The sequence below is a fragment of the Actinomadura sp. 7K507 genome (assembly GCF_004348425.1).
Classification (GTDB): Bacteria; Actinomycetota; Actinomycetes; order Streptosporangiales; family Streptosporangiaceae; genus Spirillospora.
Genome location: NZ_SMKK01000024.1, coordinates 1 through 52,458, shown reverse-complemented (window position 1 = coordinate 52,458; position 52,458 = coordinate 1). Strand labels below are relative to the sequence as shown.

At 70.8% G+C, this 52,458-nt stretch carries 44 protein-coding genes; 23 read left to right on the top strand and 21 right to left on the bottom strand.

All coding sequences use genetic code 11. The annotated features are described in order from the left end of the window. On the bottom strand, positions 1–163 hold a 163-nt coding region (locus E1285_RS08415), incomplete at its 3' end, for a cytochrome P450 (RefSeq protein WP_243722643.1). Beyond that, complete coding sequence (locus E1285_RS08410) at positions 160–357, bottom strand: hypothetical protein (protein WP_132149807.1); 198 nt, start codon at positions 355–357, stop codon at positions 160–162. The genes E1285_RS08415 and E1285_RS08410, both read right to left, overlap by 4 nt. A gap of 197 nt (positions 358–554) precedes the next feature. Here E1285_RS08410 and E1285_RS08405 point away from each other — a divergent pair, with 197 nt between their 5' ends. Continuing rightward, the gene (locus E1285_RS08405) at positions 555–962 is read left to right on the top strand and encodes a DNA alkylation repair protein (protein ID WP_165966513.1); all 408 of its coding nucleotides are present in this window, start codon (positions 555–557) and stop codon (positions 960–962) included. On the opposite strand, the gene E1285_RS08400 is transcribed toward E1285_RS08405, so the two are convergent. Next, positions 950–1,921, bottom strand: coding sequence for a zinc metalloprotease (locus E1285_RS08400; protein WP_207946475.1), 972 nt, complete (start codon positions 1,919–1,921; stop codon positions 950–952). The two genes, E1285_RS08405 and E1285_RS08400, sit on opposite strands and share 13 nt — an antisense overlap. Before the next feature lie 221 nt (positions 1,922–2,142). Between E1285_RS08400 and guaA the strand changes: the two genes are divergently transcribed. Next, positions 2,143–3,717 carry a glutamine-hydrolyzing GMP synthase gene (gene guaA, locus E1285_RS08395; protein WP_132149819.1) on the top strand — a complete coding sequence of 525 codons (1,575 nt, stop codon included), beginning with the start codon at positions 2,143–2,145 and terminating at the stop codon, positions 3,715–3,717. A 27-nt stretch (positions 3,718–3,744) separates the two neighbouring features. Here guaA and E1285_RS08390 read toward each other — a convergent pair whose 3' ends face one another. Beyond that, positions 3,745–4,173, bottom strand: coding sequence for an ATP-binding protein (locus tag E1285_RS08390; RefSeq protein ID WP_165966512.1), 429 nt, complete (start codon positions 4,171–4,173; stop codon positions 3,745–3,747). 53 nt (positions 4,174–4,226) lie between these two features. Further along, a complete protein-coding gene (locus E1285_RS08385) occupies positions 4,227–4,484 on the bottom strand; it encodes a hypothetical protein (RefSeq protein ID WP_132149801.1) in 258 nt (85 codons plus the stop codon). Positions 4,485–4,605: 121 nt separating this feature from the next. On the opposite strand from E1285_RS08385, the gene E1285_RS08380 reads away from it, so the two are divergent. From E1285_RS08380 to E1285_RS08345, 9 genes are all read left to right on the top strand, one after another. Then, positions 4,606–5,439 (top strand): helix-turn-helix transcriptional regulator, encoded by an 834-nt coding sequence (locus E1285_RS08380; RefSeq protein WP_132149799.1) that lies wholly within the window; start codon positions 4,606–4,608, stop codon positions 5,437–5,439. After that, positions 5,408–5,605 carry a DUF397 domain-containing protein gene (locus E1285_RS08375; protein ID WP_132149797.1) on the top strand — a complete coding sequence of 66 codons (198 nt, stop codon included), beginning with the start codon at positions 5,408–5,410 and terminating at the stop codon, positions 5,603–5,605. The genes E1285_RS08380 and E1285_RS08375 overlap by 32 nt, the downstream gene beginning before the upstream one ends. A gap of 186 nt (positions 5,606–5,791) precedes the next feature. Continuing rightward, positions 5,792–6,643 carry an endonuclease/exonuclease/phosphatase family protein gene (locus E1285_RS08370; RefSeq protein ID WP_243722642.1) on the top strand — a complete coding sequence of 284 codons (852 nt, stop codon included), beginning with the start codon at positions 5,792–5,794 and terminating at the stop codon, positions 6,641–6,643. Positions 6,644–6,780: 137 nt separating this feature from the next. Continuing rightward, the gene (locus E1285_RS45415) at positions 6,781–8,592 is read left to right on the top strand and encodes a DUF6745 domain-containing protein (protein ID WP_165966511.1); all 1,812 of its coding nucleotides are present in this window, start codon (positions 6,781–6,783) and stop codon (positions 8,590–8,592) included. Beyond that, positions 8,589–9,860 (top strand): PQQ-binding-like beta-propeller repeat protein, encoded by a 1,272-nt coding sequence (locus tag E1285_RS08365; RefSeq protein WP_165966510.1) that lies wholly within the window; start codon positions 8,589–8,591, stop codon positions 9,858–9,860. Before E1285_RS45415 ends, E1285_RS08365 begins: the two co-directional genes overlap by 4 nt. Beyond that, entirely contained in the window at positions 9,853–11,151 is a 1,299-nt protein-coding gene (locus E1285_RS08360) for a PQQ-binding-like beta-propeller repeat protein (RefSeq protein WP_132149791.1), read from the top strand. The genes E1285_RS08365 and E1285_RS08360 overlap by 8 nt, the downstream gene beginning before the upstream one ends. Positions 11,152–11,332: 181 nt before the next feature. Further along, positions 11,333–14,821, top strand: a complete 3,489-nt coding sequence (locus E1285_RS08355; RefSeq protein ID WP_132149789.1) for a bifunctional glycosyltransferase/CDP-glycerol:glycerophosphate glycerophosphotransferase — start codon at positions 11,333–11,335, stop codon at positions 14,819–14,821. 22 nt (positions 14,822–14,843) lie between these two features. Continuing rightward, positions 14,844–18,374, top strand: a complete 3,531-nt coding sequence (locus E1285_RS08350) for a bifunctional glycosyltransferase/CDP-glycerol:glycerophosphate glycerophosphotransferase (RefSeq protein ID WP_165966509.1) — start codon at positions 14,844–14,846, stop codon at positions 18,372–18,374. A gap of 49 nt (positions 18,375–18,423) precedes the next feature. Next, positions 18,424–19,638: a serpin family protein gene (locus E1285_RS08345; RefSeq protein ID WP_132149785.1), complete on the top strand. Its 1,215-nt coding sequence runs from the start codon at positions 18,424–18,426 to the stop codon at positions 19,636–19,638. Positions 19,639–19,650: 12 nt separating this feature from the next. Here E1285_RS08345 and E1285_RS08340 read toward each other — a convergent pair whose 3' ends face one another. The 9 genes from E1285_RS08340 to E1285_RS08305 all read right to left on the bottom strand — a co-directional run bounded on the left by E1285_RS08340 (position 19,651) and on the right by E1285_RS08305 (position 28,491). Continuing rightward, positions 19,651–20,352, bottom strand: a complete 702-nt coding sequence (locus E1285_RS08340) for a class I SAM-dependent methyltransferase (protein WP_132149783.1) — start codon at positions 20,350–20,352, stop codon at positions 19,651–19,653. A gap of 112 nt (positions 20,353–20,464) precedes the next feature. After that, a complete protein-coding gene (locus E1285_RS08335) occupies positions 20,465–21,268 on the bottom strand; it encodes an SRPBCC family protein (RefSeq protein ID WP_132149781.1) in 804 nt (267 codons plus the stop codon). A 186-nt stretch (positions 21,269–21,454) separates the two neighbouring features. Further along, a complete protein-coding gene (locus E1285_RS08330; RefSeq protein ID WP_132149779.1) occupies positions 21,455–22,312 on the bottom strand; it encodes a xanthine dehydrogenase family protein subunit M in 858 nt (285 codons plus the stop codon). Beyond that, the gene (locus E1285_RS08325; RefSeq protein ID WP_132149777.1) at positions 22,309–24,732 is read right to left on the bottom strand and encodes a xanthine dehydrogenase family protein molybdopterin-binding subunit; all 2,424 of its coding nucleotides are present in this window, start codon (positions 24,730–24,732) and stop codon (positions 22,309–22,311) included. The genes E1285_RS08330 and E1285_RS08325 overlap by 4 nt, the downstream gene beginning before the upstream one ends. After that, a complete protein-coding gene (locus E1285_RS08320) occupies positions 24,729–25,220 on the bottom strand; it encodes a (2Fe-2S)-binding protein (protein ID WP_132149775.1) in 492 nt (163 codons plus the stop codon). Before E1285_RS08320 ends, E1285_RS08325 begins: the two co-directional genes overlap by 4 nt. A gap of 187 nt (positions 25,221–25,407) precedes the next feature. Further along, positions 25,408–26,115, bottom strand: a complete 708-nt coding sequence (locus E1285_RS08315) for a peptidoglycan-binding domain-containing protein (protein ID WP_132149773.1) — start codon at positions 26,113–26,115, stop codon at positions 25,408–25,410. Next, positions 26,112–26,237 carry a hypothetical protein gene (locus E1285_RS48110; protein WP_279509897.1) on the bottom strand — a complete coding sequence of 42 codons (126 nt, stop codon included), beginning with the start codon at positions 26,235–26,237 and terminating at the stop codon, positions 26,112–26,114. The genes E1285_RS08315 and E1285_RS48110 overlap by 4 nt, the downstream gene beginning before the upstream one ends. A 323-nt stretch (positions 26,238–26,560) precedes the next feature. Beyond that, a complete protein-coding gene (locus E1285_RS08310; protein ID WP_132149771.1) occupies positions 26,561–26,887 on the bottom strand; it encodes a hypothetical protein in 327 nt (108 codons plus the stop codon). 38 nt (positions 26,888–26,925) lie between these two features. Then, entirely contained in the window at positions 26,926–28,491 is a 1,566-nt protein-coding gene (locus E1285_RS08305; RefSeq protein ID WP_207946474.1) for an alkaline phosphatase D family protein, read from the bottom strand. Between the two features lie 245 nt (positions 28,492–28,736). Here E1285_RS08305 and E1285_RS08300 point away from each other — a divergent pair, with 245 nt between their 5' ends. After that, entirely contained in the window at positions 28,737–29,171 is a 435-nt protein-coding gene (locus E1285_RS08300) for a cysteine dioxygenase (RefSeq protein WP_132149767.1), read from the top strand. Here E1285_RS08300 and E1285_RS08295 read toward each other — a convergent pair. From E1285_RS08295 to E1285_RS08285, 3 genes are all read right to left on the bottom strand, one after another. Next, positions 29,153–29,851: a TetR/AcrR family transcriptional regulator gene (locus E1285_RS08295; protein WP_132149765.1), complete on the bottom strand. Its 699-nt coding sequence runs from the start codon at positions 29,849–29,851 to the stop codon at positions 29,153–29,155. The genes E1285_RS08300 and E1285_RS08295 overlap by 19 nt on opposite strands. Positions 29,852–29,921: 70 nt before the next feature. Next, on the bottom strand, positions 29,922–30,158 hold the full coding sequence (locus tag E1285_RS08290) for a hypothetical protein (protein ID WP_132149763.1): 237 nt from the start codon (positions 30,156–30,158) through the stop codon (positions 29,922–29,924). Further along, a complete protein-coding gene (locus tag E1285_RS08285; RefSeq protein ID WP_132149761.1) occupies positions 30,151–31,542 on the bottom strand; it encodes a PspC domain-containing protein in 1,392 nt (463 codons plus the stop codon). The genes E1285_RS08290 and E1285_RS08285 overlap by 8 nt, the downstream gene beginning before the upstream one ends. A gap of 205 nt (positions 31,543–31,747) precedes the next feature. On the opposite strand from E1285_RS08285, the gene E1285_RS08280 reads away from it, so the two are divergent. Together E1285_RS08280 and E1285_RS08275 are read left to right on the top strand one after the other, a co-directional pair. Continuing rightward, the gene (locus tag E1285_RS08280) at positions 31,748–32,944 is read left to right on the top strand and encodes an ATP-binding protein (protein WP_132149817.1); all 1,197 of its coding nucleotides are present in this window, start codon (positions 31,748–31,750) and stop codon (positions 32,942–32,944) included. Continuing rightward, positions 32,941–33,582 (top strand): response regulator transcription factor, encoded by a 642-nt coding sequence (locus E1285_RS08275; protein ID WP_279509891.1) that lies wholly within the window; start codon positions 32,941–32,943, stop codon positions 33,580–33,582. The genes E1285_RS08280 and E1285_RS08275 overlap by 4 nt, the downstream gene beginning before the upstream one ends. A 110-nt stretch (positions 33,583–33,692) precedes the next feature. On the opposite strand, the gene E1285_RS08270 is transcribed toward E1285_RS08275, so the two are convergent. Together E1285_RS08270 and E1285_RS08265 are read right to left on the bottom strand one after the other, a co-directional pair. Then, entirely contained in the window at positions 33,693–34,148 is a 456-nt protein-coding gene (locus E1285_RS08270; protein WP_132149757.1) for an SRPBCC family protein, read from the bottom strand. A gap of 187 nt (positions 34,149–34,335) precedes the next feature. Next, positions 34,336–35,019, bottom strand: coding sequence for a PIG-L deacetylase family protein (locus E1285_RS08265; RefSeq protein ID WP_132149815.1), 684 nt, complete (start codon positions 35,017–35,019; stop codon positions 34,336–34,338). A gap of 166 nt (positions 35,020–35,185) precedes the next feature. Between E1285_RS08265 and E1285_RS08260 the strand changes: the two genes are divergently transcribed. Continuing rightward, positions 35,186–36,937 carry a PQQ-binding-like beta-propeller repeat protein gene (locus E1285_RS08260; protein WP_132149755.1) on the top strand — a complete coding sequence of 584 codons (1,752 nt, stop codon included), beginning with the start codon at positions 35,186–35,188 and terminating at the stop codon, positions 36,935–36,937. 12 nt (positions 36,938–36,949) lie between these two features. Here E1285_RS08260 and E1285_RS08255 read toward each other — a convergent pair whose 3' ends face one another. Further along, complete coding sequence (locus E1285_RS08255) at positions 36,950–37,915, bottom strand: nucleoside hydrolase (RefSeq protein WP_243722640.1); 966 nt, start codon at positions 37,913–37,915, stop codon at positions 36,950–36,952. 110 nt (positions 37,916–38,025) lie between these two features. Between E1285_RS08255 and dhaK the strand changes: the two genes are divergently transcribed. From dhaK to E1285_RS08230, 5 genes are all read left to right on the top strand, one after another. After that, positions 38,026–39,021, top strand: a complete 996-nt coding sequence (gene dhaK / locus E1285_RS08250) for a dihydroxyacetone kinase subunit DhaK (RefSeq protein ID WP_132149752.1) — start codon at positions 38,026–38,028, stop codon at positions 39,019–39,021. Next, positions 39,018–39,650 (top strand): dihydroxyacetone kinase subunit DhaL, encoded by a 633-nt coding sequence (gene dhaL, locus E1285_RS08245; protein ID WP_347814066.1) that lies wholly within the window; start codon positions 39,018–39,020, stop codon positions 39,648–39,650. Before dhaK ends, dhaL begins: the two co-directional genes overlap by 4 nt. 5 nt (positions 39,651–39,655) lie before the next feature. Further along, positions 39,656–40,039 (top strand): hypothetical protein, encoded by a 384-nt coding sequence (locus tag E1285_RS08240; RefSeq protein WP_132149750.1) that lies wholly within the window; start codon positions 39,656–39,658, stop codon positions 40,037–40,039. A 43-nt stretch (positions 40,040–40,082) separates the two neighbouring features. Beyond that, positions 40,083–42,338, top strand: a complete 2,256-nt coding sequence (pcrA, locus tag E1285_RS08235; RefSeq protein WP_165966508.1) for a DNA helicase PcrA — start codon at positions 40,083–40,085, stop codon at positions 42,336–42,338. Between the two features lie 91 nt (positions 42,339–42,429). Further along, entirely contained in the window at positions 42,430–44,496 is a 2,067-nt protein-coding gene (locus tag E1285_RS08230) for a serine/threonine-protein kinase (protein WP_132149748.1), read from the top strand. Between the two features lie 59 nt (positions 44,497–44,555). Here the strand turns inward: E1285_RS08230 and E1285_RS08225 are convergent, their stop codons facing one another. Then, entirely contained in the window at positions 44,556–46,208 is a 1,653-nt protein-coding gene (locus E1285_RS08225; RefSeq protein ID WP_243722638.1) for a glycoside hydrolase family 15 protein, read from the bottom strand. A gap of 292 nt (positions 46,209–46,500) precedes the next feature. On the opposite strand from E1285_RS08225, the gene sucC reads away from it, so the two are divergent. The 3 genes from sucC (at position 46,501) to E1285_RS08205 (ending at position 51,714) form a co-directional block, all read left to right on the top strand. Then, complete coding sequence (gene sucC, locus E1285_RS08215; protein WP_132149744.1) at positions 46,501–47,676, top strand: ADP-forming succinate--CoA ligase subunit beta; 1,176 nt, start codon at positions 46,501–46,503, stop codon at positions 47,674–47,676. A gap of 3 nt (positions 47,677–47,679) precedes the next feature. Next, positions 47,680–48,567 (top strand): succinate--CoA ligase subunit alpha, encoded by an 888-nt coding sequence (sucD, locus tag E1285_RS08210; RefSeq protein WP_132149742.1) that lies wholly within the window; start codon positions 47,680–47,682, stop codon positions 48,565–48,567. Between the two features lie 390 nt (positions 48,568–48,957). Then, entirely contained in the window at positions 48,958–51,714 is a 2,757-nt protein-coding gene (locus tag E1285_RS08205; RefSeq protein ID WP_132149809.1) for a LuxR family transcriptional regulator, read from the top strand. Positions 51,715–52,458: the final 744 nt, after the last annotated feature.

The following is a 52,458-nucleotide window of genomic DNA, read 5'->3' as shown; positions in this document are numbered from 1 at the left end:
GGGCGTCCAGACCGAGGACGAGGCTCGCGTGTTCCATCGGCTGGGCGCCGTCGGGGATCCGGTAGTGAGGGATGCGGCGGTGCCACTCCTGTAGGGCGATGCGCAGTTCCAGGCGGGCCAGGTGTGATCCGAGGCAGCGGTGCGGGCCCGCGCCGAAGGCTATGTGCCGGTTGTCGGGCGGGCAGCGTCCTGGTAGGTGGCGACGATGTCGGCGTGACGGGTCACGACCCAGAATCCGTGCGCGGCCTCGCTGTGGAAGGCCGGGTACTGCTCTCGGAGGTCGTCCAGCATCGAATGGGTGGTGCCCGCCGGGCGGGGCTCGCCGAAGGGGTCGAAGTCGATCCGGGGATGACTCATCGGTGCTCTCCTTTGCGTGCGCGGGCAGGTGCCCGCTCCGGTGTCGAGCCTCTCCCTTCGACGCCGACGATCAACGATGACGATCGTCGATCTCAAAAGCCCTTTCAAGGGCTGGCGGGGGATCTCCCGTTACGGGCCCCGCTATTGCGCGGCTGGACGGCGGTGCCCGTGGGAGTCGGCGGCGTAGCGTGTTCTGCGTGGATGTCGAGGATGCGGTGGGGCGGGTTCTGGCCGAGTTGCGTGCGCAGGGCGATCCGGTGCGGGCTGAGAACGACCTGGGGAGGGTGCTGGATGAGTGGGTGAACGACCCCTACATGTGGATACGGCGTACGGCCGTCTTGGCCTTGCTGGCAGGTGTGCGGGCGGGCAACCCCGATCTGAGGAGGGTCGACCGCTTCGGGGACGCCCTGATCGGTGAACGCGAGTTCTTCATCCGCAAGGCCCTCGGGTGGGTGTTGCGGGAGCTGTCCAAGAAGGACCCGGGGTGGGTGACCCGGTGGGTCGAGCCTCGTGTCGAGGTCATCTCGGGGGTGACGATCCGGGAAGCCGTCCGGTGGCTTCCTGAGGAAGACGCCGGACGGCTCCTCGCGGTTCAGCGGCGGTAGGCCTTCCACACCTTGTGCATGCGGTTGCCCTGGCCGGAGGTGAATGACGTCATGCAGGTGTCGTAGCTGTAGTCCATGTAGTTGTGCACGGGGTCGTCCCCAGGGGAGGGGCAGGTGTCCTTGCCGGACGGGCAGCCGTTCGTCGGGTCGCGCTGGGCCGGGGTGTCCGCCACCCGGTCGCCTTCGCCGATGCAGCCGTCCTGGAAGGTGTGGTAGAGGCCGAGCCAGTGGCCTACCTCGTGCGTGGCGCTGAATCCCTTGTTGAAGTTCTCGATGGAACCGCCCGGCATGCTGCCGTAGTGGATGGTCACGCCGTCCATCTTGGGCTCGGACTTGTACTTCCACGGGAACGTCGACCAGCCGAGCAGGTCTCCGCCTATGTAGGCGCTGTAGAGGTTCAGCGTGCTCTTGCCGCCCTTGCGCAGCCTCGCCTTGAACGTCCTCTCGTAGCGTTCCGGGTCGTTGAACCAGGCGGCGTTGTCCGTACGGGTCACGTCGCGGAGGTCGAACGAGATGCGTGTATTGGCACCCCCGTTCCGTCCGCCGTAGGAGGCGTTCAACGTGCTGATCTGGCGCTTGACCGCCGCGCTGGACACGTTGCCCTTCGAGCCGTCGTGCAGCACATGGAAGTACACCGGGACCTTGATCTGGGGCGCGGCACGGAGGTCGTCGCCGGTCGAGCGGCCGTCCCTTCCGCCGGCCGGACGCTGGCCCAAGTCGCGCAGTATCTCGTTGAGCTGCCGCTCGACCGTCTCAGCCTGTTCAGGCGTCAGTTCGTTCCGCTCCCGGCCGTGCGCCCCATGCACCCCATGCGCTCCATCCGCCCCTGGCCGCAGCCGTGCGTCGGCGTGTGCGTGCACGTGCGCGCAGTCGTCCTGGCGTGTGGTCCCCGGGGATGGCCCGGCGGGCATCGCGGGGACGAACGCGGCGATCAGGGCGGTGGCGGCGAGCAACTTCACGGCACTCCTAGGGAGGACGCTTGCGGACGGGAGCCAAGTGAACACAAGGCGTTATCAACAGGTACCAGAGCGGAGTCACCCGGGGAGTGTGATCAAGGTAAATGGATGCCGACCGTTATCGGTCAATCGCACCATGTAACGACCGTGGGTCCGGGTGCGCGCATCGGTGCAGGCAGCCGCCCCCGTAGACTGGGGTAACCCTTCCGGCCGTGCGAAAGGCGTTGTTGGTGGCCGCAGACCAGTCCTTTGACACCGTTCTCGTCGTCGACTTCGGCGCGCAGTATGCGCAGCTGATAGCGCGGCGTGTCCGCGAGTGTCATGTTTTCAGCGAGATCGTGCCGTCGACCATGCCGGCGGAGGAGATGCTCGCCAAGCGGCCGAAAGCCATCATCCTGTCGGGTGGCCCCGCGTCGGTGTACGCGGGGGACGCCCCGGTCGCGCCGGACGGGCTGTTCGACCTGGGCGTCCCCACATTCGGGATCTGCTACGGCCACCAGGTGATGGCCCAGGCCCTGGGCGGAACGGTCGAGAACTCCGATGTCGCCGAGTACGGGGGTGCGACGGTCACCGTCACGGCCCCCGGCATGCTGTTCGCCGGGCTGCCGCACGAGCAGGCGGTGTGGATGTCGCACCGCGACTACGTCAGCCGTGCCCCGTCCGGCTTCACCGTCACGGCCAGCACCGACGTGACGCCGGTAGCGGGCATGGAGGATCTGGAGCGCGGCCTCTTCGGCGTCCAGTTCCACCCTGAGGTCCTGCACACCGAGCACGGCATGGAGCTTCTGCGGCGGTTCCTGTACGAGGGCGCCGGGTGCCGTCCGAACTGGACGATGGTGAACATCGCGGACGAGTCGATCGCGGCCGTCCAGGAGCAGGTGGGCCATAAGCGGGCGATCTGCGCGCTGTCGGGCGGCGTGGATTCGGCCGTCGCCGCCGCCCTCGTCCAGCGTGCGATCGGTGACCAGCTGACCTGCGTGTTCGTTGACCACGGCCTGCTGCGCAAGGGTGAGCCCGAGCAGGTCGAGAAGGACTTCGTCGCCGTCACCGGCGTGAACCTGCACGTCGTGGAGGCCCAGGAACGTTTCCTCGCCGCCCTCGACGGCGTCACCGACCCCGAGGCGAAGCGCAAGATCATCGGCCGTGAGTTCATCCGGGTCTTCGAGGAGGCGGCGAGGGAAGTTGTCGGGGAGGACGCGGCCGAACCGGTCGAGTTCCTCGTCCAGGGCACCCTCTACCCGGATGTCGTCGAATCGGGCGGCGGCACCGGCGCGGCCAACATCAAATCGCACCACAACGTCGGCGGACTCCCCGAAGACCTCCAGTTCAACCTGATCGAGCCCCTGCGGAACCTCTTCAAGGACGAGGTCCGCGCGCTCGGCGAGCAGCTCGGCCTGCCGTCGGAGATCGTCTGGCGCCAGCCGTTCCCCGGCCCTGGCCTCGGCATCCGCATCATCGGCGCCGTGACCCGCGACCGCCTGGAGATCCTCCGCGACGCCGACGCGATCGCCCGCGAGGAGCTGACCAACGCCGGTCTCGACCGCGACATCTGGCAGTTCCCCGTGGTCCTGTTGGCGGACGTCCGGTCCGTGGGTGTCCAGGGTGACAGCCGTACCTACGGGCACCCCATCGTGCTGCGTCCGGTTACCAGCGAGGATGCAATGACGGCCGACTGGGCACGGCTCCCTTACGACGTCCTGCAGCGGATCTCCACCCGCATCACGAACGAGGTCAGCGAGGTCAACCGCGTCACGGTCGACATCACGTCCAAGCCCCCGGGCACCATCGAGTGGGAGTGATCGCGTCTTGGTCAGGCGACCGCGCCCCTAACGAGATGGCTGTTCGTCGCCTTTCCCGTCCGGCGAAACCGTCACCCCGCCCAGGACGGCCCAGACGCTCTTACCTCCGTGTTCCGGTCGCCAACCGTGTTCCTTGGTCAGCGTCGCGATGATGCCCAGGCCCCACCCACCGGGGTCTGGCGTGTCTTCAGGGACGGAACGTGTCGGCATGGTCAGGTCGGGTGTGGACGCTTCGGGTTTGTCCGGGGACGTGTCCCATACCTCGATGCGAAGTCCGCCGGGGACGAGCGCCAGACGTAGGGAGATCGGCTGGTGGCGCGTCGCACGGACGGCGTTCGTCAGCAGTTCAGAGGCGATGAGGATCGCGTCCTCCACCGTGGACTGGGGCAGTCCCCACTTGAGTGCCTGAGCTTCGACGATGAGACGGCCCTGCGAGACGACCTCGGGCGTCGCCAAGAGTCCTCGCCGCAGAGCCGGCGGGCCGGCCGACGTTCCTTCGACCATGGCGCTCACCGCCGGACCTCCCGGGCCAGCGCGTCCTGCTGCAGCATCAGGTCGCCCAGCGTGTGCAGGTCGGACGCGGTGAGCGTGGCCACCAGACGCCCGTCGCCGTCGCGCACCGATTCGGGTTGCCGTAGATGGACCGTCCACATCCCGGTGATGCCTGCCCGGTAGGGCTCGCACCACCGCCCGGCCGTCGGCTGGACGGCCGGAAATGGGTCCGTTTCGTCTATGAAGTCGTCCTTGCGGAATTTGTCGCTACTCATTTTCCTGATCGCCTCTGTCGCGGACTTTTGCGTTCTGTGCGACAGATTGACCAAGCCGTCTTATGGTTGTCATTGTTGCTGACAACATCAGAAAAACGATGACGTGCGGAGGTATTCGATCATGGTCCGGCCGTCCCCCGACCCGCACGAGTCGATCTACGCCTTCCTGGCCTACTACCTGCGCTTCCTCCGGCAGCAGCACAATGCGACTCAGTCCGATGTCGCCAAGATCCTCAACTGCTCGATCGGCCAGGTTTCCAAATACGAGAGCGGCGATAAGCAGCTCGCCACCAAGGAGTGCGCCGCACTGGACAAGGAGTGGAACACCGGTGGCGTGTTCACGATCTGGCTGGGCTACGCAAAACTCGGAATCGACGCAAACGCCCCAGCCCGCCTCGACCGCTATCAGCGCAGGGCCATCGAGCACTGCATCTTCTCCAGCAACCTCGTGCCCATCCCACTACAGACGGAGGACTACGCAAGGGGCTTGCTGGGAGCAGGTCACGCTGCGGGGCTTATCGAGGACGTCGAAGCCGCCGTCGCGCTACGGATGGATCTTCAGGCGGCGATCCTGGACGGCCGACCAAACCTATGGGTGGTGATCGACCAGATCGCTCTCCGCCAGATGGGAAGTTCGCAGGTCATGGCCGACCAACGAGACAAACTGCTAGAGATGGGCGAGTTGCGCCATGTCTCCGTCCGTATACTGCCTCTGTCGGTTGCGCCGCATACCGGCGTGGACGGTTCATATTGGTGTTTCACGCTGCCGGGTCGTCGCTTGGCGGCTTATTCGGGTAACGCGATCGGCATCGGCCGGGTCATCGATGACCAAACCGACGCGGCCGACGTGGCGACGCGCTTCCATCGGATCGCGGCGCGGGCGTGGAGCGAAGACCAGTCGCGTGAGTATCTAGCACGGATGGATGAGTCTTTTGACGACTTGGCGCAAGAGTAGCTACAGCGGATCTCACGGCACTTCTGACTGTGTGGAAGTCGCTTCCATGGAGGAAGCCGTAGAGATCCGGGACAGCAAGAGCCTGTCCACCCCGCACCTGACCGTCTCCAAGGACGAGATGGCTGCCCTCTTCATCCGGATCAAGGCAGGCGGGCTTGATCTTTGATCAATGCGGGCGGAGCTCGATCGGGCGCAGGTGACGATGAGGGCGGCGGTGTCCCGGTTAGTGCGACGCCGGGCTCCTGACGAGGACGCGCGGAAGGGCGATAAGGGCCGGTCGGCCTGGACGCGTGGCCGTGTACTCGCCGGGCTCTCGGCAGTGACGGCCGGGCTGCTGGTGTTCCATCGGGCCGTGCCCAACGCCGTGGGCCGCATCGGCAGTCTGCTGGAGACCTTCCTGCCATGGCTGGGGCTCGTGGTCGTGGTGCTGCTGGTCTCGGCACTGCTGCGCCGTTCGGCGACCGCGCTGGTTGCCCTGCTCCTACCGGTGGCGGCCTGGACGTACCTCTTCGGCGGGTTGCTCTTGCCCGGTCCTGAGCCCGGCTCACGCGACATAGTCGTGGTGCAGCACAACGTCAGCGATGAGAACACCGACCCGGCGGGCACGGCCCGCGCCCTGGCCGACGCTGAGCCGGATCTCATCGCGGTGGAGGAGTTGCTGCCCTCGGCACTGCCGGTCTACGAGAGAACCCTCGCATCGGACTTCCCCTACAAGGCGGTCCAGGGCACCGTCGGACTCTGGTCGAAGCATCCGCTGACCGAGGCCGAGCCGTTGGACATCAAGCCTCAGGGAGTCACGGAAGATTGGCGCCGCGGGCTGCGGGCCGTGGCCCACACGCAGCACGGCGAGTTCGCCGTGTACGTCGCTCACCTCCCCTCGGCCCGCGTCGGGGCGGGCGGGCTGAAATCCGCCTGGCGTGACGAGAGCGCCGTCCTGCTGGGCGAGGCCGTCGCCGCCGAGAAGCTCGAATCGGTGATCCTGCTGGGCGACCTCAACGGCACGGTCCACGACCGCGGGCTGGACCCGCTGACCTCCCAGCTGAACGTGGCGGAGCGCGGCCTGGCCTTCAGCTTCCCCGCCTCGTTCCCGCTGACCCGGATCGACCAGGTCATGGCCCGCTCGGCGAGCGTCGGCCGCATCCGCACCCTGCCCGCCACCGGCAGCGACCACCTACCGGTCGCCGCCCAGATCACACCGGCCTGAGCGAGAGGCCGAACGTCGGGTGGCGCGGTCGAAAATCTGGGGAAAGCGCGTCGATTAGGAGCTCTTGGCGGGGAACCGGAATGGGGCTGCGTGGCTCATATGTGGTGTCTCGTCCGTCGAAATCCCGAGGAACAACCGTGGCGTCAGAGGGTCTGTTGGGTGTTGAGCAGGGGCGGCTCGTCGAGAGGCTTTGCGGGGAGTGGGAGGTTCGGGTCGCCGAGGCGGATCGGGGGGACGCCGAGCGGGCGCTGGGGGAGGTGTACGACCAGCGGGGATGGGAGCGGCCCAAGGTCGTGATCTGGCTGGATTCTCCGCTGGCGGGTGCTATCGCGGCGCGGACGCTGCTTTACGGGCACCGGTATCTCGACGGCGATCCGGAGGCGGGCAAGGGGTGGGTCGGCGCGGCCACGGCCCGGCTGGACGGGGCGTTCGGGACGTTCGACCGACAGGAGCCCTCCGAGTTCGAGGAGAACCAGGAGTACGCGGCCAGGTGGCGGCTGCCGGACGTGGCTTCGGCCTACAAGCTCGGGTACGACATGGAAGCGCCGGACCTGCAAGCCGTATTCGGACGTGTCGGGGAGCCTGCCTGGGCAGTCAACGGCTCGGTCGCGGTCCGGTTCCAGCAGGAGGCGCTGGGGCCCGGGAACCCCGAACTCTTCGCCCAGGTCAGCGCCGCCGCTCATGCGCGCCTCCTGGAGGGGATGCGGCCGGTGTTCCCCGCGGAGCGGTGGGAGGCGGTGAGCGGCGCGCTGCGCGCCTGCGCGGACGCGCCGCGTCCTGACCACTGGAAGCAGTGGCGGGAGGTGTGGGCGGCGGCGCGCGCGCCGGAGAACCACGCGCTGCTGATCCTGGAGGCGGTGCGACGCGGGGACGGCGGGCCGCTGCTGCGCCTGGCTCCGGCGGTCGGGTGGTGGTGGGCGCTCAACGAAGTGGCGCTGCTGACCCCTCCGCCCGTCGAGGTCCACACGGACGGCTCGGGACGGCTGCACAGCGAGGACGGCCCGGCCGTGCGCTATCTGGACGGTTTCGCGCAGCACTGCTGGCGGGGTCAGGTGGTGCCGCCCGACCTCGTCGACCCCGGGTGGAGCGCCGCCGACATCGCGTACGGCTCCGATGAGGCGCTGCGGGGACGCGCGGCGGAGGGGCTCGGCTCCGCCTCGTACGCGGCCACTCTTCGCGCCGCGGATGTCGTCCCGGATCTGCGGCGTTGCGCGGTGGAACGCCTGGGCTGGGCTCGGTTCGCCGCGGAGGCGCCGCTGGCGCGGGTCGGGGAGCCGGTGGCCGATCCCGCCGATCCCGGCTGCGAGCTGGCGCTCTACGACGTCCCGGCGGCCGTGTTCGGGCGTGCGGCCCGAGTTGTGCTGCGTGCCGGGGGCGGCCGCAGCGGGACCGCGGTGCTGGTGCCCACCGACGCGTCGGATCCGGTGGCCGCCGCGTCCTGGCTCGGGGACGGCGCCCGCGAACCGGCGCAGGAACCGGAGTCGCTGGCGCGCATCCGGCGGAGCGAGCGGCTGCGAGAGGCGCTGGCCTGGCTGGACTTCGAAATGTCCCACGTCTCGCATGTCGAGCATGTCGAAGAGGTTCACTTGGACGGGGGTGCCCGGCTGGAGCCGATCGGCGGGCACGGTACCGGCGGCACCTATTTCCTGTGCGGCGACGGTCCACGCCGCCCGGTGCTGTACGCCGACTCCGAAGGCGGCTACCAGGTGATGGGACGCGACCTCACCGAGGCCCTCGAGTTCATGGTGAGCGCCGACCCCGACGGCGGCGAACCGGAGAAGGCGGACGAGGAGGCCGCGCGGGAGCTGGGCGTGCGGTTGCTGTCAGCGGAGGAGTACCGGGCGCGGCGGCGGCAGGCCGAGGCGATGGCGGCCGCCCTCGTGCCGGTGATGACCGCGGAGGGCAATGCCTACGAGTACCGTCCGACGACGTGGTTCCGGTGCGGGTGACGGATCAACGCCGTCCCTGGGGGTGGGCGGCCCTCGCCGTGGTGCTCGCCTTGCTGCTGACGGTCCGCGCATGCGGCGGCGGGAACAGCACGCTGCGGTGGACGCTGGACGGCCGGACGATCAGTGGCGGTGACTTCCTGCGGCCGACGATGTGGGCGACCGGGCCGACTCTGGCGATCACGCGGGCGCGGGAGGTGACCGGGTACGACGCCGCGACCGGTGAGGTGCGCTGGTCGGTGCCGCTGTCCGGCAGGGTGTGCGCGGCGTCGGCACGTCCGGCCGGTGACCGGGTCGCCGTCCAGTTCGGTCAGGCCAGGCATCGTTGTGACCGGGTCGCCGCCGTCGACCTGAAGAGCGGCCGGAAGCTCTGGGAACAGCCGATGCCCTCCGCCGAGCGTGTGAGGGAGGGCCAGGTCGTCATCAGCGAGGACGTCGTGGTGGTGGACGAGGTTCACGCCACGGCCGCTTTCCGGCTTGATGACGGACGGCCGCTGTGGGACCGCAACAGCCGCGATGTGGATTGCGTGATCCAGGAGCTGGCGAGCGGTCCGGCGCTTGTGGCCGGGCTGTCCTGCGACGCGGACAAGGGCAAGGTCCGCCGCGTGGAGGGGATCGATCCGGACAGTGGCCGGGCCCAGTGGAGTTACGACGTGCCGCCGGGATACGTGGTCAAGGCGATGGTGTCGAGCCGTCCCGTCGTCCTGGGGCTCGATGGCGACGGCTCGGGTGGGGACCGGTCGCGGTACGTGGTCCTCGGCCCGTCCGGCGACCAGATCACGAGCATCGACATCGCCGGCAAGTCCTCGCTGCAGTGCTACCGAGGCCCCGACCGATGCAACAACATCGTGGTCACCGGCGACAGCCTCTACATCAGGGCGAACGTCAGGCCGGTCAAGGACGACAAGGAGCGGATCTTCGCGCCGATCGCCTCCTTCGATCTGGCCACAGGCCGCGCAAGATGGAGCACCGAGAATCCGGGCGGCAACCACCTGTTCCCGATCGGGATGGACGGCGGACGGCTCATCGCCGCCCAGCCCAAGACCGCGGGCGGGGCGAGGGGCCAGCAGGGTGAGCCGCCGAAGCTCGTGGCGGTCGACCCCGCCACCGGCGAGACGTCGATCCTGTGGAGCCTCACCCGCAAGGCCGACTTCCGGGTGCGCAGCGGGGCCGACCGCCTGTACGCGCAAGACCGCTTCTTTCTGTTGAAACAGCTCGTGACAGGCAAGGAAGGGACCGCGTTCCGCGCGTTCGGGAGGCCCGATGAGTGAGAGCGAGACCCGGACGCGGTTCCGGGTGCTCAGGCCGGGCCGCCGTTTCCGGCGGTGGGGGGCGTTTCTCGCCGCGCTTGCCCTCCTGTTCCCCGCCGGCGCGTGCGGGGTCGGTGAGGAGGCGGTGCTGTGGAGCCTGGACGGCCGGGAGCTCAGGGGCGGCGAAGACGTGCTGCCGACGGTCTGGGCGACGGGGCCGACGGTGGCGATCGCCCGGGCGCGGGACGTGGCCGGGTACGACGCCGCGACCGGTGAGCGGCGCTGGACGGTGCCGCTGTCCAGTGAGGTGTGCGCGGTCTCGTCCCGTCCGGAGGGCGGACGGATCGCCGTCCGTTTCGGCGAGGAGCGGATCGGGTGCCATCGAGTCGCCTTGATCGATCTGAGGACCGGCAAGAAGGTCTGGGAGGAGACCATCACGCCCAACGACCCGATCCGGTCGGGTCAGGTCGTCATCGGCGAGGGCGTCGTGGTCGTGGACTGGCGCTACAGCACCACCGCCTTCCGGCTGGACGACGGCAAGCCGCTGTGGACGATCGACAGCCGCGGCGCGGACTGCGAGATCGACGTCCTGTCGGGCGGTCCCGTGCTGCTGGCCGGGCGGACCTGCGAGGACGAGAGCCGCAGCGTGCATCGGCTCGATCCGCGCAATGGCCGCCACGTGTGGAGCTACGACGTCCCTCCGGGCTACGAGGTCGCGGCGATGGTGACGACCCGTCGCGTCGTCCTCGGGCTCCGCGGCAGCGGCCGGGGCGTGTCGCGGTTCGTGGTCCTCGACCCGTCCGGCGCGCCGGTCACGAGCATCGACATGGACGGCGGGGACGAGGTGCGTTGCCACCACCGCCGGGACCTCGATCGCTGCATGAACGTCGTGGTCTCCGACGACAGCCTCTACGCCAGACCGAAGGGGCGGTCCCAGGACAAGGACGCGCGTGCCGCGCCGGTCGTCTCCCATGACCTGAGCACCGGCCGTGCCCGATGGTCCACCGAGAACCCGGACGGCAACCACCTGTACCCGCTCGCCGTCGACGGCGGCCGGCTCATCGCCGCCCAGCCCCGCAAACCGGGCAGCGGCGGCAAGGGAGGCGGTGGTGGAGAGCCGCCCCGGCTCGTGTCGGTCGACGTCGCCACCGGCAAGACGTCGATCATGTGGCGGCTCCCCAGCGGCCTCTACCTGAGCACCAGGTACGGCCGTCAGTACGCGCAGGGCCGGCTCTTCCTGAACGAGACGTCCGTGACGCGCCTCGACGATGACGACGCCGTGTTCCGCGCCATCGCGAAGCCTTCCGAGTAGGGCCGGGCCCGGGGCCGCTCCCGGCGTCCGTCCCGCTTGAAACGCGGGCGGACGGTCACGGGACCGTAAACACGGCGCCAGCCGGGGTCAAGTCTGCGTCAGGGGATGCTCCGGCAATCGCGATGCGTGTTCATGTGGTGGCGTGACGTCACCATGCTCGGTGGGGCGAGGAGGAGGCCCCATGTCCCCGAAGCTCAGCGTCATCGTGCCGTTCTGCAACACCGAGGAGTTCTTGCGGGAGTGCCTGGAGTCGCTGGCGGGTCAGACGCTGCGCGACCTCGAGGTGGTCATGGTGGACGACGGGTCCGCCGACAACGGCGCCGTGATCGCCAAGGAGATGTGCGACCGGGACCCGCGGTTCCGGCTGGTCACGCAGGACAACGGGGGGCCCGGCCCCGCCCGAAACGCGGGGGTGCGGCAGGCGCGGGGGGAGTACCTCGCGTTCGCCGACGCCGACGACGTGGTGGACCGGGAGGCCTACGCGCGGCTCGTCGGGTCGCTGGATCGGACGGGGTCCGACATCGCGGCCGGGAACGTCCTGCGGATGGACGAAGACCGGAAGTGGCAGTCGACCCTGCACGACGGTGTGTTCACCAAGAACTGTTCGAGGACGCATGTGTCGTCCACGCCGGTGCTCATGCGCGACAGGACGCCGTGGAACAAGGTGTACCGGCGCGGGTTCTGGGAGCAGGCGAACCTGCAGTTCCCCACGGGCTACTACGAGGACCCGCCCGTCACCGCCCGCGCGCATGCGCTGGCCCGCTCGGTGGACGTGCTGAGCGACACCGTCTACTACTGGCGCAAGCGGCCTGGGTCCATCACAGGGGACCGCTACGACTGGGACAACCTCACCCAGCGTCTTGCGTCCGCGCGCCTGCTGCGTGACGGGATGGCCGTGTACGCGCCCCGGCTTCTGGACGCCTACGACGAGCACGCCCTCGTCGACATAGAGCTCCACACCGTGTTCGAAGCGCTGCCCAGGACCCAGGAGGCGCATCACGAGGAACTCGTCGCGCTCGGTGCGGACCTGGCGCAGCGGATCAGCCCGCGCCTCCTGAAGAGGCTCCCCGCGATGACGCGCCTTCAGGTGCATCTGCTGGGCCGCCGGATGCTGCCGGAGTTGCTGGAGGTGCTGCGGTTCGCCCACCTCCGGAAGACGGCGGACGCGCCGAGGGTGCGGCGTGGCATCCGGTCCCGGTGGTACGCGGAGTTCCCGTTCTTCGAGGACGAGGAGCGGGCCGTCCCGCAGTACGTGTACGACGTGACCGACGAGCTGACGCCGGTCGCGGCGATCGACCGGGCCGAGTGGGTGGACGGGCGGCTCCGCGTCGAGGGGCACGCCTACATCCGGCATCTGGACTCCTCGACCGAGGACGGTTCCCGCATCCGGGTGTGGCTGGTGGCGGCGAACCGGCGCGGGCTTATGCGGGTGCCGGTCACCCGGGTCCGGAGGCCGGACGTGACCGCGCGGTCGCGGCAGTCGGCGGTCTCCTACGACTGGTCGGGGTTCGTCGCGGACATCGACCCGTCGTCGCTGAAGCTGTTCGGGCGCTGGCGGGACATCGACTGGGTGCCGTGCGTCGAGATCGTCAACCGGGGGCTGCGGCGGCGGTCCACGTTCGACAATCCCCGGCTCACCGGGCGGCAGTGGCCGCGCGACCGGGAATGCGCGCCCGGCGTGCTCGTCCAGGGCGTCGCGGGCAGGCAGCGGTTCGTGGTGCAGGTGAGGCGGGCGGCGGCGGCCGTCGTCGGAGGCCATCTGGAGCGCGGAGAGCTGTGGCTGGACGGCTGGAGCCGCGACCCGCTCGGCGACGAGCCGCGCATCGTCGCCGCGGCGCGGGCGGGACGGGCCACGGTCGCCGGCCGGATCGAACCGGCCGGGTCTCCTGTGGGGGGACGACCCCCCACACCCCATGGAAAAGCGGGGGGCGATGCCTTCCGGGCCAGGCTGCCGGTCGGCGGGCTGGCCAGGCACCCCGGCGAGTGGGAGGTCACCCTGCCGGGCGAGGTCCGGCCGTACCTGGACGAGGACCCGGCGGGCACGGCGTTCCCGATCCCGGGCGGGGAGGTGGAACTCGCCAGGACGCGGCGCAGCACGCTCCGGATCGTCGTCCGTGGACGGGTCCTCGCCGTGGACGAGGTCTCCTGGTCCGCTGACGGCGCCCTTCACCTTGCGGGGGCCTGCGCAGACCGGAAGGGACGTCCCGATGCGCTGGTGCTCAGGCGGCGGCGGTCGTCCGAGGAGCACACGGTCGCGCTGCGCTGGGAAGGTGAGCGGTTCACCGCGGCGTTCTCCCCGTCGCGTATGCGGGTGCTCGGCTTGTCACGTCCGCTGGTCTCCGGCCGCTGGGACGTTCTCGCCACCGTCGGCGGGAAGGAGCAGCCGGTCGTCGTCAGGCGCCACACCCTGCGCGACCTGCCGGAGCCGTTCGAGGCGGGCCTTCACCGGATCACGGTCCGCGCCCACAAGACCGACCAGTTGCAGTTGCGCGTCGAGACGGCTCTGGACGATGACGAGCGCGGAGCCTACGCGCAGAGCCGGATACGGTCCGGGCACTACCGCCGCCACCTGAACCTGCCCGTCCGTGAGCTGGCCGTGTTCGACGCCTACAGGGGACGCCAGTACTCGTGCAACCCGCGCGGCATCTACGACGAGCTTCGCAGGCGTGGAACCGACGTGGAGTGTGTGTGGGTCACCGAGAACGGCCAGTTCGGCAAGCCGGCCGGGGCCCGCACCGTCCTGGCCGGTACGCGGGAGCACTACGAGGTGATGGCCCGCGCGCGCTACGTCTTCGGCAACTGGTCGCAGAAGGAGTGGTTCGCCAAGCGGGACGACCAGACGTACGTGCAGTGCTGGCATGGGACACCGCTGAAGAAACTCGGATACGACGTCAAGAAGATGCCGTACAAGCGCGCCCAGGGCCGTGACTGGTGGGAGTACGACGTCCAGCACTGGGATCTGCTTCTGGCCCAGAACGAGTTCTCCGTGCCGCTGTTCCGGCGTGCGTTCGCCTATGACGGGCCCGTCCTCGAAAGCGGCTATCCGCGCAACGACGTCCTGAACAGCCCGCATCGGGACGAGATCGCGTCGGCGGTGCGGCGGCGCCTGGGCATCCCGCAGGGCAAGCGGGTCATCCTGTACGCGCCGACGTGGCGGGACGACTTCCACCATGCGGTCGGCAGGCGCGCCTTCCGCCTGGAGTTCGACATCGACGGGTTCAGGGCGGCGCTAGGGCACGACCACGTCCTCCTCCTGCGCACCCACTATCTCGTCACCGACCGCCCGAGGCTGCAGCCGGGCGACTGCGTGATGGACGTGTCCGTCTACCCCGACATCTCCGAACTGTTCCTCATCAGCGACGTGCTGGTCACGGACTACTCGTCGTCCATGTTCGACTTCGCCGTCACCGGCCGCCCGATGGTGTTCTTCACCTACGACCTGGAGCGATACCGCGACCATGTGCGCGGTTTTTACTTCGACTTCGATGCCGAGGCCCCGGGCCCGCTGTTGAGCACCTCCCGGGAGGTCGTCGACGCGCTGCGCGATCCGGGCGCGCTCGACACCGGTTTCCGGGACGCGCGCGCGGCCTTCGCCGCCCGGTACTGCCCGCACGACGACGGCGACGCCGCCTCCCGTGTGCTCGACCGGGTCCTCCAGCCCGACCACTGAAAACCCCATCACGGAGCCGCTCGTGTCACCCCAGATAAGCATCGTCGTCCCCTTCCGCAACGCCGAGGACAGCCTGTCCGACTGCCTGGAGTCGCTCGCCGGGCAGACCCTCCGCGACCTGGAAGTGCTCATGGTGGACGACGGGTCGAGCGACGGCGGAGCGGTCGTCGCCAAGGACTTCGCCGAGCGCGACGGCCGTTTCACGCTGCTCCACCCGTCCGCCGGGATGTCGGCCGGGGACAGCGGCGTGGAGCAGGCCGAGGGCCGGTATCTGGCCTTCGTCGACGGCAAGGACGCCGTGCCCCCGTACGCCTACGAACTGATGATCGGCACCCTGGAGTCGACCGGATCCGACCTCGTCGGCGGGAACGTCATGTGCCTTGACGGCACCCAGGTCCGGCAGTCCCCGCTGCACAGCGTGCCGTACGCGATGACGATGAAGTCGACGGACGCGACCCGCCACCCGGCCCTCCTGCAGGACAGGATGGTGTGCAACAAGGTGTTCCGGCGCGCGTTCTGGGACGCGTACCGCTTCAAGGTCCCGACGACCCTCGATGTGCTCGCGGCCTTGCGGACCCACATCGTGGCCTCCTCCGTGGACGTGCTCGACACCACCGTCTACTTCTGGCGCGAGCGTCCCGGGACGGCCGCGCGGGTCCGCCACGAGCCGGCGGACATCACCGAACGGATGGCCACGCACGCGACCGTCCGGAACTTCGTCGGAGACCACGCGCCGGAGTTGCTGGCCGTTCACGACACGTACGCGCTGGACCTGGACGTCCGCGCGCTGATCCTCGCTCTGCCCGGTGCCACCTGGCAGGAGCGGGAACGCCTGGTCGAGCTGGGAGCCGAGGTGGTCGCCGCCGCCGACCGGTCCGCCGTCGACCGGCTGGCCTCGATCAGGCGGCTGCAGACGTACCTGCTCCGCGAGCGGATGCTGTCCGAGCTGCTGGAGGTGCTCCGCTTCGAAGAAGAGGAGAATCTGCAGGACGTTCCCCTCGTGCAGCGCGGCCGTCTCCGGCCGCGCTGGTACGCCCGCTACCCCTTCCTCGACGATGTGGAACGCGCCATTCCGGAGGAGCTGTACGACGTCACCGACGAGATGCTCCTGTGGGCGGACGTGGACCGTGTGGAGTGGGACGTCGACACCCTCATCGTCGAAGGGCACGCACACTTCGACCGGCTCGACGTGTTGTCGGTGACGGACTCCCGCATCCGCGTCTGGATGCGGGACGTCAGGACCGGCAAGGAGATCCGCCTGCCCGTGGAGCGGATCCGCTGCGCGGAGGCGACGGCCCAGTCCGGCCAGGCGTCGGTGTCCTACGACTGGTCCGGGTTCTCCGTGCGGGTGGAGCCCGAATACCTGCTGGACGGCGACGAGTGGCGGACGGCCACCTACGAGCTGTTCGCCGAAGTGTCGACGGCCGGACGCAAGGCCGTCCAGCGGCTCACGGCGATGGCCCCGGCCGTGCGGTGGACGGCCGCGCGGCAGGTGGACGAGCACGTGGCCGTCCAGCCCGCGGCCGGCGACGACGATGTGTTCGTCGTCCACGTCAAGCGCGCCAAGGCCGTCCTCACCGGAGTCCGGCGCGACGGCGACCGGCTGGAGCTGACCGGCTGGACGCGGCGGGCCCTGGGCGCGGGGGCCGCCATTGTCGCGGCCCGCCGGCACGGCGGCGCGGAGGTCCGTGGTGAGGTGACGCTGCGCCAGTCGGCCGTGCTGCGCATGGCGGAGGGCACCGGATTCGACTTCAAGGCGACCCTCCCGATGGGGGAGCTGCTCTCGGTCCGGGACCAGGGCGACCACGAGTACTCCTGCAGCGCGCACCTCCTGGACGCCATCGACTGGGACATCAGGCTGACCGGCGAGGGCGGGCCCCTGAGACTCACCGTCGCGAGCAACGTCGCGGCCGCCCGGTACGTCCTTCCGGCGGGTCCGGGGAGCGGCCGCGAGTTCGCCTTCACGCGCACGGCGTTCGGCAACCTGCGCGGAGTCGAGCGCAGCTGCCGGCCGGTGGTGACCGCGGCCGAGTGGGACGCCGGCGGGCCTCTCACCCTGACCGGTGACTTCGCGGACCCCGAGGACCGGCCCGGCCACTTCGTCCTGCGGCGGCTCCGGTCGGGCGACCACCATCCAGTCCCCGTCACTTGGGACGGCGACCGGTTCACCGCCTCGTTCACGCCCGCGACGATGGCCGTGTTCGGGACGGACCTGCCGCTGCGCAGTGGCACCTGGGAACTGGTGGCGCGCGCGCGTTCCGGAGAAGTGGCCGTCGTCGTCGAACGTGAGTCGATCCCCGAACTGCCCGGTAGGCAGCACCAGGGGACGCACGAATTCGAGATCGACGTACACCAGACCGACGCGCTCCTTCTCCACAGCCGCCCCGCCCTGGACGACGACGAGCGCGGCATGCACGCGCAACGGCTCCTCCAGCAGCGGGACTACCCCGTCTACCTGCGCAGCCCGCTCGCGGACGTCGCCGTGTTCGACAGCTATGAGGGCACCCAGTACAGCTGCAACCCAAGGGCCATCTACGAGGAACTCATCCGGCGCAAGCCGAACCTGGAATGCGTCTGGGTCTCCAGGGACGGCCAGTTCGCGGTCGACGGCAAGGCCCGCACCGTCCTGGCCGGAAGCCGCGAGCACTACCGCGTCCTCGCCCGCGCCCGCTACGTGGTGACCAACTTCGGGATGCCGCCCTGGTACACCAAGCGCGACGGCCAGACCTACATCCAGACCTGGCACGGCACCCCGCTGAAGCGTCTCGCCCGGGACCTGAAGGACATGCCTTACCGGCGCACGGAACGACTCGACCGGATGGACCGGGAGGTCCCCCGGTGGGATCTGCTCCTGTCACCGAGCCCGTACGCCACCCAGATCATGCGCCGCGCCTTCCAGTACGGCGGGGAGGTCCTGGAGACGGGGTACCCGCGCAACGACATCCTCAGCACGCCCGAGTGGGAGAGGATCGGGTCCCGCATCCGCAAGCGCCTGGGGATCCCCGACGGCAAGAAGGTCGTCCTCTACGCGCCCACCTGGCGGGACGACCGGCACCACGCCGTCGGCAGCCACGGATTCTCCCTGGAACTGGACGTCGAGACCATGCGGCAGACCCTCGGCGACGACCACGTTCTCCTCCTGCGGGCCCACCACCTCGTTACCGACCGGGACGGCCCCACCACGGGTGAGTTCGTCATCGACGTGTCCCGCTACCCGGACATCGCCGAGCTGTACATGGCGGCCGACGTGCTCGTCACCGACTACTCGTCCGCCATGTTCGACTACGCGATCCTGGGCCGCCCGATGGTGTTCTTCACCTACGACCTGGAGCGCTACCGCGACCATGTGCGCGGTTTCTACTTCGACCTGGAGGCCGAGGCGCCAGGCCCGGTGGTGACGACGTCCGCGAAGGCCGCCGAAGCGGTCAGGGAGGCGACCGGCGGCGAGGAGCGCTACACCGACGAGTACGACCGCTTCTTCGTGAAGTACTGCCCGCACGACGACGGCCAAGCGGCGGTCCGGGTCGTGGACCGCATCCTCGGTCAAGCCTGAGCGTCACTAGGCTCTGCAACGGTGAAGGAGGCTGAGCAGAGGAGCGGGCATGACCGGTGACGCCGTCCGTGCGTCCAACGCACTGAGCGCCAGGTGGGTCTGGGACGCGTGCGACGGAACGACCACGGTCCTGTCCGGGGCCGGGGTGTGGCCGCTGCTGGCGCTGCTGGCGCCCGCGGCGCGGGAACCGGGGCGCGGTGAGCTCCGGCAGGCCATCGGCGTCGAGGCCGCCGGTGCCGGCGGGCGCGCCCGCGAGCTGCTCGCGATCATGGACGGCAGCACCGCGGCGACCGCCGCCCTGGGCGTCTGGGCGCATGCCGGGCTCCCCGTGGAGCCGGGGTGGCGCGGCGCCGTCCCCGAGGCCGCCTGGGGCGAGCTCACCGGTGACCAGTCCGAAGACCAGGCGCGGCTGGACGCGTGGGTCCGCCAGAACACGCGCGGCCGCCTGCAACGGCTGCCGATCCAGGTGGTGCGGGACGCGGCGCTGGTGCTGGCCACAGCGCTCACCATCGACACGGCGTGGCAGCAGCCGTTCCGGGATACACCGCTCACTCCGGAGAAGGGACCATGGGCGAAACGTGCACGGGAGCTCGCAGGGCTCTCCCGCATCACCCAGGACGTGGACCAGCTCGCCGTCGCGGAGACTCCGGCGGGCCCGGTCACGCTGCTGACCGTGCAAGGGCAGGATGACATCGACGTCCAGCTCTGCTTGGGCGAGCCCAGTCTTTCCGCACGCGGGGTACTCGCCCACGCGATCGCGGCGGCCGACGGCGACTACCCCGTGCACCGGGGTGACGAACTCCTGAAACGATCCCGGGCCCGTCAGACACCCGGTCTCAAGGTGAGCAAGTTCTCCTCCTTCACGCCCGGCAACATGCTGAGCGTGATGACCGCGCGCTTCGACATCACCGCCAAGCACGATCTGCTCGCCCGCGCCGGTCTTTTCGGGCTGGCAACCGTCTCCACCGAGGCCCCCGAGGGACATTTCCCCGGGATCAGCCGGGCCCAGCTGGCGATCGGTCAGGCCGCCCAGGAGATCACCGCCGCGTTCAGCGCCGAGGGGTTCAAGGCCGCGGCGGTCACCGCGATGTCCATGAACGTGACCGGGGCGCCGATGGACGAGGCCTACTTCCTCTCGATCGCCTTCGACCGGCCGTTCGGTTTCGTCGCGCGGCACCGGCCGACCGGCCTCGTCCTGCTCGCCGGGTGGGTCGCCGAACCCGAGGAGTGGCCCGAGGACGTCCCCACATCGGCCGTCTGGTGACTCCGGCGGGCGTCAGCCGGGGCGGCGGGCGCGGGCGAACAGGCGGGTGCCGGGGCAGGAGGAGAGCGGCAGGCGGCGTTCCAGCGCCGCGGTCAGGCGCAGCGCCTCGTTGGCGAGCGGGTGGAGCGGGGCCAGGTCCTCGCGGCGTCCCGTCCGGTGCCTGAGACGGCGCAGGACCGGCCGGAGCAGGACGCCCCTGCTCCACGTCCGCTCCAGCACCAGCCCGGCGCCCTCGACGAGCTCGGCGAGCGTGCGGCGCGTGTAGCGGCGGACCCGCCCGAGCGCCACGTCGTGCGCCGACCACAGGGCCATGTCGCACGGGACGGACAGCAGCGCCATCCCGCCCGGCTTCAGCACCCGCGCGATCTCCGCCGCCGCCCGCTCGTCCTCCTCTATGTGCTCCAGGACGTCCAGCGCCAGCGCGAGGTCGTACGCGCACGGTGGAAGCGGCAGGTAGCGCGCGTCACCCTCGTACGCCTCGACGCCGTGCGCGCGCGCCAGCGCGACCGCGTCCGGGCTCAGGTCGATCGCGGTGGCATGCCAGCCGTGCTCGGCGAGGACCCGGGAACCCGTACCCGCCGCCGCCCCGATGTCGACGGCCGCCCCCGGCACGCTGAACCGCAGCACCTCCGCGGACAGGGTCGCGCGGCGCTCGCGGTACCACCAGTTGTCGTCCTCGATCCGCGCGATCCGCTGAAGCTCGATGGAGTCCACGAGGGACAAGCCGACGGCATCCCGGGCGGCACTTTCCACCGGAACCGCCGCCGGCGGCGAATCGTTGACCGTCGTTTGACCAGCTGACCGGCGTCTGGCGCCGGGCCGGACCTCAGCGCTTCTTGCGGCGGCGGCGGAGGAAGCGGAACACCACCAGCAGCGTCACCAGCCCGCCGACCGCCGGGGCGGCCCGCTTGGCGACCGACGGCCCGGCGACCTCCAGGAGGTCGATCGCGTCGTCCTCGCGCGCGACCCGCAGCGGCCTGTCCCGCTTCTCGGCGGGCGCGGCGGCCGGGGTCTGCGGTGCGGCCGGGGTCTCCGCTGCGGCGGCGGTCTCCGGCGCCAGGTCCGGCACGGGCGCGACGGCCTCGGGGGTGGCGGGGCCGGGCTTGTCCTCGGGCTCCGGCTTCGCGGTCTCCGCCGCGGTCCCGGTCGCGTTCCCCGCGGCGGGCGCCGCGGCCGGGGACGCGCCGGACGACTCCAGCTCCTCCTCCAGATTCTCGGCGAACCGGGTGATGATCTTGGAGCCGACCTCGGACAGGATGTTGCGGCCGAACTGCGCCGGACGCCCCGTCACGTTCAGCTTGGTGTGCACGGTCACACGGGTCGTGCCGCCCTCTTCGTGCAGCGTCGCCTGGACGGTCGCCGACGCCGTCCCCGAACCGCGGGCCTCCTTCGCGGACGCCTCCAGCGTCACCGTGCGGGACGACTCGTCGGCCGAGACGATGCGCGCGGAGCCGCGGTAGGTGATGGTCATCGCGCCGACCTTCACCTTCATCCGGCCCTTGAACTCCTCGCCCTCGACCGAGTCCAGGGTGGCGCCGGGCATGCACGCCGCCACGCGCTCCACGTCGAGCAGCACCGCCCACGCCTGGTCCACCGGTACGGGGACGGTGAAATCGTGGTCGAGTTCCATGATCAAATGTCCTTATCGTCCGGAGACCTATGCCGCGACCTTATGGTGGCCGCCCTTCCCGTCGCCAGGGGCCCGCCCAACCCGGTCCGGGACCTGCGATCGTACCGCCCGGTACCCGGCGGCGAGGCGACCATGCGGCCGGATCTCCGAACGGAGACCCGGCCGCACGATCATCGGACGGGCCGGTCAGCCGCCGGACGCCGCGCTCAGCGCCCGCGCGGTCAGCACCGTCGCGAGATGCGTCCGGTACTCCGACGACCCGTGCAGATCGGTCGGCGGCTCGGTGCCCGCGGCCGCCTGCGCGGCGGCGGTCCTGAACGAGTCCTCCGACGCGGACTGACCCCTGACGGCGATCTCCACCGCGCTCGCCCTGACCGGGGCCGGCCCCATGTTGGTCAGCGCGACCCGTGCCTCCTCGATCCCGTCACCATTGCGGCGGACGGCACACGCGACACCGACGATCGCCCACGCCTGCGCCGTCCGATGGAACTTCTCGTAGTGCACGCCCCAGCCGGAACCCAGCTTCGGCACGCGGATCCCCACGAGCAGTTCGTCCGGCTCCATCGCCGACGTCATCCAGTCGACGAAGAACTCCGACGCGGGGATCTCCCGCTCACCGCCCGTGGACCGCACGAGGAACACCGCGTCCAGCGCCAGCGCGACGGCGGGAAGGTCACCCGCCGGGTCCGCGTGCGCCAGCGACCCGCCGAACGTGCCCCGGTGCCGGACGGCCGGGTCGGCGACCGTCTCCGCCGCCCGCGCGAGCAGCGGGACGTGCTCGCGCACCAGCGGATCGCGGATCACCTGGTGGTGCGTCGCCATCGAGCCGATGACCAGCGAGCCGCCCTCGTCCCTGATCTCCCGGAGCGGGTCGAGCCGGCCGAGGTCGATCAGCGCCTCCGGGATGGCGAGCCGCATCCGCAGCAGCGGCATCAGGCTCTGCCCGCCGGCGAGCACCTTGGCGTCCTCGCCCGCGTCGGACAGCGCCCGGACGGCGTCGTCGACCGAGGCGGGCCGCGTGTAGTCGAACGTCGCGGGGATCACTGTGCACCTCCGGCCGAGCCGAGTCCGCCACCGGCACCGGGATCGGCCGCCCCCGGTTTCGATTCGCCGCGCACGGCGCGCCAGACGCGTTCCGGCGTGCACGGCATCGGGACGTCATGCACGCCGTGCGGGCGCAGCGCGTCCACGATCGCGTTGACGACCGCCGGGGTCGAGGCGATCGTGCCCGCCTCCCCGACGCCCTTCACGCCCATCGGGTTGGACGTCGCCGGCGTCTCGGTCCGGTCGGTCGTGAACGTGGGCAGGTCCGCGGCCGACGGGATCAGGTAGTCGGCCATCGTGGTCGTGGTCAGGTTGCCGTCCGCGTCGTACACGGCCTCCTCGTAGAGGGCCTGCGCGATGCCCTGCGCGAGGCCGCCGTGCACCTGTCCCTCCACGATGAGCGGGTTCACGACGTTGCCGACGTCGTCCACGGCCACGTACTTGCGGAGCTTCACCATCCCGGTCTCCGTGTCGACCTCGGCGGCGCACAGGTGCGTGCCGTGCGGGAAGGAGAAGTTGTCCGGGTCGAACGTGGCGTCGGAGTCCAGCGAAGGCTCGATGCCGTCCGGCAGGTCGTGCGCGGCGAACGCGGCCAGCGCGACCTCCTGGATCGTCTTGCCCTCCTCCTGGACGCCGCGGACGCTGAACCGTCCATCACCGAACTCGAGGTCCTGCTCGGACGCCTCCAGCAGATGCGCCGCGACCTTGCGCGCCTTGTCGACCACCTTCTCGCATGCCGAGTACAGCGCGACCCCGCCCACGGCCAGGGAACGCGAACCGTAGGTGTCCATGCCCTTGTGCGAGATGGCCGTGTCGCCGTGCAGGACCCGCACGTCCTCGAACGGCACACCGAGCCGGTCGGCGGTGATCTGCGCCCACGCCGTCGCGTGGCCCTGACCGTGCGGAGACGACCCGGTGACCACCTCGACCTTGCCGGACGGCAGCATACGCACCGCCGCGTGCTCCCAGCCACCCGCGCCATAGGACAGCGAGCCCAGCACACGGGACGGCGCGAGACCGCACATCTCCGTGAACGTGGACACCCCGATGCCCAGCTGGACCGGATCCTGCCGGTCGCGGCGGTCGGCCTGTTCGGCGCGCAGCTTGTCGTACTCGAACAGCTCCAGCGCCCTGTCCGTCGCCGCCTCGTAGTTGCCCGAGTCGTAGGTGAGACCCGCGATCGTCTCGTACGGGAACTCCTCGTGCGCGATCCAGTTGCGGCGCCGTACCTCGATGGGATCGACGCCCAGTTCGGCGGCGAGCTCGTCCATCATCCGCTCGATCGCGTACGTCGCCTCCGGACGCCCCGCGCCCCGGTAGGCGTCCGTGGGCGTCTTCGTCGTGAAGACCCCCGTACACGTGAACGACAGGGCGTCCATCTTGTAGATGCCGTTGAACATGAACGCGCCCAGCAGCGGGATACCCGGAGTGACGAGCATGAGGTACGCGCCCATGTCGGCGAGCAGATCCACCTTCAGGCCGCGGATCCGCCCGTCCCGCTCTGCGGCGAGCGTGAGCCGCTGGATCTGGTCGCGCCCGTGGTGGACGGTCATGTTGCCCTCGCTGCGCGACTCCGACCACTTGACCGGACGGCCGAGCCGGCGGGCGAGCAGCAGCGCGATGACCTCCTCCCCGTACACCTGCAGCTTGGAACCGAAGCCGCCGCCCACGTCCGGTGCGACGACCCGGATCCGGTGCTCCGGGATCTCGGTGACGGTGGCGAGCATCAGCCGCAGGATGTGCGGGATCTGCGTGGCCGAGTACAACGTGAAGTCGTCCCCGTCCGGGACGCACAGAACCGACCGCGGCTCCATCGCCGTCGGGATGAGCCTCTGCTGAACGTACTTGCGCTCAATGACGACCGGGGCGTCCCTCATCGCGGCGTCGAGATCCCCGTTCTCGAACACCCACGTGTAGGACTTGTTCGTCCCCAGGTCGTCGTGGACGAGGTCGGCGCCCCCCGCTATGGCCGCCTCCATGTCGACGACCGCTGGCATCGGCTCGTAGTCGACGTCGATCTCTTCCAGGGCGTCGACGGCCGCGTACTTGTCGCGCGCCACCACGCACGCCACCGGCTCACCGACGTACCGGACCTCGTTCACCGCCATCGGCGGATGCTCGGGATGCTTCATGTCGTCGGTGACGACCCACGCGCACGGCAGCGACCCCTGCTCCCCGGCCAGGTCCTCGCCGCTGAACACGGCGACCACTCCGGGAAGGCCCTTCGCCTGGGACGTGTCGACGCGGGAGATCCGCGCGTGCGCGTGCGGGCTGCGCAGGTACGCGACGTGCAGCGTCCCCGCCGGCGTCATGTTGTCGGTCCACCGGGTCCGTCCCGTGATGAGCCGGGCGTCCTCCGACCGCTTGCGCGGGGAGCCGACCTCCCGCGTGGTCGCCGCGTCGCCCTCGACCGCGGTCATGGCGTCACCTCCTGCCCGGCGGGGTCGCGCATCTCACTCGCGGCGCGACGGACGGCCTTGACGATGTTCTGGTAGCCCGTGCACCGGCACAGGTTCCCCTCCAGGCCCTCCCGGACCTCCTCGTCGGACGGGTCCGCGTTCTCCCGCAGCAGATCGAGGGACGCCATGATCATGCCGGGCGTGCAGTAACCGCACTGGAGCGCGTGCTCCTCGTGGAAGGCCCGCTGCATCGGATGCGACTGGCCGTCGACGCCGAGGCCCTCGATGGTGGTCACGTCGCTGCCGTCCGCCTGGACGGCGAGCACGGAGCAGCTCTTCACGCTCATCCCGTCCATCAGGACGGTGCAGGCTCCGCAGTTGCTGGTGTCGCAGCCGACCGGGGTGCCGACCTTCCCCAGCCGTTCGCGCAGGTAGTGAATCAGAAGGACGCGTGGTTCGACGTCGTCTTCATACGTCGAGCCATCGACCTCGACACGGATACGTGGCATGTGCTTCTCCCAGGGACGTCTCGGGGTGGACTGCGAGAGAGAGACGTTCCTGGCGGGGCTCGCTGGTCTGGCCACGTCATCGGGGCCCACCTCCGTGGAAGGCGACCATACGAACCTATTCCGCTGTTGAATGCCGTACTAGCCCCCGGCGTCGGTTATTTACCGACGTCTGGGCCAACGATGGCTCCTAGTGCACGCGGAGAAGAACAGGCCAGGTCTTCGGCCCGACGATGCCGTCGTCGGAGACGCCGCCCCACCGCTGTACCGCCTTCACGGCGGCCTCGGTCGCGTCGTCGAACCGTCCGGTCATGCTGACCTCCGGGTGGCTGCGCGCCTGCAGCAGCCCCTGAAGGCTCTCCACGTGCTCGCCGCTGTCGCCCTTGGTCAGCTCCGGGAGCTTCTTCACCATGTCCTCCGTCCAGTTGCCGCCGCCGTAGGCGGGACGTCCGTAGCCGGCGATCACGCCGGAGCCGCGCACGCGGCGCTTGCACGCGTTGTCGGTGTTGGCCTCGATGGTCTGCAGCCGCCCCCCGCCGAGGACCTTCTCGACCACGCCCACGTGGTCGATCGCGCCGATGCTGTTGCTTGAGCCCCAGTCGAAGAACACGATGTCGCCCGGCTCGGCCTGGTTGACGCTGGCGGTCGTCCCGCCGTGCCACCGCCCGATCTTCCGGAAGTCCTCCGCGTGCCAGACCGTGTAGGCGCGGTCTCCTCCGGGGAGGACGGCGTCCGCGTTCCCGCTGTGCCGCGCCCAGTACGTGACGGCCATGTCGCACCAGGCCGCGCTGAGGAACTCGTCCCCGTGCCTGGACGCGTACTCCTTGGTGATCTTGTTCGGGCGGCCCGACATCCCGAGCGACTTGCGGGCCTCGGCGATCATCCCCGCGGCGCTCATCTGGTGTCCTCCCCGCGGAAGACCCCGTAGGCGTCGGGTTCGCCGTACAGTTCCCCGAGGACCTGCTCCTCGTCGGGCTCGGTGGGCCGGTGGACGCCGGGGTTCACGTCCACCTCGTCCATCTGGGCTGCTTCTGTCGCGTCTGTCCGGTGTTCCGGGGTCACATGCTGCTCCGGGAGCGCTCGCCTCGGCCGCCCCGTTGCGTGGGCGACTCCCCACCGACGGTAATGGGATCACCTCATACTTCTCCGGTTTTCGTCCCAAAACCCACCCAACGGCTGTGTCACCCTCCCTGCCGGGTAACAGCCAGGCCGGGCGGGCGACCAGTGCGGATTCCGGGGTAGAGGGCGCGTATGTTCTTCTTCTTCTCTTCTCGGCTGGGTTGTCTGGGATCGCTGGCCGTGACGTTCGTCCTCACCTGGATCGCGTACCTGATCCTCAGCCGTTAGAGCTTGCACGCCTCGCGGATCTTCTCGGCCGCCTCGGCGAAGCGCAGCTGCTCCTCGCCCGACATCTCGTTGCCGCCGCCGGAGTCGAAATCCTTTCCGCCGGAGTCGATGACCGTGTCGACCTGTTCGGTGAGCTCGTCGTCCTTCAGATCGGGCCGGACCTCGCGCAGAGCGGCGAGGACCTGCTCCGCACTCGGGTCCGCCGTCCTGGACAGGGCCGACGAGATCTTCGCGCAGTCGGCCTTCCGGTCCTCGGCGCCGTTCGAGCAGCCCGGCAGGACGAGGACGAGCGTGACGGCCATCAGGGCATATGCGCGTTTCACGCCGACGATGGTGCCATGCCCGCCCCGGAGCCCGGTCCTCAGCGGCGGGGAACGAGGGCCTGCGTGTGGAGGGCCTTGCCGTCCAGATCCCGGAGACTGACGGTCAGAGTCGCGGTGTGCGCGTCGATCTCCACGTCACCGAAGAACTGGTATCCGTCGGCGGGCGACGTGTTCGCCTGCGGCGGCGCCTGGACGAACCTGAGCTGGGGACCGAACGTCCCGTCGAGCTCGTTGGGTCCGAAGCCACCCGCGTTCAGGGGACCTGAGACGAACTCCCAGAAGGGGTCGAAATCGGAGAAGGCGGCCTTCGACGGGTCGTAGTAGTGGGCGGCCGTGTAATGGACGTCGGCCGTGAGCCAGACCATGTTCCGGACGCGGTGACGCTTGGCGTAGGAGAGCAGATCGGCGATCTCGCGTTCGCGGCCCAGCGGGGCACCGTCGTCGCCCTGGGCGGTTCCCTCCTGAGCGGTGCCGTCGGGGACGATCAGGCCGATGGGCAGGTCGGCCGCCATGACCTTCCATGTGGCCTTCGAGCGGCGGAGTTCACGCTTGAGCCAGGCCGCCTGCTCCGCGCCGAGCAGGCCGTGCCTCTCCGTGGGGGAGGTGTTGGCGTCGTTCGCGTTCTTGTAGGACCTCATGTCGAGCATGAAGACGTCCAGCAGCGGCCCGTACGGGATCCTCCGGTAGAGGCGGCCGGAGCGGGCGGCCCTGACCGGGGTGTACTCGAACATCGCCCTGCGGGCGCGGGCGGCCAGGACGTCCACGCGCTTCTCCGTGTACTCGGGCAGGTCGAGGATCTCGCCCGGGTACCAGTTGTTGACGGTCTCGTGGTCGTCCCACTGGTACAGCATCGGGACGTGGGCGTTGAACGCGCGGAGGTTGGCGTCCTCCAGGTTGTAGCGGAACTGTCCCCGGAACTCGGCGACGGTCTGCGCGACGGCGGACTTCTCCGGGGTCACGATGTTGCGCCACGTGCGGCCGTCCGGAAGCTTCACCGTCTCGCTGAGAGGGCCGTCGGAGTAGACGAGGTCGCCGCTGCACAGGAAGAAGTCGGGGTCCGTGGCGCCCATCGCCTTGAAGATGCGGTAGCCGCCGAGGTCAGGGTTGATGCCCCAGCCCTGGCCGGCGAGGTCGGCCGACCAGACGAACCGGATGTCGCGGCGGTTCCGGGGGTGGTCGCCAGGCGCGGTGCGCAGGCGGCCCGTGACCGGTTCCGAGACGTCCCGGTGGCGGTCGAGCCCGGCCAGCCGGACGCGGTAGTGCAGTTCCTCACCGGACGGGAGGCCGCGCAGGAGCGTCTTGCCGGTGAGGTCCGTGTCCGGGGTGAGGACGGGCCCGCGAACCGTGCGGGCGTTCCGGAAATCGGGGCGGCGGCTCACCTCCACCAGCATGCGGGCGGGACGGTCGGAGCGGGCCCACACCACGCCCTCGCGGGCGGTCACGTCTCCGCTCTGGACCCCGTGGGTCAGCCGCGGGCGGCCCGGCCTGAGCAGCGCCGGGCTCGGCACGGGGCGGGCGGAGGCCGACCCGCCGCCGGCGAGCAGGGCGACGGCCGCCCCGCCGGTCGTGACTAGGCCACCGCGCAGCACGGTTCGACGGTCCACTTCGGGGCTCCGTTCCTTGATCCGATTCCGTGGGCATGCTCTCCGGGCCGGGCGGACACCGCGTGGCGTTCCGGTGATCAGCTTGACAACCCTTGGTTACCGAGTGTCTGCTTATACGCATGCCAGCGCGAGTCTTCCTCGACAGCCCCGTGGCCCTGGGCCGCGTGGCCAGCGCGCTGTGTCCTTCGTGTTGTCGCTGATCCCTGACCCTTTCCAGCCGACACACGTACCCGAAGGACCTTTCCGTGGTTCCCGATCTCACCATGCGTGGCCAGGACGATCCGCACGGCCGCGCGACCACCGCTCACCCGCCCACCATCGGGCAGCTCGCCGGCCTCGTCCGCGACCTCGCCGGACGTCCCGAGGAGTGGTGGCGGCTCGTCGGCTTCGACGCCGTGCGGCCCGTCCACATCCGGCTCGACGGCCAGGCGTGGCTCACCACCTGGCCGCCCGGTCACGGCGGGCCGGTCCGCGGGCAGGTCAGCACGCTCGTCGCCGGTGAACTGGCCGAGGTGACGATCGCCGAAAGCGGGGTCACCGAACGGCCGCTGCGCGCCAACCGCGTCCGGGTGCACGGGGGAGCGGCGCACGCGCTGACGAACCCAGGCCCGGCCTTCGCGGTCAGCCTGCACGCCGGAGCCCCGGCGCCCCCAGACCCCGGTCAGGACTCCGAGAGGTAGGGCGACGCCGCTTCGCGGCCGACGAGCGGGAGCAGCACGAAATAGGTGAGAGACGGCAGCAGCGCCGGCAGCTCCTCCGCCTCGCCCGTCTCCGTCTGGACGTGTATCGCGCTGTAGATGCCGCCCACGATCGCGTCCACCACGGCGACCGGCACGGGCGCGAGGGACGGCGCGTCGAAGAACGCGCGGAACCGGGCGAGGTTGCCGATGCGCGCCTGCCTGACCTTCGGGCCCGCCGCGTTCACCTCGACCAGCGAGGCCCGCGCGAACCGCGGCTCGCGGGCCAGGGCGGCGAGCATCGTGCGCAGCGCGGCGTGGATGCCGTCCGGCCAGGTCGGCGCGGCCTCGTACACCTCCGTCATCCGGGCGAGCAGGATGTCCATGCCGCGCTGGTAGGCGGCGAGGAAACAGTCGTCCAGGTCCGTGAAGTGCGCGTAGAAGGTCTTCTTCGTGACCCCCGCGGCGTCCGTCACGCTGCTGATCGTGGTGTGGGCGAAGCCGCGTTCCGACACCACCTGGACGAACGCGTCGATGAGCCGCTCACGCTGGATGCCGGCGACGGTCTCGGGGGACAGGCCGTGCCGTCCCGGCTTGATGGCGCGGTCCGGGTCCAGCGCGGAACGGGAGCCGGGCAGCACGTCGGTGCCGCTCGTCTCGGGCGTGCCGGGCTGGCGTGACATCTGACCTCGCTCTGATCCCCTGTCGTCGAGGTCAGGTTACTTCCCGTCCGCGGTGCGTGGGCGCGCCGGGTCAGCGCAGGTCGCGGCGTCGCGAGCGGGTCAGGACCCGGACGGTCCCGACCAGGCCGAGCCCGATCAGCACCGCCGGGGCGAGCGTCGTCGGGGCCAGCATCCGTTCGTCGGTCAGGCCGTCGGCGAGGAACAGGGCCGCGACGACGAGGAAGAACAGCCCGGTGACCGGCCCCGCCGGGTCGAACCGGCGCCGCCGCTTCGCCATGTCGCTTCCGCTCGCCTGCCGCTCAGCCACGGAGCACGTCCACGTCTCCGACCTTCCCGCGTATCCGCAGGTCGATCACCGGCGGGTGCCCGTCCGGTCTTCCCTCGGGCTCCATGACCTCGGTGCTGGTGACGTTCGGGCCGCTGATCGTCTTGCTGCCGACGCGCAGATCGCCGAGAGTGATCTGCGCGTCCACCATGACGCGGGCGTTGGACGGCACCCTGATCTCGAGCCCGCCGAGCATCACCTCGGCGTCGATCGTGACGCGCTGCCCGGCGGCGACCGGGAGGGAGGTCAGGTCGAGCGTCCCCTGCCCGACGCCGACCCTGTACTGCTGGGCGGTCTGGGCGGCGTCCACGGGACGCCACTCGACCTCCCCGTACTCGGCGTTGCGCGGCAGGTCGCCCGCCACCGACGTCGTCAGCATGGCGAGGGACAGCACGGTGCCGGCGGTCGCGAGCCCCGGCGTCCGGAGCCAGCCGCCGAGGACGAGCCCGAACCCGACGACGGCGAGCGCGGGCGCCATGACGATCAGCCACGAGTCCGGGGCGGGGTAGGCCTGCGCGACCGGGATCATCGCCCCGCCCATGGCCATGGCGGCCAGCAGCGTGATCGCCGTCGTGGGGGAGCGCTTGCAGCCGTCCTGCTTCGCCGGTGCCTTCGCGGACGGCGCGTCGTCGTCCACCTGGGTGTCGTCCTGGGCGGCCGAGTGCGCGGCGCTGTAGGCGGCGAGGTCGATCATGCCGTCGGGCAGCCGCCCCCCACTCGGCGGGGGCGGGACGTCCTCGTAGGTCCGGGTGTCGGTGTGCTGGGGGCCCGCGTCCTTGTACGTGGAGGCCGTGTCCTTGTACCCCGTGTCCTTGTACCCCGTGTCCTTGTACATGGAGACGCTGCCGACGGTGACGGTGTCGGACTGGGTCCACGTTGCGGACGGCTCCGGCGGATGCCCGGCGAGCCGCTCCGGGACGGACCTCGCCGCGCCCACCAGGTTCACGCCCCGCGAGTGCGCGACGAGCAGCACCAGCCCGAACAGCACCAGGACGCCGATCGCCTCGGTGGGAACGCCGCCGAACAGGCTGAACACGACACCCGCGCAGAGCAGCGCGCCGAGAATCGTCATGACCGCCGCGGCGTCGAACCAGCGCTTGAAGAGCTGCTCCGCGAGCGACGTCTGGCCGGGGCTCGCGGGCATCAGCAGGGCCGCCGCGACGTAGAGGATGACGCCCTGCCCGTGCGCGAGGACCAGGAGGCCGAACCCCACGCGGTATACGACGGGATCGATGCCGGTGTAGCGGCCGAGCCCGGTGCACACGCCGGCCAGCACGCGCCGTTCGGCGTCCCGCGCCAGCCGCTCGTAGCCCCCGGCGCCCCGGTCGCGGTCCGCGCCGTTCCTGACGTCCTGCTCCTCGCTCATGGTCCCATCGTGACGTGCCGCGTCCCGGGCGCGGTATCGGGGACGTCCCTGACCCGACCCTGAGTAAGCCTGGGGGTGATGCCCTGATGCGGTTCGCGGCAGGGCGTGTGACCATCGATAACGTGGCAGAACCTTGGGAAGGACGGCGGTGAGCGAACAGACGGCCGGGCAGCCCGGCGCCGCGCCGCCCAGGCGGCCGGGCGCGCTGCCGCCGCCCGCGCAGGCGGACGGCGAGGCGGCCGCGCCGCCGGCGGCGCCGCGGCTGGAACGCGCCGCCGAAGGCAAGCTCGTCGCCGGCGTGTCCCGCGGCCTCGCCGAGCATCTCGGCGTTGACGTCCTGATCGTCCGCGCGGCGTTCGTGCTGCTGACGATGGCGAGCTTCCTCGGCGTCGCCGCGTACGCCGCGTTCTGGATCCTGGTGCCCGCCCCCGAGAAGCCCGAGCGGGCGCCCGGCCGGCTCCGCGGCCGCGACTGGGGGCAGCTGCTGGCCTACGCGGCGGTCACGCTCGGCCTGGTGGCGCTGCCGTGGGGCGCGGCCGGGGTCGTCCAGTGGGCGCTGTGGCCGTTCGTCATCGGCGGCGTCGGCGCGGCGATCCTGTGGCAGCAGGCCGACCGCGACCAGCGGCAGCGCTGGACGCTTCCGCTCCGGCAGCGGTGGCTGCGCAGCCTGCTCGGGCTGCTGCTGGTCGTCGGCGGGATCGGCGGCGTCGTGGTGCAGAACGTCGAGGCCGCCCAGGCGCGGTCCGTCGTCGTCGCCATGCTGATCATCCTCACCGGGGTCGCGGTGATCGTGACGCCGTGGGTGGTGCGGCTCTGGCAGGACCTCGACACCGAGCGGCACGAGCGGATCAGGTCGCAGGAGCGCGCCGAACTCGCCGCCCACATCCACGACTCGGTGCTGCACACGCTCACCCTCATCCAGCGGAACGCGCACGACACCCGCGAGGTGCAGCGGCTCGCCCGGTCCCAGGAGCGGACGCTGCGGACCTGGCTCTACCAGCCGCGCGCCGACCCCGACCAGAAGTTCGCCGCCGCGATCAAGGAGCTGGCGGGGGAGGTCGAGGACGACCACGGCGTGCCGATCGAGATCGTCTGCGTGGGGGACACGGCTCTGGACGAGCCGCTCGGCGCGACGCTGCAGGCCGCGCGGGAGGCGATGGTGAACGCCGCCAAGTACGCCGAGGCCCCTTCCGTCTCGGTGTACGCGGAGGTGGAGGGCGACGAGATCGCCATCTTCGTCCGCGACCGGGGCAAGGGATTCGACCTCGACCAGGTCCCGCAGGACAGGATGGGAGTCCGGGAGTCCATCATCGGACGTATGGAGCGCAACGGCGGCAAGGCCACCGTCCGCACCGAGCCGGGCGAGGGCACTGAAGTGCGTTTGGAGATCAGGAAATCGTGACTGGGCCATTGAAGAAGGTCGTGCTGGTCGACGACCACCAGATGTTCCGTACCGGGGTCAAGGCCGAGCTGGGCGGCGGCGTCGAGATCGTCGGTGAGGCGGGCGACGTCGACGAGGCGGTCTCGGTGATCCGCGGGACGCAGCCGGACGTGGTGCTGCTGGACGTCCACCTGCCCGGCGGCGGGGGCATCGAGGTACTGCGGCGGCTGCACGGCGCCGTCCAGTCCAAGTTCCTCGCACTGTCGGTGTCGGACGCGGCGGAGGACGTGATCGGCGTCGTCCGGGGCGGGGCCCGCGGCTACGTCACCAAGACGATCTCGGGACCGGAGCTGACCGACGCGATCGGCCGGGTCGCCGACGGCGACGCCGTGTTCTCGCCGCGCCTGGCCGGGTTCGTGCTGGACGCGTTCGCCGCCACGGACGTGCCCGCCGTCGACCCCGAGCTCGACCAGATCACCCAGCGGGAGCGGGACGTGCTGCGGCTCATCGCCCGAGGCTACGCCTACAAGGAGATCGCCAAGGAGCTGTTCATCTCGGTCAAGACCGTCGAGACGCACGTCAGCAGCGTCCTGCGGAAGCTCCAGCTGTCGAACCGGCACGAGCTGTCGCGCTGGGCCGCCGCCCGCCGCCTGGTGTGACGCGCGAACCGTGAGCCCTCCCCGGCACGTGGGATCACATCACATCCTCGTGGCCGGATCTCGTGCGTCCTCCAGCCCCCATTCACCACCCGCCGCACGTCGCCATCCGGTCAGAGTGCGCCGGGGAGGCGGGCGGGGCAGCCGGGTTCGCAGTGCTCGGAATGCCACGCCACCCGGCGGGCGTACGAGTCGAACCGGCGGCGCAGCACGCGCCGCGTGAACGGCCCGGTGCCCGGGAGGCCGTCGAACGCCCCGCGCCAGCGGATCAGGGTGCCGGAGCAGTGCGGCTCGAGTGTGATGTCGGCCCGGAAGCGGCGCGGCGGAGGCCCCGCCACCGCGACGTAGCCGTAGTGGCGGGGCGGGTCCCAGGCGACGACCTCCTCGCGCCGGGACGGTGCGCACCGGACGGCGCCGATCCCGTTCGGGTGCTCCTCGCCCGCGGACTCCCGCCTCCCGCGGGCCCAGAATCCGCCCCATTCGCCCCACGCCTCGGCCACGCACAGATGCTTGAAGATCACTTCCGGTGCGGCGATGGAGGTGGCGATGACCTCGATCTCATGCGGCATGACAACCCCCCGAGTTCTGTCACCTGGGATGCCATGCCCGTTCTGGGGCTGATTACGGCTTGTGACCGGTCAATTTTGTAACGTGACCGCGCCGGGCCGGAGGTGCCCGTGTTGGTCAAGCCGTGTTGGTTCGGCCCGTGTTGGTCAAGCCGTGTTGGTCAAGCCGTGTTGGTCAAGCCGTGTTGGTTCAGGCCGTGTCGATGACGTGGAACGACTCGGCGAGACGGCCCTCGGGAAGCCCCGCGGCCGCCGCGTTGGCCGACAGCCAGCCGCGCAGCATGTCGGGCAGTTCGTCACCCATGTGCCCGGTCTGGCTGACGTGGGCCCGCAGCGCGTTCACCTTCCGGTCGAAACGGTCGGTGATGTCGACGTAGTGGTTCGAGACGGGGCCGCCGCTGAACCACACCTCCCGGGCCGTCCAGGCGTCGAGCCCCTCATCGGCGAGCAGTTCGGGGAACGCGTACGGGTTGCGCGCGTCCGGGTAGACGGCGTCGAGCGCGGCGGAGCCGACCGCCCGGTGGTCGGGGTGGCTCGGGTAGATCCGCTCGTAGTTGCGTTCCGGGCTCGGCATCAGCACCCGGTCCGGCCGCACCTGCCGGATCACGCGGGCGATGTCGCGGCGCAGGTCGAGCGTCGCCTCGACCCGCCCGTCGGAGTAGCCGAGCCAGCGGACGTCGCTCACCCCGACGCACTTGGCCGCCGCGCGCTGCTCCTCGCGCCGCAGCACCGCCATCTCCTTGCGGGTGACGTTGTCGTCGAAGCCGCCCGCGTCGCCGTCGGTGACCATGAGGTAGACGACCTCGATGTCACCGTCGGTCCAGCCCGCCACCGTCCCGGCCGCGCCGAAGTCGACATCATCGGGATGCGCCATCACGACAAGAACCCGCCGTACCTGACCGTCGTCCAGAACTTTGATCACGGTTTCAACAATAAAGTCTCCGGCCCGTTCCGGGCACCGGCGAAGATCAGGAAACTCGCGAACATTCCAGCCGACCTGGACGATCACATGGTGAAGTGCCCGTTTCTGGAGGTTGGTCATGTCGTATCGCCGCGCGCCCGTCGCCGCGCTGGCCGCGATCGCGGTACTCGCCGGCGGATGCACCGGCACGGACGACGAGAAGCCGCCCGGGATCGAGGTGGACCGGGTCACGACCGCGTCCGGGACGCGGCCCGCCGCCGACGCGGGACTTCCCGCGCGGACGCCGCAGCAGGTGTGGCGGGCCGATCTGCCCGGCCTGCCGTCGCCGAACCTGGCAAGAACCGAGTTCGTTGCCGGGCATGTGGCGGTCGTATCCAACCGCGGGCTGGACGTCCTGGACGCGCAGACCGGCAAGGCGCGCTGGCACTACTACGAGAAGGCGCGGCTCGTCCTGGACTACGCCGTGACGTCCGACACCGTGGTCGTCACCACGGTCGCGACCGATCGGGACGGCAACGCGCGCCAGGTCCAGGACCGGCGGCTCCGTACCACCGGGCTCGACGCCGCCGGCGGGCGGACCCTGTGGAACAGGGGCGGCCTGCGGCCCGTCACGGAAGGCCAGAAGACCGGATACCGGCCGATGGCGTCTCCGGAGGCGGGAGTGGCGGTCTTCGAGGGCCCGGACAAGAAGAAGCCGAGCCTCGTCGGAGTCGACGCCCGCACGGGGAAGCAGCGCTGGACGTGGGCGGCCGGATCCGCCGAGCGATGCTCGTTCAATCCGCAGGACACCGACGGGAGCCTGCTGTCGGTGGAAGCGGCCTGCGCGGGCCGGAAGACGATGTACGCGCTGGATCCCGCCACCGGCGCCGTCAAATGGAGCAAGCCCAGCCGGCTCGGCACCTGGCAGGCCCGGACGCGCGGCGGTGTGACGCTCATCACCGCTTACGGCGTGGACGACGTCAACATGTCCTGGCTGGTCACCGCGGACGGCAAGACGATCTGGAAGCTCAAGCACGAAGACCTCGCCGCCAAGGAGATCGCCGTGGCCGGGGACCGTGCCGTCCTCACCGTGGCCGACCACGGCAGGAGCCGCGGGATGCGGCTCGAGTTCGTGAACGTGCGCACCGGCAAGGTGAGCGAGCGCACCGATGCCCGGGAGCACGGCGGCCTGGTCACCGCCGGCGGCCGCGTCTACGGGATCCGCGAGTGGCTCGGCGAATACGAGGACCACCGGTATGGCCTGTCCCCGGAACTCACCCCGGGCGCGCTCGACGTGATCGATCCCGGCAAGGGCGAGGTCACCACCGTCCCGCTGCCGTTCGCGCTGCGCGGCGAACAGCTCGACGCGACCCCGCGACCCGCGGTGATCGAGGGGGACCGGCTGTATCGCGTCCAGTCACCGGGGAACGGGCTGCGGATCACCGCCTACGGGCCGGGTGGGCGCGGCGGCCCCGCCGAGACGGGCGGCGTCGCGGTCGCGGACTGGCCGGACGCCTGCGACCTCACCGCCAAGGCGGATCGGGTCCGCGAGCGGAAACCGTCGCCGCACGAGCCGCTCAGGCTCGGCGCGGTGAAGATCTCGAACTGGGGTTGCCAGGTGCGGGGCGGCGCGGGCCCGTTCGAGTTCAGGATCGGCTGGGTGGCGCCGGACGCCGGGGCGGCCAGCGAACTGCTCGCCGGGCGGACCGTCGGGACGGAGGCCGAGAGGTCGCGACGGTTCGGCGACGAGGCGTACGTGGTCCGGAACACGGGCGGAACGACGCTGACGATGCGCACCGGCCGGTACATCGTCGTGTTCTCCCGAGCCGACCTGACCCCGGGAGGCTTCAACCGCTCGGTGATCGAGGCGGTGGACAAGGCGCTCCGCTGAGCGGAGTCCCGGTCACAGGGACAGGACGGCGGACAGGAGGGTTTCGCGGAAGGCCGGGATGTCGCTGCCGACGGCGACGCGGACCGGGCGGCGGGTGTCCTCGGCGGGCAGCGACCGCGCGTCCCACACCGTCGTGCCGCGGGTCAGTTCGCCCCGCAGCTCCACCCGGACGGCGCGCTGGGTGTACTCGCCGAGATCGGGGTCCACGGCGAGCATCGCGGCGAGCGCGTCGTGGATGACCGCGCCCCGGCGCCGCAGAGTCGGCGTGTAGGCGTCGACGTAGAAGTCCAGGATGCGTCCGGCGAACCGGGCGGCGGCCGAGTCGTGCGCGGCGAGCCGGTCGAGCCAGTCGTCGTGGACGGCGGTCGGGTGGGTGGCGTCGAGCGGCACCAGCGTGACCGGCCAGTCCGTCGCGAACACCAGGTCGGCGGCCTCGGGGTCGTGCCAGATGTTCGCCTCGGCGTGCGTGGTGATGTTGCCCGGGTGGTCGAACGCGCCGCCCATGACGACGACCTCGCGGATCAGTGAAGGCAGCTCCGGGTCGAGCAGGAGCGCCGCGCCGAGATTCGTCAGCGGGCCCGTCGCGAGCAGGGTCAGCTCGCCCGGCCTGGCGCGGGCCTGCCGGACGATCTGCGCGGCGGCGGGCTCGGCGACGGGACGTCCCGCCGGTTCGGGGAGGCGGGTGTCGCCGAGGCCGTCCGCGCCGTGCCACTCCAGCGCGAAGTGGACGTCCTGCGCCATCGGCCGGGCCGCGCCGACCGCGACCGGCACGCCCTGCTCGCCCGCCTTCACTCCCGCCAGCTCCAGCACGCGCAGCGTGTTCAGCGCGCCGGTCAGCGGGTCGATGTTGCCGTGGACCGTGCCGACCCCGGTCAGCTCGATATCGCCCGCCCGGACGAGCGAGGCCAGATACAGCAGGGTCATCGCGTCGTCGATGCCGGTGTCGCAGTCGAGGAGGATCGTTCGCGCTTTCGTCACGGGTGAGAATCTAATGCCGCGCTGATCGCGGGGCATCCGGATATCGGGCCCGCGGCGAAGATCGGCGATTGGGTCTGGGACACGGGGCCGCACCGGGGTACCTCTGAGACATGCGCAAACTCATCAACGCCCCGGCCGAAGTGGTCTCCGACGCGCTGCGCGGTCTGGCCGCCGCGCATCCCTCGCTGCGGGTCGACCCGGGGAACGGGACGGTCGTGCGGGCGGACGCGCCGCGCGCAGGGAAGGTCGCCCTGGTGTCGGGCGGCGGGTCCGGCCACGAGCCGCTGCACGCGGGGTTCGTCGGCCACGGGATGCTCGACGCGGCGTGCTGCGGCGAGGTCTTCACCTCCCCGGTGCCCGACCAGATCATCGCCGCGACGATGGCGGTGAACGGCGGCGCCGGCGTCGTCCACCTGGTGAAAAACTATACAGGCGATGTCATGAATTTCCAGATGGCCGCCGAGCTGGCCGAGGACGAGGACATCGAGGTCGCGTCCGTCGTCATCAACGACGACGTCGCGGTCGAGGACAGCACGTTCACCGCGGGGCGGCGCGGGACGGGCGCCACCCTGTTCGTCGAGAAGATCGCCGGTGCGCTCGCCGAGGAGGGCGCACCCGCCGACGCGGTCGCGGCGGTGGCGCGCGAGGTGAACGAGCGCAGCCGGTCGTTCGGCGTCGCGCTGTCGCCGTGCACGGTCCCCGCCGCCGGGACGCCCACGTTCGAGCTGGCCGAGGGCGAGATGGAACTCGGCATCGGCATCCACGGGGAGCCGGGCCGCGAGCGCGTCCGGACCGGCACCGCGACGGAGATCGTGGACGCGTCGCTGAGCGCGATCGACGCCGACATGCCGCTGTCCGGGTCCGAGGTGCTGGTGCTGGTCAACGGGATGGGCGGCACCCCGCTCATCGAGCAGTACGTCGCCTACGCGGCGGCGGCGGAATGGCTGGACGGGCACGGCGCGTCCGTCGTCCGCCCCCTGGTCGGGCCGTACGTCACGAGCCTGGAGATGGCGGGCTGCATGATCAGCGTGTGCCGGCTGACACCCGAGCTGACGCGGCTCTGGGACGCGCCCGTGGAGACCCCGGGGCTGCGGTGGGGCCGATGAGCATGAACGCGGGGGACTTCGCCTCCTGGATCAGGCACGCCGCCGAGCTGGTCACCGCCGACGCCGACCGGCTCACCCGGCTGGACGCGGCCATCGGCGACGGCGACCACGGCCTCAACCTCGACCGCGGCTTCCGTGCCGCCGCCGAGGCCTTGCCCGAGGAAGTCTCGCCCGGGAAAGTGCTCGGCGCCGCCGGACGGGCCATCGTGTCCAAGACCGGCGGCGCGTCCGGCCCCCTCTACGGGACCGCGCTGCGCCGCGCGGGCAAGGCGCTCGGCGACGCGGCCGACGTGGACGCCGCCTCGCTGGGGGCCGCGCTCCGGGCCGCGCTGGAGGGCGTCCAGGACCTCGGGAAGGCCGTCGAGGGCGACAAGACGATGATCGACGCGCTGGCGCCCGCGGTCGCCGCCTACGAGGCGGCGCTCGCGGACGGCTCCGGACTCGCGGACTGCGTCCGCGCCGCCGCCGGCGCCGCGGACAGGGGCGCGGAGGCGACCGTCCCGATGCAGGCCCGTAAGGGGCGGGCCAGCTACCTGGGGGCGCGCAGCACAGGGCACATGGATCCCGGCGCGTCGTCCACCGCCCTGCTCCTGCGCGCCCTCGGCGACGTCGTCGCGGGCGAGGGGTGAGGCCGATGGTCGGAATCGTCGTGATCTCCCACAGCCGGACGCTCGCGGAGGGCGTCGTCGAGGTGGCGCGGGCGATGGGCGTCGGCAAGGCCGTCGTGGAGCCCGCGGGCGGGGACTCCGAAGGAGGGCTCGGCACGAGCGTCGATCTCGTGGAGGGCGCGGTCGCCAGGGCGGACGGCGGCGACGGCGTCCTGCTGCTCGCCGACCTCGGCAGCTCGGTCCTCACCGCGAAGATGCTGATCGAGGACGCCGGCGGCGCCGAGCTGGTGCTCGCGGACGCGCCGCTCGTCGAGGGCGCGGTCGCCGCCGCGTCCATGGCGGCGACCGGAGCCGACCTGGCGGCCGTCCGCGCCGCCGCGGAATCCGCCTACGACCACCGCAAGACCTAGACGGCGCCGCAAACGTCCTTGCCGCGCCGTAGACTCGCCCGTGATGTCGAAGACCGAAGCTCACCCCTTGCTCGATGGCCTCAACCCGCAGCAGCGCGCCGCCGTCGTGCACTCCGGCGGCCCCCTGCTGATCGTCGCGGGCGCCGGCTCGGGCAAGACCCGGGTGCTCACCCACCGCGTCGCCCACCTGCTCGGCGAGCGCGACGTGCACCCCGGCCAGATCCTGGCGATCACGTTCACCAACAAGGCCGCCGCGGAGATGAAGGAGCGCGTCGACGCCCTCGTCGGGCCCCGCTCGCGCGCCATGTGGGTGATGACGTTCCACTCCGCCTGCGTCCGGATCCTGCGCCGCGAGGCCAAGCGCCTCGGGTTCCCGACGAGTTTCTCGATCTACGACCAGGCCGACGCGAACCGGCTGATGGCGCTCGTGTGCCGCGAGCTCGACCTCGATCCCAAGCGCTACCCGCCCAAGGCGTTCAGCGCCCAGGTGTCCAACCTGAAGAACGAGCTGATCGACTACGAGACGTTCAAGGACCGGGCGTCCACGCACATGGAGCAGACGCTCGCCGAGGCGTACGAGATGTACCAGGCGCGGCTCCAGCAGGCCGGCGCCATGGACTTCGACGACCTGATCATGCTGACGGTCAACCTGCTGCAGGTGTTCCCGGAGGCCGCCGAGCACTACCGGCGCCGGTTCCGGCACGTCCTGGTGGACGAGTACCAGGACACCAACCACGCGCAGTACCAGCTGATCAGGGAGCTGACGGCCCCCATCGAGGGCATCGGCGCGGCCGAGCTGTGCGTCGTCGGCGACGCCGACCAGTCGATCTACGCGTTCCGGGGCGCGACGATCCGCAACATCCTGGAGTTCGAGCGCGACTACCCGGACGCCACCACGATCCTCCTGGAGCAGAACTACCGCTCCACGCAGACGATCCTGTCGGCGGCCAACGCGGTCATCGAGCGCAACGCCGACCGCAAGCCGAAGAAGCTCTGGTCCGACCAGGGCGAAGGCCCCAAGATCACCGGCTATGTCGCCGACAACGAGCACGACGAGGCCGCGTTCGTCGCCCGCGAGGTCGACCGGCTCACCGACGACGACGAGGCCCGCCCCGGCGACGTCGCCGTCTTCTACCGCACCAACGCCCAGTCGCGTGTCTTCGAGGAAGTGTTCATCCGCGTCGGCATGCCCTACAAGGTCGTCGGCGGTGTGCGCTTCTACGAGCGCAAGGAGATCCGCGACCTGCTCGCCTACCTGCGCTGCCTCGCCAACCCCGAGGACACCGTCTCCCTGCGCCGCATCCTGAACGTCCCCAAGCGCGGCATCGGCGACCGCGCCGAGGCGTGCGTCGAGGCGTACGCGTCCCGGGAGCGGATCTCCTTCTGGCAGGCGCTGCGGGTACCCGAGGACGTCCCCGGCATGGCCACGCGCTCGCTCAACGCCGTCCGCGACTTCGTCAGGCTGCTGGACGAGCTGCGCGCCGCCGCCGAGACGCTCACCCCCGCCGACCTGGTCGCCGAGATCCTGAAGGCCAGCGGGTACCTCGCCGAGCTGCAGGCGTCCAAGGACCCGCAGGACGAGACCCGCGTCGAGAACCTCCAGGAACTCGAAGCCGTCGCCCGCGAGTTCGAGGAGCGGCTCGACGGCGAGTCCGCCGAGGGCCGCCTCCCCGAGTTCCTCGAACAGGTCGCGCTGGTCGCCGACGCCGACTCCATTCCCGGCGGCGCCAAGGGGAACCCCGTCCCGCCCGGCGAGCAGCCCGAGGAGACCGAGCAGGGCGTCGTCACCCTCATGACCCTGCACACCGCCAAGGGCCTCGAATTCCCCGTCGTGTTCCTCACCGGCATGGAGGACGGCGTCTTCCCGCACCTGCGCGCCATGAGCAACCCCAAGGAACTCGAAGAGGAACGCCGCCTCGCCTACGTCGGCATCACCCGCGCCCGCCAGCGCCTTTTCCTGTCCCGCGCCACCATGCGCAGCTCGTGGGGCGCCCCGCAGGTCAACCCGCCGTCCCGCTTTCTCGGCGAGGTCCCGAAGGCCCTCATCGAATGGGAACGCGAGGTGTCGTCCACCTCCGGGTCGGCCATGGCGGAGATGGCGTCCCGGCCGGGGACCCGCACCGCCGGAAACCGCCCTGTCCCGTCCCTGTCCCCGGGCGACAAGGTCACTCACGACGCCTTCGGGCTGGGCACCGTCGTCTCCGTCTTCGAAGAGGGCAAGAAGGCCAGCGTCGACTTCGGCGGCGAGTACGGCGTCAGGACCCTCGTCCTCCGCTACGCCACCATTGAGAAACTCTGACGAATTCCCGCGGCACGCCCGCCCGAGGACGATCATGAGCTTCTGAAGTAAAAGGGCCGTGATCTATCACTCACTGCGACACCATGAATGCATGGTGGAGTTTTCGGGGGAGCCTCCGCGGCTGGGCGGGTACACGCTTCTGCGCGTGCTCGGGCAGGGCGGCCAGGGAGTCGTGCATCTCGCCGAGGACGCCTCAGGCAGCAAGGTCGCGGTCAAGGTCCTGCACGCCCACCTGGCCGGAGACGAAAGGGCGCAGCGCTCTTTCGTCAACGAGGTGCGGGCGATAGGGCGGATCGCGGAGTTCTGCACCACCCGGGTCCTGGACGTCGGCGTGGTGCACGGCCGGCCGTACATCGTCAGCGAGTACGTCGACGCGGAGTCGCTTCAGGACGCGGTCCAGCGGGACGGTCCGCGCGGGGAGGCGGCGCTGCACCGCCTGGCGGTGGGAACGGCGGCCGCGCTGGCCGCCATCCACAACGCACGGGTCGTCCATCGCGACTTCAAGCCGCACAACGTGCTGCTGGCGGCGGACGGGCCGCGCGTCATCGACTTCGGCATCGCGCGTGCCCTGGAGGCCATGTCGACCACCACGACGGGCCGCATCGGAACGCTGGCCTACATGGCGCCCGAGCAGATCTCGGGGGCGGTCACCGAGGCGGCCTCCGACGTGTTCGCGTGGGCGGGGACGATGGTCTACGCCGCGACGGGGCGGCCTCCGTTCGGGCACGAGCATCCCGGTGCGGTCATGCACGCGATCCTCACCCGTGCGCCCGACCTGGACGGTGTTCCCATGGCGTTCCACGGCCTGCTCGGCCGGTGCCTGGACAAGGACCCCGAGGCGCGTCCCGCGGCGAAGGAACTGGTCGGCTGCCTGCTCGACGAGGGCCTGTCCCGCGCAGACGACGAACTCGACCTCGGGCGGCTGCTGCACGACGCGGTGAACCTGGCCCGGTCCCTGTCGCCGCGAACCAGGCCGGACGCCGTCGCGGAGGCGGATGACCCGCCCGTGCCCGCGGACGGGCGGCGCAGGCCGGGCAGGCGGGCCGTCCTGGCGGGCCTCGCCGGGACGGCCGGGCTCGCGGCCCTTTCCACCGCGGTCCCATGGTTCTGGGGGCGGCGCGCGGACTCCCGGGTCGCCCGTTCCGGCACGCAGCTCGGCGGGACGATCCTCGTTTCGGACAGCGGTGAGGTCCGGCACGTGTCGCTGCTGCCCGCTTCCGGCGGGATGGTGCTGTTCACCTTCCATTCGGACGGGGTCGGGCGGCTGTGGGAGCCGGTCACGGGCACTCGCGTCAGGGAACTCGGCCGCGACGCCGGTGTCGGGTGGGTCGAGTCGGGCGGAGTGAACCTGTTCATCGGCGCCGCGGGCGGCGCTTCCATGGCCCTGGTCAGCGGGGGCGGGGCCGCCCCCGTGCTATGGGACGTGACCTCCGGAGACCGCCTGAGCACGCCGTTCGTCGATGAGGAGAACTGGGATCTCGAAGCCTGGCGCGACGGTGGCACGCTGATCGGCTTGGCGCCGTTCGACGGGCACCTGACGGCGTACTTCACGGAGCCCGCCGATGCGCCGGGGCCGGTCACGGTGCTCGCCCGGGACGTGACGAGCGGGGAGACCGTGCAGGAGCCGTGGAAGGTCGAGGGGAGCGGGCACGTGTGGGTCGAGCCCGTGGACCTCGCGGGACGCGGCGTGCTGCTCGTCCACTCGGACTCGGGCGGGGAGTCGCTTCAGGTGTGGGACGCGCTGTCCAGGTCGCCGATGGGCCGTCCGGTGCGCACCGACGGGGCGTTGAAGAACGTGCTCGCCCCCGTGGCCGGACGTCCCATCCTCCTCGCCAGCTACGCGGACGGGACGATCCGGCGGTGGGACGTGACCTCCGGCACGGAGATGGATCCGCCCATGACCGGCCATGAGAACGCTGTTCTCGCCCTGTGGGCGGGGAGTCTCGCGCGGCGCCCGGCGGTCGTCTCCGGCAGCGCCGACGACGGCGTCCGGGTCTGGGACCCCCGCACCGGCCGCGCCTGGGGCGAGCCGCTCACCGGGCATTCCGGCCAGGTGAACTCGGTGGCGGGGGGAACGGTGGCCGGGCGGGCGGTCGTGGTGTCCGGCTCCGCGGACGGCACCATCCGGCAGTGGGGCGTGGAACAGCATTCCACCTGAGACATGCCCCGCCGGTGGACGCCGCCGGTGGACGCCCGCCGGTGGACAGGCCCGGCCGGTCAGTCCACGGGCGGGATGGGGACAGGGTGTTCCAGGGCGTAGAGGCTGAGGAGGACGAGTGACGCCGTCCAGCCGAGGGGGGCGGGGCCGGCGGGCCGGCCGTCCGGGCCGACCTTCTCCGGCAGCACGCCCAGCGACGTGCGGTGGGCGGACAGCCAGCTCAGGCGGCTGATCGCGTCGCCGGTCCGGTCCGAGGTGGCGGCGTTGAGGCCGAACATCGCGACCTCCGGGGTCCAGGCGACCTCCTGGTTGCCGGACCAGCGCTCGCCCGGCAGGACGCCGCCGTTCGGCAGCGCCTGCTTGCGGGCGGCGTCGGCGATCGCGGCGGTCACGTCCGGGTCGGCGGGCGCGAACGGCGGCGCGATGAACGTCACCGAGGTGTCCATGAGGCCGCCGGGGACGGGGGAGCGCGGGTAGCCGTACGGGGCGAACTGCCGGTCCACCGCGTCCGACACGCGCCCTGCCGCGTGCTGCCACTCGCCGGCCTTCCCGGCGTCGCCGCGGCGCTCGGCGAGGTCCGCGGCGGACCTCAGGCCCGCCAGCACCGGGCCGACGACTCCGAGCGTGGGCCGCCGGGGGTCCTGCTCGTGCCGGGGGTGGCGTTCCCAGTAGTCGGACGAGGCGGGCGGCAGGCCCTCGGCGTCCAGGGACCGCGCCAGGTGGTCGGCGGCGCGCTGCACCATCGGCCACAGATCGGGGAGCTCCTCGCCCGTCCGGACGCTGTGGACGTGGTAGAACCAGGTCGCCCACAGGACCCAGCCGAGCGAGTCGAGCTGCGCGTGCCGGCCGTCGGAGACCGCGCTCCCGTCGGGGTGGTAGCGCGCGGCCCACATGCCGTCCTCGTTCTGGACCTTGGAGAGGAAACCGAGGATGTCGCGGGCCTCGGACGGGTGCCCGGTGACGGCGAACGCGGCGACGGCGAACGCGGAGTCGCGGGGCCAGGCGTACCGCCACTTGGAGTACCAGGAGGCGAGGGACGCGCCGTTCGTCCGGGTGAGGAGCCGCAGGTCGAGCAGCGCGCGGGCCGACATGTTCCGGTAGCTCATGTCGCTTCCGGTCGCGGGGTCGAGCCCGCCGGTCGGGATGGTGCCCTGCGACAGCCAGGCGTTGTCGGACCGGACCGCCTGGGCCACCCGGGGGTCGTCCGCCCCGATGGTGACGGGCCGGTCCCCGCCGGTCGGTACGAGCCGGATCCGCCCGTCCGCGAGCCTGACGACCGAGCTGTCCGGAAGGTAGGACGCGCCGTCGGCCTCGACGGGGGTCAGCGGGACGCCGGCGAAGGGCCAGCCGCCCCCGCCGACCATCCCGGGGCTCGCCCACCCGGGCGCGGCACGGTCCGGCACGGTGGATTCTCCGGTCGCGATGAGGGCGGCGACCATGAGCAGGGCGGTGACGCGCCGGAACGCGCGGGGACCCCTGCGCTTCCCCGGCCGCCTCCGCAGGGGCGGCGGCGGGCGGCGCACCGGCGGTGGAACGGTCCCGTCCGGGACGGCCCGCCGCAGGCCGGTCTCGCCGTGGACGGACGCGCTGCGGGCGGAGGCCCCGTGGACGGAGGCGCCGTGGGCGGAGGCGCCGTGGGCGGATGCGCCGGACAGGGCGTCGGCGGGGACGGGGGGCGCGACGGTCGTGTCCCGTTCCTCCGCCATCGCCATACGTCCGCCCCCTTTTACCGCACCTGCCGTCGGCTTGATCGTCCAGCGGAAATAAGTACATCAAACTACGTCAATTGGTTCATCCTCCTCACGTGCCACTCGTGCCCTCCCCTGAGGAGGAGCACACCTTCGTTCCGGTGACACTCGCGGACATTCGGCCCCGGCGGCGTCACCACGATGGCGGGTTGACTAGGCTGCATCGACGAGCGGACCGCAGAGTGCCGGCCGCACGGACTCCCGTGTAACCCCCACTCGTGCGGTCATTCGGCTGTCGATCCTTAAAGGACGCCTCGTGGACCTGTTCGAACATCAGGCGAAGGAACTCTTCGCCGAGTACGGGGTACCGGTGCCCACCGGCAAGGTCGCCCATACTCCCCAGGAAGCCCGGGACATCGCGGCGGAGCTGTTCGCCGCGGGGAGCTCGAAGGTCGTGGTCAAGGCCCAGGTGAAGACCGGGGGCCGCGGCAAGGCCGGCGGTGTGAAGCTGGCCGACTCGGTGGACGAGGCGCAAGCGCTCGCCGGCGGGATCCTCGGCATGGACATCAAGGGCCACACGGTCCACAAGGTCCTGATCGAGGAGGGAAGCGCGATCGCGCAGGAGTACTACTTCTCGTTCCTGCTCGACCGCGCCAACCGCACCTTCCTCACCATCTGCTCCGTCGAGGGCGGCGTGGAGATCGAGGAGGTGCCGCACGACCGGCTGGCGATGGTGCCGGTCTCGCCTCTGGACGGCATCTCGCGGGCCAAGGCCCGGGAGATCGCCGAGCAGGGCCGGCTCCCGGAGGAGGCCCTCGACGGGGCCGCCGAGCTCATCGAGCGCCTCTGGGCCGTCTTCACCGACGAGGACGCGTCCCTCGTCGAGGTCAACCCGATGATCCTCACCGCCGACGGCGAGGTGAAGGCCCTCGACGGCAAGGTCACGCTGGACGAGAACGCGGCCTTCCGCCAGGACCACGAGAAGCTGGAGGACAAGGGCGCGGCCGACCCGCTGGAGGCGGCGGCCAAGGCCAAGGACCTCAACTACGTCAAGCTCGACGGCAGCGTCGGCATCATCGGCAACGGCGCGGGCCTGGTGATGTCCACCCTGGACGTCGTGGCCTACGCGGGCGAGCAGTTCGGCGGCCAGAAGCCCGCCAACTTCCTCGACATCGGGGGCGGCGCCTCCGCCGAGGTGATGGCGAACGGGCTGGAGATCGTCATGTCGGACGGCGACGTGAAGTCCGTCTTCGTGAACGTCTTCGGCGGCATCACGGCGTGCGACGCCGTCGCCAACGGCATCGTGTCGGCCTACCAGCTGCTGGCCGACCGCGGCGAGGCCGTCAACCGCCCCCTGGTCGTCCGGCTGGACGGCAACAACGCCGAACTCGGGCGCAAGATCCTGAGCGACGCGGCGCTGAACGGCGTACAGCAGGTCGACACCATGGACGACGCGGCCAAGCGTGCCGCGGAACTCGCGGCAGGTGCATGAGCGATGGCCATCTGGCTCACCGAGAACAGCAAGATCATCATTCAGGGCATCACGGGCTCCGAGGGCACCAAGCACGGCCGCCGGATGCTCGCGTCCGGCGCCCAGGTCGTCGGTGGCGTGAACGCCCGCAAGGCCGGGCAGAGCGTCGACTTCGACGGCAAGGCGCTCCCGGTCTTCGGGACGGTCAAGGAGGCGATGGAGCAGACGGGCGCCGACGTGTCCGTCGTGTTCGTCCCGCCGAAGTTCACCAAGGACGCCGTCGTCGAGGCGGTCGACGCCGAGATCCCGCTCTGCGTCGTGATCACCGAGGGCATCCCCGTCCACGACACCGCCTACTTCTGGGCGTACGCGGAAAAGGCAGCGAACAAGACGCGCATCATCGGGCCGAACTGCCCCGGTATCGCGTCCCCCGGGCAGTCGAACGCGGGCATCATCCCGGCCGACATCACCACGCCCGGCCGCATCGGTCTCGTGTCCAAGTCGGGCACGCTGACCTACCAGATGATGTACGAGCTACGCGACGTCGGCTTCTCCACCTGCGTCGGGATCGGCGGCGACCCCGTCATCGGGACGACCCACATCGACGCCCTCAAGGCGTTCCAGGACGACCCGGACACCGACGCCATCGTCATGATCGGCGAGATCGGCGGTGACGCCGAGGAGCGCGCCGCCGCCTACATCGAGCAGAACGTGACCAAGCCGGTCGTCGGCTATGTCGCCGGGTTCACCGCCCCGGAGGGCAAGACCATGGGCCACGCAGGCGCGATCGTGTCCGGTTCGTCCGGCACCGCGGAGGCGAAGAAGGAGGCCCTGGAGAAGGTCGGCGTCCGCGTCGGCAAGACCCCCAGCGAGACCGCCGTCCTGATGCGGGAGATCATGAAGAACGTCTGACCTCCCACCGCCGAAAGACGCCCGAGCCGACCGACGGCCGGGCGTCTTTCGCCGTTGTGTCCGAGACGTGCTCATCGGCGTGGCTCCCAGTCGTTCCTTTCGCTTCTACGGGCGTCCGTGACGTGTCAGCCGAGGTCGCTCCTCGGCCCGGGGAGCCCCCGCTCCCCCGGGCCGAGGAAGTACGACAGCCCTGCCGTCCCTTGTTGTGCGACATATTTGTGTTGCCGTGTCATCAGGTTCGCGCACGATCCAGCGCCGTCGCGTCGGTGAAACCCCGATGTCGTACCCGACCGTCCGCACTCATTGGGACGAGCCGAGTAGGCACAAACGTTGTTCGCATAAGTAAGAATCACGTAGTCGGGGCTTGGCTGGGATAAGGGGCGGGGCGTGATGGTGGACCTTGTGGGTCGACGTGTCGAGCGTGAGGCGGTCGAGCACCTGCTCAATGAGGCTCGCGCCGGGCGCAGCGGGTCGCTGGTGGTGCGAGGGGAAGCCGGCATCGGCAAGACCGCGCTGCTCGAGCATGCTCGCGCCCTCGCGTCCTCATCAGGGTTTCGTGTGGCGAGCGCGGTCGGAGTCGAGTCCGAGGCGCAGTTCGCCTTCGGTGGCCTTCACCAGCTGTGCGCGCCACTCCTCGACAGGGCAGAGGTCCTGCCCGATCCGCAACGCGCCGCCTTGAACGTCGCGTTCGGACAGCAGGCCGGCCCTGCCCCAGACCGGTTCCTCATCGGGCTGGCCGTCCTGAACCTGCTGGCCGAGGTCGCCGAAGACGGCCCAATGCTGTGCCTCATCGACGATGCACAGTGGTTGGACGAAGGGACCGCACAGGTGATGGCGTTCGCGGCGCGACGGGTCGCGGCCGAGCGCCTGGCCATGATGGTCCTGCTGCGCGACCCCACCGACAACCTCGATCCCAGCTTGTTCGCGGGGTTGCCTGAGCTTCGCGTGGACAGACTCAGCCCACCGGAGGCGTGGGCGCTGCTGGCCGCCGCGGTGCCCACACCGCTGGACCAGCAGGTCCGGGAACGGGTCATCGCTGAGGCGCGAGGCAATCCGCTCGCATTGCTGGAGCTGTCCCGCAGCGCCTCACCGACTCATTTGGCCGGTGGGTTCGCACTTCCTGACGCCATGAGTCTGCCGCTCAGGATCGAGGCCATGTTTCAGCGCCGCTCACGCAACCTGCCCGTCGAGACACAGCTGCTGTTGCTGGTCGCGGCGGCCGAGCCCACCGGTGACGCGGAGCTCTTGTGGCGCGCCGCCGCGGAGCTGGGAATCGCTCGCGAGTCGGGCGCGCCGGCGGAGGTCGCCGGCTTGGTCACGATCGATATGCAGGTGCGGTTTCGGCATCCGTGTGTGCGCTCGGCGGTCTATCGAGCCGCCAACCCACCAGATCGCCGTCGTGCGCACGCAGCGTTGGCTGTCGCCACCGAATCTCGGACCCACCCCGACCGGAAGGCCTGGCACCGTGCCCAGGCGGTGCAAGGCACCGACGAGGAAGCCGCCGCCGGACTGGAGCGATCGGCCGGTCGGGCGCGCGCCCGAGGCGGTCTCGCAGCCGCAGCCGCGTTCCTCCAGCAGGCCGCCGACCTGACCCCCGAGCCCGCTGATCGTGCGAGGCGGGCGCTGGAAGCCGCATCCGCCAAGCACGAAGTAGGCGACTCCGCCGGGGCTCTGGCGCTGCTGGAGGTCGCCGCGGCCGGGCCGCTGAACGCACTGCAGAGCGCCCGTAGCAAGTTGTTGCGTGCCCAGCTCGCGTTCCACCTGACCCGCCGCGGCGAAGTGCCCGGACTGCTGCTGGGCGCCGCGAGGACGCTCGCCCCCCTGGACGCCGCCCTGTCGCGCGAGACCTACCTGCAATCGCTCGACGTGACAATGATCATCGGCGGGCGGGACGACGGACACGCGGTGCGGGAGGTGGCCGAGGCCGCGCGGTCCGCACCCCCACCTGCGGAGCCGCCGACCCCGGCTGACCTGCTGCTCGACGGCTTGGTGGCGATGTACACGCACAGCTACGCGGCGGGAGTTCCTGAGCTCCGCCGCGCGCTTGAGGCCACTTGCCACGATGGAGGACCTGCGCAGGCTCGCGGTGGCGGCGACAGCCGATGGCTGTGGCTAGCCGCCCGCGCGGCGCTGACGCTCTATGACGACGAACTCCTCTACGCGCTGGCGCAACAGAACGTGCGCGTCGCCCGCGAGGCCGGTGCGCTGTCGAACCTTCCCGCGGCACTGCTCTTCTTGGCGTCCGTGTCCGTGCTTGCCGGCGAGTCGGCACGAGCCTCCGAGCTGATCGCCGAGGAGGCTGCGATCACCAACGCCACCGGCGGCATGTCGTTGCTCGTCGCGCCGCTCCTGCTGGCGGCATGGCGCGGGTCGTCGAGCGAGGTCACCGAGTTGCACGCCACCTTCGTCAGGGAGGCCACGGCACGCGGGAGCACCAACGAGGTGGCCGTGGCCCAGCACACGCTGGCGGTCCTGCACAACGGCTTGGGCAATTACGCCGAGGCGCTCGACTTTGCGGAGCAGGGGTTCCAGAGCCTCGAACCGCCGCACGTGAACCTGGTCCTCCCCGAGCTCGTCGAGGCGGCGGCTCGGACCGCTCAGCCGGAGCGTGCGGCCTACGCGCTCGAACAGCTCACCTTGCGGGCGACCGCCTCGGGCACCCCGTGGGGGCTCGGGCTCGCGGCGCGGTCGCGAGCGCTCGTCACTACCGGTTCCGAGGCCGAAGAGCTCTATCGCGAGGCGATAGAGCAGCTCCGAGGCTGCCGGATGACCGCCTACCTCGCCCGCACCCACCTCGTCTACGGCGAGGCGCTACGCCGCGAAGGTCGCCGTCGCGAAGCGCGCGAGCAGCTCCGCACTGCCCACGACCTGCTGTCCGACATCGGTGCAGAGGCGTTCGCCGCTCGCGCCGCCCGGGAGTTGCGCGCCGCCGGCGAGCACCCACGCAAACGCGCCGCCCAACCCACCGATGCCCTCACCCCCCAGGAGCTGCACATCGCCCGGCTGGTAGCCACCGGGGCAACCTCCCGGGAGGTCGCCGCGCAACTGTTCCTGAGCCCCCGCACGATCGAGGCCCACCTGCGCAACATCTTCGGCAAACTCGGCATCACCTCCCGCAGACAGCTGAAGGAGCTGTCTCTTCCCTGACTCAGCAGGCACGAACCGCCTCGATCTGGTTCATGCAGCACCAACTCCGCAGGTCTGAAGGCACGCATACGTAGTCGGTGATGTTCACCGACGCGAAGTCATCGCCTCAAGCAGCAGGCTCGAAGTACACATGGAGGAGGAATGAGCATGACCACCAGTGACGGCTTCAACCACGGGGTGCCCTGGGAGGACGCCTAGGGCTACAGCCAGGCACTCCGCGTGGGCTCCCTACGCAGACGTCCACGAACGACGTCACCGTGACCAACAACGCTGCTCGTCAGCGGTACGAGGCCGTCACCGGCTCGACCACTGTTCGGGCCGGCCTCCACCCTCGCCTACCTGCCCTACCGCGACGACCTGCCCCAGACCGAGACCGGATTCGCCGAGCTGTTCTACCAGGCCGTCGGCGCACAGCCGCAGGGACGAGTGCTGGTGCTCTCCAGCGGCGGCTACCCCGACCATGAGCCAACCAGGCACTATCGAGACGCAGTGAAGTCGTGGAACGTCACCGTCCGTCCTTCCAGACCAGCAGGCAAAGGCTCTCTCCAAGCAGGTCGCGACCGACGACTCTGAGCAGCCTAGAGAAGCCGTCATAACCCCGACACGCCGCATCTCAGCGCGGCTCGGGACGACAAAGGCGACACGCCGGGCCAGGGGGCGTCCGGGGGGCGGGCGTGGTGCCAGCATGGAGCGCGTGAGCGAAGCGAGCCCTGGACAGCGCGCGGCCCGGGAGGCGCCGAGGGG

What these genes read in the sequence shown, in the direction of transcription:
- E1285_RS08410 (WP_132149807.1), bottom strand. Translation starts at nt 357, where the DNA reads ATGAGTCATCCCCGGATCGACTTCGACCCCTTCGGCGAGCCCCGCCCG.
- E1285_RS08385 (WP_132149801.1), bottom strand. Translation starts at nt 4,484, where the DNA reads ATGAGTAGCGACAAATTCCGCAAGGACGACTTCATAGACGAAACGGAC.
- E1285_RS08380 (WP_132149799.1), top strand. Translation starts at nt 4,606, where the DNA reads ATGGTCCGGCCGTCCCCCGACCCGCACGAGTCGATCTACGCCTTCCTG.
- E1285_RS08375 (WP_132149797.1), top strand. Translation starts at nt 5,408, where the DNA reads ATGAGTCTTTTGACGACTTGGCGCAAGAGTAGCTACAGCGGATCTCAC.
- E1285_RS08360 (WP_132149791.1), top strand. Translation starts at nt 9,853, where the DNA reads ATGAGTGAGAGCGAGACCCGGACGCGGTTCCGGGTGCTCAGGCCGGGC.
- E1285_RS08355 (WP_132149789.1), top strand. Translation starts at nt 11,333, where the DNA reads ATGTCCCCGAAGCTCAGCGTCATCGTGCCGTTCTGCAACACCGAGGAG.
- E1285_RS08345 (WP_132149785.1), top strand. Translation starts at nt 18,424, where the DNA reads ATGACCGGTGACGCCGTCCGTGCGTCCAACGCACTGAGCGCCAGGTGG.
- E1285_RS08335 (WP_132149781.1), bottom strand. Translation starts at nt 21,268, where the DNA reads ATGGAACTCGACCACGATTTCACCGTCCCCGTACCGGTGGACCAGGCG.
- E1285_RS08325 (WP_132149777.1), bottom strand. Translation starts at nt 24,732, where the DNA reads ATGACCGCGGTCGAGGGCGACGCGGCGACCACGCGGGAGGTCGGCTCC.
- E1285_RS08320 (WP_132149775.1), bottom strand. Translation starts at nt 25,220, where the DNA reads ATGCCACGTATCCGTGTCGAGGTCGATGGCTCGACGTATGAAGACGAC.
- E1285_RS08315 (WP_132149773.1), bottom strand. Translation starts at nt 26,115, where the DNA reads ATGAGCGCCGCGGGGATGATCGCCGAGGCCCGCAAGTCGCTCGGGATG.
- E1285_RS48110 (WP_279509897.1), bottom strand. Translation starts at nt 26,237, where the DNA reads ATGGACGAGGTGGACGTGAACCCCGGCGTCCACCGGCCCACCGAGCCC.
- E1285_RS08295 (WP_132149765.1), bottom strand. Translation starts at nt 29,851, where the DNA reads ATGTCACGCCAGCCCGGCACGCCCGAGACGAGCGGCACCGACGTGCTG.
- E1285_RS08285 (WP_132149761.1), bottom strand. Translation starts at nt 31,542, where the DNA reads ATGAGCGAGGAGCAGGACGTCAGGAACGGCGCGGACCGCGACCGGGGC.
- E1285_RS08270 (WP_132149757.1), bottom strand. Translation starts at nt 34,148, where the DNA reads ATGCCGCATGAGATCGAGGTCATCGCCACCTCCATCGCCGCACCGGAA.
- E1285_RS08265 (WP_132149815.1), bottom strand. Translation starts at nt 35,019, where the DNA reads ATGGCGCATCCCGATGATGTCGACTTCGGCGCGGCCGGGACGGTGGCG.
- E1285_RS08260 (WP_132149755.1), top strand. Translation starts at nt 35,186, where the DNA reads ATGTCGTATCGCCGCGCGCCCGTCGCCGCGCTGGCCGCGATCGCGGTA.
- dhaK (WP_132149752.1), top strand. Translation starts at nt 38,026, where the DNA reads ATGCGCAAACTCATCAACGCCCCGGCCGAAGTGGTCTCCGACGCGCTG.
- dhaL (WP_347814066.1), top strand. Translation starts at nt 39,018, where the DNA reads ATGAGCATGAACGCGGGGGACTTCGCCTCCTGGATCAGGCACGCCGCC.
- E1285_RS08240 (WP_132149750.1), top strand. Translation starts at nt 39,656, where the DNA reads ATGGTCGGAATCGTCGTGATCTCCCACAGCCGGACGCTCGCGGAGGGC.
- pcrA (WP_165966508.1), top strand. Translation starts at nt 40,083, where the DNA reads ATGTCGAAGACCGAAGCTCACCCCTTGCTCGATGGCCTCAACCCGCAG.
- E1285_RS08230 (WP_132149748.1), top strand. Translation starts at nt 42,430, where the DNA reads ATGGTGGAGTTTTCGGGGGAGCCTCCGCGGCTGGGCGGGTACACGCTT.
- E1285_RS08225 (WP_243722638.1), bottom strand. Translation starts at nt 46,208, where the DNA reads ATGGCGATGGCGGAGGAACGGGACACGACCGTCGCGCCCCCCGTCCCC.
- sucD (WP_132149742.1), top strand. Translation starts at nt 47,680, where the DNA reads ATGGCCATCTGGCTCACCGAGAACAGCAAGATCATCATTCAGGGCATC.
- E1285_RS08205 (WP_132149809.1), top strand. Translation starts at nt 48,958, where the DNA reads ATGGTGGACCTTGTGGGTCGACGTGTCGAGCGTGAGGCGGTCGAGCAC.